Source organism: Dyella sp. PARNA 12/25 (assembly GCF_055702865.1).
Genome location: NZ_JBVQCI010000015.1, coordinates 1 through 56071, shown reverse-complemented (window position 1 = coordinate 56071; position 56071 = coordinate 1). Strand labels below are relative to the sequence as shown.

General features: G+C 63.2%; 52 protein-coding genes and 1 riboswitch (1 of these 53 cut by a window edge). Of the genes, 31 read left to right on the top strand and 21 right to left on the bottom strand.

The window, feature by feature from the left end; translation table 11 throughout:
* Both AC0GUR_RS20150 and AC0GUR_RS20145 read left to right on the top strand, forming a co-directional pair.
* Window positions 1–296 carry the 3' portion of a TlpA family protein disulfide reductase gene (locus AC0GUR_RS20150; RefSeq protein ID WP_472879300.1) on the top strand. Its footprint begins 715 nt before the window's first position, so 296 of the gene's 1011 nt are visible here — the last part of the coding sequence; its start codon lies off the left edge, out of view; the stop codon is at window positions 294–296.
* Between the two features lie 2 nt (window positions 297–298).
* On the top strand, window positions 299–688 hold the full coding sequence (locus AC0GUR_RS20145; protein ID WP_472879299.1) for a cupin domain-containing protein: 390 nt from the start codon (window positions 299–301) through the stop codon (window positions 686–688).
* Here the strand turns inward: AC0GUR_RS20145 and cutA are convergent.
* Entirely contained in the window at window positions 658–975 is a 318-nt protein-coding gene (gene cutA / locus AC0GUR_RS20140) for a divalent-cation tolerance protein CutA (RefSeq protein WP_472879298.1), read from the bottom strand. The two genes, AC0GUR_RS20145 and cutA, sit on opposite strands and share 31 nt — an antisense overlap.
* Window positions 975–1835 (bottom strand): class II aldolase/adducin family protein, encoded by an 861-nt coding sequence (locus AC0GUR_RS20135; protein ID WP_472879297.1) that lies wholly within the window; start codon window positions 1833–1835, stop codon window positions 975–977. Before AC0GUR_RS20135 ends, cutA begins: the two co-directional genes overlap by 1 nt.
* Before the next feature lie 142 nt (window positions 1836–1977).
* On the opposite strand from AC0GUR_RS20135, the gene groES reads away from it, so the two are divergent.
* The 7 genes from groES to AC0GUR_RS20100 all read left to right on the top strand — a co-directional run bounded on the left by groES (window position 1978) and on the right by AC0GUR_RS20100 (window position 10465).
* Window positions 1978–2271 carry a co-chaperone GroES gene (gene groES, locus AC0GUR_RS20130; RefSeq protein WP_019464457.1) on the top strand — a complete coding sequence of 98 codons (294 nt, stop codon included), beginning with the start codon at window positions 1978–1980 and terminating at the stop codon, window positions 2269–2271.
* 52 nt (window positions 2272–2323) lie between these two features.
* Complete coding sequence (gene groL, locus AC0GUR_RS20125) at window positions 2324–3967, top strand: chaperonin GroEL (RefSeq protein ID WP_472879296.1); 1644 nt, start codon at window positions 2324–2326, stop codon at window positions 3965–3967.
* A gap of 131 nt (window positions 3968–4098) precedes the next feature.
* The gene (locus tag AC0GUR_RS20120) at window positions 4099–5106 is read left to right on the top strand and encodes a diguanylate cyclase domain-containing protein (protein WP_472879295.1); all 1008 of its coding nucleotides are present in this window, start codon (window positions 4099–4101) and stop codon (window positions 5104–5106) included.
* A gap of 350 nt (window positions 5107–5456) precedes the next feature.
* Complete coding sequence (locus tag AC0GUR_RS20115) at window positions 5457–6416, top strand: VirK/YbjX family protein (RefSeq protein ID WP_472879294.1); 960 nt, start codon at window positions 5457–5459, stop codon at window positions 6414–6416.
* A 35-nt stretch (window positions 6417–6451) separates the two neighbouring features.
* Entirely contained in the window at window positions 6452–6970 is a 519-nt protein-coding gene (locus AC0GUR_RS20110) for an RNA polymerase sigma factor (protein ID WP_472879326.1), read from the top strand.
* Window positions 6967–7956 carry a FecR family protein gene (locus tag AC0GUR_RS20105; protein ID WP_472879293.1) on the top strand — a complete coding sequence of 330 codons (990 nt, stop codon included), beginning with the start codon at window positions 6967–6969 and terminating at the stop codon, window positions 7954–7956. Before AC0GUR_RS20110 ends, AC0GUR_RS20105 begins: the two co-directional genes overlap by 4 nt.
* A 115-nt stretch (window positions 7957–8071) precedes the next feature.
* The gene (locus AC0GUR_RS20100; protein ID WP_472879292.1) at window positions 8072–10465 is read left to right on the top strand and encodes a TonB-dependent siderophore receptor; all 2394 of its coding nucleotides are present in this window, start codon (window positions 8072–8074) and stop codon (window positions 10463–10465) included.
* A 64-nt stretch (window positions 10466–10529) separates the two neighbouring features.
* Here AC0GUR_RS20100 and AC0GUR_RS20095 read toward each other — a convergent pair whose 3' ends face one another.
* Both AC0GUR_RS20095 and AC0GUR_RS20090 read right to left on the bottom strand, forming a co-directional pair.
* Complete coding sequence (locus AC0GUR_RS20095; protein WP_472879291.1) at window positions 10530–10889, bottom strand: hypothetical protein; 360 nt, start codon at window positions 10887–10889, stop codon at window positions 10530–10532.
* A 231-nt stretch (window positions 10890–11120) separates the two neighbouring features.
* Complete coding sequence (locus tag AC0GUR_RS20090; RefSeq protein WP_472879290.1) at window positions 11121–13022, bottom strand: LTA synthase family protein; 1902 nt, start codon at window positions 13020–13022, stop codon at window positions 11121–11123.
* 144 nt (window positions 13023–13166) lie between these two features.
* On the opposite strand from AC0GUR_RS20090, the gene glnE reads away from it, so the two are divergent.
* Window positions 13167–16019: a bifunctional [glutamate--ammonia ligase]-adenylyl-L-tyrosine phosphorylase/[glutamate--ammonia-ligase] adenylyltransferase gene (gene glnE, locus AC0GUR_RS20085; protein ID WP_472879289.1), complete on the top strand. Its 2853-nt coding sequence runs from the start codon at window positions 13167–13169 to the stop codon at window positions 16017–16019.
* Between the two features lie 16 nt (window positions 16020–16035).
* Here glnE and AC0GUR_RS20080 read toward each other — a convergent pair whose 3' ends face one another.
* Window positions 16036–17016 (bottom strand): mitochondrial fission ELM1 family protein, encoded by a 981-nt coding sequence (locus AC0GUR_RS20080; protein ID WP_472879288.1) that lies wholly within the window; start codon window positions 17014–17016, stop codon window positions 16036–16038.
* 127 nt (window positions 17017–17143) lie between these two features.
* Here AC0GUR_RS20080 and AC0GUR_RS20075 point away from each other — a divergent pair, with 127 nt between their 5' ends.
* Window positions 17144–17737 carry a malonic semialdehyde reductase gene (locus AC0GUR_RS20075; RefSeq protein ID WP_472879287.1) on the top strand — a complete coding sequence of 198 codons (594 nt, stop codon included), beginning with the start codon at window positions 17144–17146 and terminating at the stop codon, window positions 17735–17737.
* A 53-nt stretch (window positions 17738–17790) separates the two neighbouring features.
* A complete protein-coding gene (locus tag AC0GUR_RS20070) occupies window positions 17791–18384 on the top strand; it encodes a YceI family protein (RefSeq protein WP_472879286.1) in 594 nt (197 codons plus the stop codon).
* A 60-nt stretch (window positions 18385–18444) separates the two neighbouring features.
* Here the strand turns inward: AC0GUR_RS20070 and AC0GUR_RS20065 are convergent, their stop codons facing one another.
* Window positions 18445–19608, bottom strand: coding sequence for a Yip1 family protein (locus AC0GUR_RS20065; RefSeq protein WP_472879285.1), 1164 nt, complete (start codon window positions 19606–19608; stop codon window positions 18445–18447).
* Window positions 19609–19772: 164 nt separating this feature from the next.
* On the opposite strand from AC0GUR_RS20065, the gene AC0GUR_RS20060 reads away from it, so the two are divergent.
* From AC0GUR_RS20060 to AC0GUR_RS20040, 5 genes are all read left to right on the top strand, one after another.
* Window positions 19773–19979, top strand: a complete 207-nt coding sequence (locus tag AC0GUR_RS20060; RefSeq protein WP_472879284.1) for a zinc-finger domain-containing protein — start codon at window positions 19773–19775, stop codon at window positions 19977–19979.
* Between the two features lie 97 nt (window positions 19980–20076).
* Window positions 20077–21204, top strand: coding sequence for a glycosyltransferase (locus tag AC0GUR_RS20055; RefSeq protein ID WP_472879283.1), 1128 nt, complete (start codon window positions 20077–20079; stop codon window positions 21202–21204).
* Window positions 21205–21275: 71 nt separating this feature from the next.
* Window positions 21276–22553: an O-antigen ligase family protein gene (locus AC0GUR_RS20050; protein ID WP_472879282.1), complete on the top strand. Its 1278-nt coding sequence runs from the start codon at window positions 21276–21278 to the stop codon at window positions 22551–22553.
* Window positions 22543–23319 (top strand): glycosyltransferase family 2 protein, encoded by a 777-nt coding sequence (locus AC0GUR_RS20045; protein WP_472879281.1) that lies wholly within the window; start codon window positions 22543–22545, stop codon window positions 23317–23319. The genes AC0GUR_RS20050 and AC0GUR_RS20045 overlap by 11 nt, the downstream gene beginning before the upstream one ends.
* Window positions 23320–23863: 544 nt before the next feature.
* Window positions 23864–26152, top strand: coding sequence for a S53 family peptidase (locus tag AC0GUR_RS20040; RefSeq protein ID WP_472879280.1), 2289 nt, complete (start codon window positions 23864–23866; stop codon window positions 26150–26152).
* Window positions 26153–26202: 50 nt separating this feature from the next.
* Here AC0GUR_RS20040 and AC0GUR_RS20035 read toward each other — a convergent pair whose 3' ends face one another.
* Both AC0GUR_RS20035 and lpxL read right to left on the bottom strand, forming a co-directional pair.
* Complete coding sequence (locus AC0GUR_RS20035; protein ID WP_472879279.1) at window positions 26203–27117, bottom strand: VirK/YbjX family protein; 915 nt, start codon at window positions 27115–27117, stop codon at window positions 26203–26205.
* Window positions 27118–27185: 68 nt separating this feature from the next.
* A complete protein-coding gene (gene lpxL, locus AC0GUR_RS20030) occupies window positions 27186–28103 on the bottom strand; it encodes an LpxL/LpxP family Kdo(2)-lipid IV(A) lauroyl/palmitoleoyl acyltransferase (RefSeq protein WP_472879278.1) in 918 nt (305 codons plus the stop codon).
* A gap of 118 nt (window positions 28104–28221) precedes the next feature.
* Between lpxL and waaA the strand changes: the two genes are divergently transcribed.
* Window positions 28222–29499, top strand: a complete 1278-nt coding sequence (gene waaA, locus AC0GUR_RS20025; protein WP_472879277.1) for a lipid IV(A) 3-deoxy-D-manno-octulosonic acid transferase — start codon at window positions 28222–28224, stop codon at window positions 29497–29499.
* A gap of 66 nt (window positions 29500–29565) precedes the next feature.
* Here the strand turns inward: waaA and AC0GUR_RS20020 are convergent, their stop codons facing one another.
* The 3 genes from AC0GUR_RS20020 to AC0GUR_RS20010 form a co-directional block, all read right to left on the bottom strand.
* Window positions 29566–30897, bottom strand: a complete 1332-nt coding sequence (locus AC0GUR_RS20020; protein ID WP_472879276.1) for a TolC family outer membrane protein — start codon at window positions 30895–30897, stop codon at window positions 29566–29568.
* Between the two features lie 28 nt (window positions 30898–30925).
* The gene (locus AC0GUR_RS20015; protein ID WP_472879275.1) at window positions 30926–31585 is read right to left on the bottom strand and encodes a protein-L-isoaspartate O-methyltransferase family protein; all 660 of its coding nucleotides are present in this window, start codon (window positions 31583–31585) and stop codon (window positions 30926–30928) included.
* Window positions 31586–31750: 165 nt separating this feature from the next.
* The gene (locus AC0GUR_RS20010) at window positions 31751–32086 is read right to left on the bottom strand and encodes a hypothetical protein (RefSeq protein WP_472879274.1); all 336 of its coding nucleotides are present in this window, start codon (window positions 32084–32086) and stop codon (window positions 31751–31753) included.
* A 99-nt stretch (window positions 32087–32185) separates the two neighbouring features.
* Here AC0GUR_RS20010 and AC0GUR_RS20005 point away from each other — a divergent pair, with 99 nt between their 5' ends.
* The 3 genes from AC0GUR_RS20005 (at window position 32186) to AC0GUR_RS19995 (ending at window position 35573) form a co-directional block, all read left to right on the top strand.
* On the top strand, window positions 32186–32836 hold the full coding sequence (locus AC0GUR_RS20005) for a TetR/AcrR family transcriptional regulator (RefSeq protein ID WP_472879273.1): 651 nt from the start codon (window positions 32186–32188) through the stop codon (window positions 32834–32836).
* Window positions 32837–32906: 70 nt separating this feature from the next.
* A riboswitch (TPP riboswitch) is annotated at window positions 32907–33001 on the top strand.
* A gap of 143 nt (window positions 33002–33144) precedes the next feature.
* Window positions 33145–35022 carry a phosphomethylpyrimidine synthase ThiC gene (gene thiC, locus AC0GUR_RS20000; RefSeq protein ID WP_472879272.1) on the top strand — a complete coding sequence of 626 codons (1878 nt, stop codon included), beginning with the start codon at window positions 33145–33147 and terminating at the stop codon, window positions 35020–35022.
* Between the two features lie 329 nt (window positions 35023–35351).
* A complete protein-coding gene (locus AC0GUR_RS19995) occupies window positions 35352–35573 on the top strand; it encodes a hypothetical protein (protein WP_472879271.1) in 222 nt (73 codons plus the stop codon).
* 55 nt (window positions 35574–35628) lie between these two features.
* On the opposite strand, the gene ppa is transcribed toward AC0GUR_RS19995, so the two are convergent.
* The 4 genes from ppa to AC0GUR_RS19975 form a co-directional block, all read right to left on the bottom strand.
* Complete coding sequence (gene ppa / locus AC0GUR_RS19990; RefSeq protein ID WP_472879270.1) at window positions 35629–36168, bottom strand: inorganic diphosphatase; 540 nt, start codon at window positions 36166–36168, stop codon at window positions 35629–35631.
* 125 nt (window positions 36169–36293) lie between these two features.
* Window positions 36294–37130, bottom strand: coding sequence for a 2OG-Fe(II) oxygenase (locus AC0GUR_RS19985; protein ID WP_472879269.1), 837 nt, complete (start codon window positions 37128–37130; stop codon window positions 36294–36296).
* A 664-nt stretch (window positions 37131–37794) separates the two neighbouring features.
* Window positions 37795–39843, bottom strand: a complete 2049-nt coding sequence (locus AC0GUR_RS19980; RefSeq protein ID WP_472879268.1) for a sodium-translocating pyrophosphatase — start codon at window positions 39841–39843, stop codon at window positions 37795–37797.
* A gap of 205 nt (window positions 39844–40048) precedes the next feature.
* Window positions 40049–40432 (bottom strand): RcnB family protein, encoded by a 384-nt coding sequence (locus AC0GUR_RS19975; RefSeq protein WP_472879267.1) that lies wholly within the window; start codon window positions 40430–40432, stop codon window positions 40049–40051.
* A gap of 170 nt (window positions 40433–40602) precedes the next feature.
* On the opposite strand from AC0GUR_RS19975, the gene AC0GUR_RS19970 reads away from it, so the two are divergent.
* Window positions 40603–41370, top strand: a complete 768-nt coding sequence (locus AC0GUR_RS19970; protein ID WP_472879266.1) for an alpha/beta hydrolase — start codon at window positions 40603–40605, stop codon at window positions 41368–41370.
* Between the two features lie 3 nt (window positions 41371–41373).
* On the opposite strand, the gene AC0GUR_RS19965 is transcribed toward AC0GUR_RS19970, so the two are convergent.
* Window positions 41374–42642 (bottom strand): 6-phosphofructokinase, encoded by a 1269-nt coding sequence (locus AC0GUR_RS19965; protein WP_472879265.1) that lies wholly within the window; start codon window positions 42640–42642, stop codon window positions 41374–41376.
* 6 nt (window positions 42643–42648) lie between these two features.
* Window positions 42649–43077 carry a VOC family protein gene (locus AC0GUR_RS19960; protein ID WP_472879264.1) on the bottom strand — a complete coding sequence of 143 codons (429 nt, stop codon included), beginning with the start codon at window positions 43075–43077 and terminating at the stop codon, window positions 42649–42651.
* A gap of 226 nt (window positions 43078–43303) precedes the next feature.
* On the opposite strand from AC0GUR_RS19960, the gene AC0GUR_RS19955 reads away from it, so the two are divergent.
* The 8 genes from AC0GUR_RS19955 (at window position 43304) to AC0GUR_RS19920 (ending at window position 51588) form a co-directional block, all read left to right on the top strand.
* On the top strand, window positions 43304–43888 hold the full coding sequence (locus AC0GUR_RS19955) for an adenylate kinase (RefSeq protein ID WP_472879263.1): 585 nt from the start codon (window positions 43304–43306) through the stop codon (window positions 43886–43888).
* Between the two features lie 86 nt (window positions 43889–43974).
* Window positions 43975–45330, top strand: coding sequence for a UDP-N-acetylmuramate:L-alanyl-gamma-D-glutamyl-meso-diaminopimelate ligase (gene mpl / locus AC0GUR_RS19950; protein WP_472879262.1), 1356 nt, complete (start codon window positions 43975–43977; stop codon window positions 45328–45330).
* A 130-nt stretch (window positions 45331–45460) separates the two neighbouring features.
* Window positions 45461–46063 carry an LON peptidase substrate-binding domain-containing protein gene (locus AC0GUR_RS19945; protein ID WP_472879261.1) on the top strand — a complete coding sequence of 201 codons (603 nt, stop codon included), beginning with the start codon at window positions 45461–45463 and terminating at the stop codon, window positions 46061–46063.
* A 90-nt stretch (window positions 46064–46153) separates the two neighbouring features.
* Entirely contained in the window at window positions 46154–46972 is an 819-nt protein-coding gene (locus AC0GUR_RS19940; protein WP_472879260.1) for an SDR family oxidoreductase, read from the top strand.
* Between the two features lie 5 nt (window positions 46973–46977).
* Complete coding sequence (locus AC0GUR_RS19935) at window positions 46978–47403, top strand: HIT family protein (RefSeq protein ID WP_472879259.1); 426 nt, start codon at window positions 46978–46980, stop codon at window positions 47401–47403.
* A 27-nt stretch (window positions 47404–47430) separates the two neighbouring features.
* A complete protein-coding gene (locus AC0GUR_RS19930) occupies window positions 47431–47850 on the top strand; it encodes a VOC family protein (protein WP_472879258.1) in 420 nt (139 codons plus the stop codon).
* Between the two features lie 317 nt (window positions 47851–48167).
* A complete protein-coding gene (locus tag AC0GUR_RS19925) occupies window positions 48168–49508 on the top strand; it encodes a sigma-54 dependent transcriptional regulator (protein ID WP_472879257.1) in 1341 nt (446 codons plus the stop codon).
* Between the two features lie 829 nt (window positions 49509–50337).
* Window positions 50338–51588, top strand: coding sequence for an acetylornithine transaminase (locus tag AC0GUR_RS19920; RefSeq protein WP_472879256.1), 1251 nt, complete (start codon window positions 50338–50340; stop codon window positions 51586–51588).
* 1 nt (window position 51589) lies between these two features.
* Here AC0GUR_RS19920 and AC0GUR_RS19915 read toward each other — a convergent pair whose 3' ends face one another.
* The 3 genes from AC0GUR_RS19915 to thiE all read right to left on the bottom strand — a co-directional run bounded on the left by AC0GUR_RS19915 (window position 51590) and on the right by thiE (window position 54488).
* Window positions 51590–52477: an ion transporter gene (locus AC0GUR_RS19915; protein WP_472879255.1), complete on the bottom strand. Its 888-nt coding sequence runs from the start codon at window positions 52475–52477 to the stop codon at window positions 51590–51592.
* A 90-nt stretch (window positions 52478–52567) separates the two neighbouring features.
* Window positions 52568–53854, bottom strand: coding sequence for a glutamate-1-semialdehyde 2,1-aminomutase (gene hemL, locus AC0GUR_RS19910; protein ID WP_472879254.1), 1287 nt, complete (start codon window positions 53852–53854; stop codon window positions 52568–52570).
* A gap of 10 nt (window positions 53855–53864) precedes the next feature.
* Complete coding sequence (gene thiE, locus AC0GUR_RS19905) at window positions 53865–54488, bottom strand: thiamine phosphate synthase (RefSeq protein ID WP_472879253.1); 624 nt, start codon at window positions 54486–54488, stop codon at window positions 53865–53867.
* A 93-nt stretch (window positions 54489–54581) separates the two neighbouring features.
* On the opposite strand from thiE, the gene AC0GUR_RS19900 reads away from it, so the two are divergent.
* Window positions 54582–54779, top strand: coding sequence for a rubredoxin (locus tag AC0GUR_RS19900; RefSeq protein ID WP_472879252.1), 198 nt, complete (start codon window positions 54582–54584; stop codon window positions 54777–54779).
* A 522-nt stretch (window positions 54780–55301) separates the two neighbouring features.
* On the opposite strand, the gene AC0GUR_RS19895 is transcribed toward AC0GUR_RS19900, so the two are convergent.
* Window positions 55302–55751 carry a DUF192 domain-containing protein gene (locus tag AC0GUR_RS19895; RefSeq protein ID WP_472879251.1) on the bottom strand — a complete coding sequence of 150 codons (450 nt, stop codon included), beginning with the start codon at window positions 55749–55751 and terminating at the stop codon, window positions 55302–55304.
* Window positions 55752–56071 lie beyond the last annotated feature (320 nt).

Sequence of the window (56071 nt, the reverse complement as noted above, 5' to 3'; positions counted from 1 at the left end):
AGAGTTGCCGGACGGCACGACAACAGGCGGATCTGCTGGCGCGTGACACCAACGTGCGTTGGCTGGGCATCGCATCCGGGTTGTGGGCAAGCCACACCGAGCTGGCTGACTATCAGCACGAGCACCACATTGCGATGCCGCTGGCGCTGGACGACTCCGGTGCCCTGTTTCGCCGCTTCCGCGTGATGCACGTGCCGACCTTTATCGTGCTGGATGCGCAGGGCCGAATGATCAGTCGCAGCGAAACGGCGGATGCGGGTTTCTCCGCGCAACTGAAAACATTGACGGAACGCTGACCATGCGTCGTGCACTCGCTTTGCTCCTATGTCTCGCGACCATGGCAGCTACGCCTGCAGGGGCCGTGGAAGAGCAATCGCTGATGTCGGCGGTATTGTCGAAGGCACCCGGCAACGTCTTGAAGTCGGAGCGCGTAACGTACGCGCCCGGCGAATCCTCGCCACCGCACCAGCATGACGACGATGCTTATGTGTACGTGCTGAGTGGCCATATTCGCAGTCAGGTCGAAGGGCGGCCGCTGCGCGTCTATGCGCCGGGCGAAGACTGGTTCGAGCCCGCCGGCGCACATCATCTGGTGAGTGGTAATGCCAGCGATCGCGAGCCCGCGACGATGCTGGTGATCTTTGTCGGCAAGCCCGCTCAGCCGGCGCCGCGCACCCAATCCAGATAAGCCTCGTGGCCTTGCACCACGGGGACGGCAATCAGCTCCGGTAGCTCATACGGGTGCAGCTCGAGCAACCGCCGTTTCAGTGCTTCGAAGCGTTGTGCGTTGGTCTTGATCAGCAGCAGTTCTTCGCAGTCGGTGACTACCTCGCCGTTCCAGCGATAGGTGGCATGCACGGCCGGAAGGCGATTGACGCAGGCCGCCAGGTCTTCGCGCACCAGCGCCTCGGCCAATGCCTGTGCGCTGGCGACATCGGGACAGGTGCAGTAGCAGAGCAGGACAGGATCGGACATCAGGGCTTCGCCGACATCAAGCCATAGTTGGCGAATTTTTCCAGAACCTGCGTGACCTCGCCGTCGGTGAGCAGCACCGGCTTGCCGATCTGCAGCGCCAGGGCGTACTGCTTGGCCAAGGTTTCCACCTCGACGGCACGCCACATCGCCTGGGCCAGGGTGTTGCCGGTGGCGATCATGCCGTGGTTGGCCATCAGGCAGGCGAGTCGGCCCTCCAGGGCTTCCACTACCGCGTCAGACAGTGCCTGGGTGCCGTAGGTGTGGTACGCCGCGCAGCGGATCGAATCCCCGCCGCCCACGGCAATCATGTAATGCGCGGCCGGAATGGCCATGCGGCACATCGCCAGCGCCGTGGCGTAGGGCGGGTGGACGTGGACGATGGCCTGCACGTCGGGCCGGGCCATATAGATATCGCGATGGAACCGCCACTCGCTGGACGGGCGTAGCTCCGGCGCCCACTGGCCCTCGCCGTCGACCAGCACGATGCCGTCCGGGGTGATGTCCTCGTAGGGGGTCCCGCTGGGCGTGATCAGAAAACTGTCGCCACATCGGGCACTTAGGTTGCCCGAGGTGCCTTGGCTGAGGCCGGAGGCGGCCAGTTTGACCCCCTGGGTTACGAGGTCTTTGCGCAGCGTCGTCTCGTCGCTCACGGGCGTGCATCGCCTTGGGTGATGGTGCAGGCCGGCATCGTCGTTGCTGCCGGCGCGCGTGTCGATAGGGGCCACGATTAGCTCGTCATCCCAGCTTTCGCTGGGATGACGGCCCAATGGGAAGCCGTCCTGAGCCAATAGCCCCTCGATTCTTTGCCCCGGCTGCTCTTGAAAGCCCCCCACCGCTCCCCCATTGCTGTACTCAGCCATCGGACGGGTGCCTCTTGCAGGGGGGCTTTGCGTCGTTAGAATTAGCACTCACCTCCGGGGAGTGCTAACAAAGCGCCAGTACAGGCGCCGCTCCGGGGTCCCCATTCCTGTTCAACCGTCCAACTCAAGCTGGAGCCCACCCATGAGCAAACTGCGTCCGCTGCACGATCGCGTCATCGTCAAGCGCCTCGAAGAAGAGCGCGTCTCCGCTGGCGGCATCGTCATCCCTGACAGCGCCACCGAAAAGCCGACCCGCGGCAAGGTCATCGCTGCCGGCACCGGCCGCATCCTGGAAGACGGCAAGGTCCGCCCGATGTCCGTGAAGGAAGGCGACACCGTGCTGTTCGGCAAGTACGCCGGCCAGGAAATCAAGATCGACGGCGAAGAGCTGGTCTTCCTGAAGGAAGACGACATCGTCGCGGTGATCGAAGGCTAAGCGCCTCTCCCGCACCTCTTCCCAACATTCAACGCATTCGAAGGAATAACCAATGGCTGCTAAAGAAGTACGCTTCGGCGAAGACGTCCGCGCTCGCATGCTCAAGGGTGTGAACACCCTGGCGAACGCCGTGAAGGTCACCCTGGGTCCGAAGGGCCGCAACGTCGTGATCGAGAAGAGCTTCGGCGCTCCGACCGTGACCAAGGACGGCGTCTCCGTCGCCAAGGAAATCGAACTGGCCGACAAGTACGAGAACATCGGCGCGCAGATCGTCAAGGAAGCCGCTTCCAAGACCTCCGACGTCGCTGGTGACGGCACCACCACCGCCACCGTGCTGGCCCAGGCGTTCATCCAGGAAGGCCTCAAGGCCGTCGCCGCCGGCATGAACCCGATGGACCTCAAGCGCGGTATCGACCAGGCCGTTTCGGCCGCCGTTGCCGAGCTCAAGAAGCTCTCCAACCCCACCGCTGACGACAAGGCCATCGCCCAGGTCGGCACCATCTCGGCCAACTCCGACGCCAACATCGGCGACATCATCGCCACCGCGATGAAGAAGGTCGGCAAGGAAGGCGTGATCACGGTTGAAGAAGGCTCGGGTCTCGAGAACGAACTCGATGTCGTCGAAGGCATGCAGTTCGACCGCGGCTACCTGTCGCCGTACTTCATCAACAACCAGCAGTCGCAGCAGGTTGAACTGGACGACCCGTTCATCCTCATCCACGACAAGAAGGTGTCGAACGTCCGCGAACTGCTGCCGGTGCTGGAAGCCGTCGCCAAGGCCGGCAAGCCGCTGCTGATCGTCGCCGAGGAAGTGGAAGGCGAAGCGCTGGCCACCCTCGTGGTCAACACCATCCGTGGCATCGTCAAGGTTGCCGCCGTGAAGGCCCCGGGCTTCGGCGACCGCCGCAAGGCCATCCTGGAAGACATCGCCATCCTCACCAATGGCCAGGTCATCTCCGAGGAAGTCGGCCTGCAGCTTGAGAAGGCCACGATCAACGATCTGGGCCGCGCCAAGCGCGTCGTGATCACTAAGGAAAACACCACCATCATCGACGGCGCCGGCGAAGCTGAGCGTATTCAGTCGCGCATCGGCCAGATCAAGGCGCAGATCGAAGAGACCTCTTCGGACTACGACCGCGAGAAGCTGCAGGAGCGCGTGGCCAAGCTGGCTGGCGGCGTGGCCGTCATCAAGGTTGGCGCTGCTACCGAAGTCGAGATGAAGGAAAAGAAGGCCCGCGTCGAAGACGCCCTGCACGCTACCCGTGCAGCCGTTGAAGAAGGCGTGGTCCCGGGCGGCGGCGTTGCGCTGATCCGCTCGCTGAAGGTGCTCGAAGGCCTGAAGGGTCAGAACACCGACCAGGACCTGGGCATCGCCATCACCCGTCGCGCCCTGGAAGCCCCGCTGCGCGCCATCGTTGCCAATGCTGGCGACGAGCCGTCCGTCATCCTCAACAAGGTGAAGGAAGGTAACGGTAACTTCGGTTACAACGCGGCCACCGGCGAGTTCGGCGACATGATCGCCTTCGGCATCCTGGACCCGACCAAGGTCACGCGTTCGGCCCTGCAGTTCGCTGCCTCGGTGGCCGGCTCGATCATCACGACCGAAGCGGCCGTGACCGAAGTGCCGAAGAAGGACGAAGGCCATTCGCACGGTGCGCCGGGCGGCATGGGCGGCATGGGTGGCATGGACTTCTAAGTCCACGCCTTTCCAGGCATCGCACTACGAGAAAACCCCGCCTTGTGCGGGGTTTTCTTTTTTGCGCGATGTTCGCACCCGGGCTACTGTGTCCGTGCTGGAATAGAAGCGGGTATCTCGGGGACCCAGTGATGAAAGAGCGTGAGCAGCCGTGGTCCGATGGCAGACTGTTGGATGTCATCAAGACTCAGACAGAGATCGCCAAGCTGGGGCTGGATCTCGGTGCGGTGATGGCGTTGGTGGCGGAGCGGGCGCAGCAGTTCACGTCGGCAACTGGCGCGGTGGTGGAGCTGGCGGAAGGCAACGAGCTGGTTTACCGCGCCGCATGTGGCGTGGCCGGTTCGCACCTGGGCATGCGGTTGCGGCGCAGCGAGAGTCTTTCCGGCCATTGCATAGCCGAGGCCCGTGCGCTGATCTGCGAGGACTCGGAAGTTGATGAACGGGTCAATCGCGAGGCTTGTCGACAGATTGGTTTGCGTTCGATGGTGGTGGTGCCGTTGCGCCATCACGACACCGTCGTTGGCGTGCTCAAGGTGTTGGCCCATGAACCCAGCTCGTTCGACGACGCGGATGTGAGAATCCTCGAGCTGATGTCCGAGGTGATTGCCGCTTCGATGTTCCATGCCGCCAAATACGAAGCGGACGAACTGTTTTTTCAGGCCACGCATGATGCGTTGACGGGCCTGCCCAACCGTTCCCTGTTTTTCGAGCGCTTGCGGTCCCGGTTGGCGGAAGCGCAGCGCGGGCTCCGGCCGTTCGGTTTGCTCAATCTGGATATGGACGGGCTCAAGCCCATCAACGACCAGCTGGGTCATCGCGCAGGCGATGCGGCGATCAAGGAGCTGGCGGCGCGCATCAAGGACAGCTGCCGGGCCAGTGATACGGTGGCGCGCGTGGGCGGCGATGAGTTTGGCGTGATTCTCTCGGGCATCGACAGTCGCGACGTTGCCAAGGCGCAGATCGAGCGGCTGTCCGAGTGCATCGCCCAGCCGTTCGAGTTCGAGTGGAAGCGCATCTCCTTGGGGGCCAGCATCGGGTTGGCGCTCTACCCGGACGACGGGCAGGAGCTCGATCACCTGTTGGAAAGGGCGGACCAGGCCATGTACGACGCCAAGCGCGCCCGGCCATCGCGGCGCTGACCGATCGGACTACGAAGGCCGCTCCGCGCCGAGCGGCTCGCTGTCGTTTGAAACGCCCGGCCCGGAGCCCTCAGGCCACGGGCTGAAAAAAATTTCTTCCAGCCATTTCCATTTTGCCGCGCTCAAACGTCTTGGCTTATGTCACAGCCAAAACGCGGGACGCGCGAGCCTTGAACGAACGGAATCTTCTGCCAGGGGAGGAACCTCTGGACGCCGACCTGGTGTTCGCTGCTAGCGGCTGCGCTTATGCGGCGCAACGTTCCCTGGAGCGCGAACTACGACTGGCGAGGCCCGAGCGTTCGCAAATGGCTGGACAACGGGAGAGAGCCGCCACGGATGGCAACCCTGTTATGAACCGGTGGTGGCGTTCACTGCGCGATCGCCATGACTGGGTGGGCCACCCGGGGCAGCGCGCCCTGATGGCGGCCAAGTACCTGGCGCGGGCGGCTTGCCTGCCGGTACAGCACCAGCGCTTTCTGTCGTTTCTGCAGACTCATCCCTTGATGCAGGCCTGTGTGCAGTGCGATCCGCGCCTGCAGGAGCGCCATCTGCATCGCTTCGTCAACCGACATTGGCATCGCGAGGCGCGTTTGCGCAGCGTGCATGCCCACTATCGACTGATGCTGGAACGGTGGCCGGCCGAGCTGTTCGAGTCCGTTTACGTGCGTGGACGCGCGACACTGGGCGAGTTGACGATGAGAGATGGCAGCACGTTGCATCTTCATCTGCGTCCACCCATTCACATGGGGTGCGAGGGCGAGTTGAGCATCGAGCTGAGCGATGCGGATCATCAGCCGCTGTATCGCCTGGTGATGACGGTGATCGATGATCACACCCTGGCGATCGGCTGCATCCAAGGGCCAGATGGCCTGGACGCACGCGAGCAGGTGCGCGCACTGACCCGCAACCTGCACGGCATGCGTCCCAAGCAGTTGCTGTTGGTGCTGGCCTATGCGCTTGCCGGGCAGTGCGGCATGGACCGCATTCTGGCCGTAGGCAAGGATGCCCATCCGCTGCGTGGGCGCGCCCGTTTTCACGCCGACTACGACGCGTACTGGCTGGAGCAGGGCGGTGTCGCCGTGGACGGTGGCTGGTATCAACTGCCTGCCACCTTGCACCATCGCACCGAGAGCGAAGTCGAGAGCAAACATCGCGCCGCGTTCCGTCGGCGTGCCGATCTGCGCTGGGCTGCCGTGCAGCTGCTGAGCGGTGCGCTGCGCCCCGTACCATGGTGGCGCGACATGGCCGAAGCGGATGCCGCGCTACAATCGTTCCCTTTGCCCCCGGAAGTCGTGACCAGGGAAGCCTAGTGGACGCGCCAGTCAACGCCCCCGGCAACCCGGGAATGAATCTCGATCCAGCCCACGCGCTGCGCATCGCGGACCTGTTCCGCGGGCATAACCGTGCGTTGGTCGCATTCCTGCAATGCCGGCTCAACTCCTTGTCCGACGCCCAGGAAGTGGCGCAGGAGGCTTACGTGAGGCTGGTGACCATGGAACGTCCCGAGCAGGTAGATTCGCTGCGCGCCTATCTGTACCGCGTGGCCACCAACCTGGCGGTGGATCGCTTGCGCATGCGGCAGGTTCGCGACGACCACCCGCTCGATCCTCCGGATGAGGATCTGCATCTGCCACCCATTCCCGAGCGACACGCCGCGGCGACGGGTCAGCTGCACGCGCTGCGTGAGGCATTGCGCGAGCTGCCTGCAAAAACTGGCCGCGCCTTCGTCATGCACGTCATCGACGGGCGTGACATCGGCGTTATCGCCAAAACCATGAAGATCAGCGAGCGCATGGTGCGCTATCACGTTGCCAACGCCCTGGCGCATTGCCGGGCGCGGGTGGACGAACCGGAGATGCCATGATGGCTAATACCCCGAACGAACAAACCATGCGCATCGCCGCCGACTGGTGGGTACGACTGCGTGAGCCCGCTGCTACCGAACGGACGACGGAGCAGTGGCTGGCCTGGGCTGACGAGGATGCGAGTCATCTGGTGGCCTTTGAGCAGATCTCCAAACTGGCCGCGCGTCTTGGTGGGTTGGGTGAGGTAACGCGCGCAAGCCTTCTGGCCGAGTTCGCGCCGACGCAGGTGACGTCGCGTCGTTGGATGCCGATGAGCGCTGCTGCGGCGGCTGTGCTGCTGGTGGCTGGCGGCTATCTGGGCTGGACCATGCTCGGACATCGCGTGGCGCCGCAGGTCTATACCAGTTCGGTGGCCGCTCAACGCGACATTACGCTGGACGATGGATCGCGCGTTGCCCTGGGCGGCGCGACCCGTCTCACCACACGCTTCAGTCGCGACCAACGTCAGGTGGAGCTGGCCGAAGGCGAGGCTTATTTCGAGGTGACCCATAACGCCGATCGTCCGTTCGTGGTGCATGTCGGCAAGCTGACCATCGAGGACATTGGAACGGCCTTCGACGTTCGCCGCACCGGCGATCGCGTCACCATCGCCGTGGCCGAAGGCCGCGTGCGCATTGCCGATGGTTCGGGTCGCAACGACAGTCTGGAAGCGGTTGCCGGTCAGGCGGTGAGCTACGACCCGACACACGCGGCCATGAATGTGTATGCCACCGATCCGGCCCGCACCGCTGCCTGGCGTGACGCGCGGCTGGAGTTCGACAACGAGCCGCTGTCCGTGGTGGTGGCCAACATCAACCGTTATCGCAGCCATCCGCTGCGCATAGCCGACGCTGATCTGCAGTCGTTGACCTTCACCGGTACGGTCAAGACCGATGCCATCGATGACTGGCTGCAGGCATTGCCGCAGGTGCTGCCGCTGAAGGTGAGCGAAGCAGGTGGACAGACCGTGCTGTCCAGCGCGAAGCGCAACCCGGTGAATCGCTGAGTTCGCAGCGGCGACAGCGTGCCGCAAGGTCGACGTCGAAAGACTTGTTGAGGTCGACACAACGTCCGCCACGCATGTCACACTCGCGGTTTTCGCTCGACGAGAAGCGAATGCCATGAGGGGGCGTGCGAAGCTGCTGCTGTTGAGCAGCCTGGTGATGACGGTGGGCCTGGCGCCATGCGCCGGCATCGCCGGCGCGCGCGCGACGCCGGAGGCAGCACGGATCGATTTCGCCATTCCCGCGCAGCCACTGGCGACGGCATTGATCGCGTTCGGCAAGCAGGCCAACGTGCAGGTACTCACGGCAGGCAGCACGATTGCGCGTTTCCGCACGCCCGGTGTCACGGGCAACCTGTCGCCCGCCGATGCGCTTAACGCTCTGCTGCAAGGCACGGGACTTGAATACGAGTTCTCCGGCCCTGGCACGGTGGCGGTGATGCCGCGCGCCACGTTGGCACCGGATGGGACGAAGGTCGCGGCCAGTCGCGCCGATGCCACGGTGTTGACCCCGGTGGTCGCCAACGCGATGGTTGAACGCAACCTCGGCTTCATGGCCACGCTGGCCAGTACCGCGTTGCGCAACGACGTGGACCTGATCGACGTGCCGCAATCGGTGAGCGTGGTCACGCGTGATCTGATGGATTCGCAGCAGATGCTCAGCGTGGCCGACGCGGTGCGCAACGTGGCGGGCGTGCAATACGTCGACGGCTCGGAAGGGCTGCCGGCGTTCCAGGTTCGTGGCTTCTACACCGGCAGCGGCCTCATCGACGGCATGCCGAGCGGCATTGCCGGTTCCGGGGATTTTCCGCCGCTGGTCGGCCTGCAGCAGGTCGAAGTCTTCAAGGGGCCCCAGTCGATTCTTGGCGACACCAACGGCAACAACTTCGGCGGCCTCGTGAATGTGAGCCTCAAGCGGCCGCAGAGCGAGCCGGTGCGCCAGTTGAGCTATACGTTCGGCGAACTTGGCGAGACCCAGCTCGGCGTGGATCTGGCCGGGTCACTGGGTAAAACGCCCGGCCTGACCTATCGATTGGTGGTGTCGGGTGAGTACGCCGATCGCTCGCCGCAGGGCTATCGCCACCGGCGCAGCGCGTACCTGGCGCCGTCGATTGGCTGGCGCGGAGTCAGCACGGATCTGGTCGTCGGCGTGCAGCGCATTCTCAATCGACTGCCGATTCCTGATCACCAGGTCTTGCTGGGGGACCGGCTCTCCACGGCGACACCCTCCGGGTTGTTGCCCGGTAACCCAAGCGATTACGCCAGCTATCAAACGGACCGGCTCTACTACCTGCTTGACCAACAATTGGGTCATGCCTGGACCTGGCGCAGTCGGGGGCAATACGTTCAGCAGCGGAACGATCAGCAAAGCTGGGGGCTCTACGACCCCGCCATCAACGGCGACATGTCCGCATGGGCCGAAGCCTATCGCTACAAGGACACCTACTACTCGCTACAAAACGATTTCATCCGCGTCTTTGGTACCGGCCCGGTAACGCATACGCTGACGCTGGGCCTGGACTACTCGCGCTCGCGCATCGGGCACACGGACGATCTGCTGCACACCTACGATCAAGGCACGTACAACATCTTCACCAGCCCTCCGTTGCCGCGTGTGTCAGCCGTCGTGCTGCCGGAGGACAACCAGCCGTTGTCAGGCATGCCCTGGTCCGTGGACAACGGCTTGTTTCTGCAAGACCAGCTCGCACTGGGTGAACGCTGGGACATGACGCTGGCCTTGCGTCGCACCGCGTACAGGGTGGTCACCAGCGACGCTGAAGACCATCCGTTGACGCTACGTCGCACGAAATGGGTGCCCAACGCGGGGCTGGTGTACAAGCTCACGCCCGACATCACGTTTTACGGCGGCACCGCCAGCGGCTTCCAGCCGGTGTCGTACCTCGGGGAAAACGGGCGGCCATTGGAACCCGCCCTGTCGCGGCAGCTGGAAGCGGGCGCCAAGTTCAACCTGTTCAACCAGCAGGCGCGTCTGACGGTGTCGTTCTACCGCATCATGCTCGACCACAGTTATGTGCTGCTGTCACCGCAGCCGCCCAACTTCGCCACACTCGGTCCCGGTCAGACCAATCGCGGCGTCGAGGTGGAGTTTGTTGGCCGCGTGGCCCCTGGCCTGGACATCAGCACCAGTTACACCCATGCGTTGATCAACAACCATGACGACACGGCGGCAAGCGGCGCGCCGCGTCAGCGTTTCAACTTGTGGGCCAGCTACTGGTTCCAGGGTGAAACCCTGCGGGGTTGGGGCGTGGCGGGCGGTGTGTTGGCCCGCAGCAAGTCACTGGGTCAGAGCCTGGACTACGCCACCTACTACCCCATACCCGGTCAGGCCGAAGTAGGCGCCAATGTGTCCTATCGCGCAGATCGCTGGCGCGTCACGCTTGGCGTGAGGAACCTGCTCGGCCGGCGCCTGTATCCCGCCGATTTCACCGAGTCCTTCGTACCGGTGCGTACGCGCAGCAGCGTACTGTTGTCGGGCACCTACGATTTCTGAAGCCATAAAAAAGCCCCGGGACCGAACTCCCGGGGCTTCTGGTACTGCGTGGGTTGCGTCGCGCTTACTGGCCAGCGGCCGGCTTGCTCGCTTCGGTCTTGGTCGCGTCGGTAGCGGCGGCCTTGGCCTTATGCGTGGTGTGCTTGGCCTTGTGGGTAGCGTGCTCAGCCGTACCGGTTGCCTTGTCAGCCGTCTTGTCGGCGGTCTTCTCGGCGCTGGCGGCGGTTTTGCTGGCAGCCTGGTCGACCGACGTGGCAGCGGTCTTGGCCGTTTCCTGCGCTGCCGCACCAGCGGTGGTGCTGGTTTCGGTCTTCATCGCGGCGGCCTGGGTCTTCGCGGCGGCAGCAGTGTTCTGAGCGAACGCCGGTGCCGTCAGCACGGAAGCGGCGGTGACGATGAGAGCGGCAAGCATGGTCTTACGCATATGAGGACAACCTCTCGATGTGTGGATGCCGACGAAGGCGTTGCTTCGCGGCTGGGACCAAAGCTAGACGCGGATCGCTCTACCGAACCTGAACGAAACTGGCTCCCTTAAGCAAGCAGACAGATCGCTAAATCGGCGCTGTCAGGCCATAAAAAAAGCGGGCGTAGCCCGCTTGTATTCCTTGAAAAACGGCCGCCAGCCTCAGTTTGTATGGACGTCCATATGCCGGCGCTACGGGTGGGCGCCGACGGTTTCCCTCTCGATGGCGCCGATGGCGCCATCGTTTTCGTCCACGTCCGCGGTCTGTATTTCCAGCTTGGGAAGCATGGCGTCGAGCTTGCCCTTCATGCGCAGCAGCGCGACGTTGGCCATGTCCTGGTCAGCTACGGCTTCGGCGCGGTCCTCGACTTGTGGCGGTGCGCCGGGTGCGCGGGTCAGCATCGCCAGTTGCGAGGCGATGACCTGGGTGAGTGCGAAGTAAGCATCGTCGCGCATGCCGGCTTGTTCCAGCAGTCGCCCCGGCAGCATCCACGAAGCCAGAGCTTCGTGACGCGCCGGCGAGGGATTACGCGGGTCGACCAGCAGCCAGATGCCCGCCTGGCTCAGCATGTCCTTGCCATCGACAAAGCCGGTGAGGTTGAAGGTATCGGTGAGCGCGGGCAGGTGGTCGCCGTAGAACAGCAGCAGCGTGGGGCGGTCGCGCTGCGCCAACAGCGCGGCCAATCGGCCCAGCTCCTGATCGGCATGCTGCATGTGATACAGGTAGTTCTGCAGCTCCAGCTTGTTTGCACCGGTCACGCCGTCGGGTACTGCAATGGCGTCGCGCGCAGCGGCATCGCCCGGCGGCACGTCGTAAGGGCCGTGTGCCTCAAGGCTTATGGCAAACAGGAATTGCGGTGGGCCGGCATCCTTCAGCTGCGCCATGATTTCGTCGGTCATGGCGCTGTCGGCCATGTACTGGCCGTCCATGCTCGCGTTCGCCGGGAAGGCGTCTTGCGACACAAAGCGGTCGAAGCCCATGGCGCGGAACGCGGTGGTGCGGTTCCAGAAGCCCGGGTCGTTGCCGTGCAGCGCGATGGTTTCGTAGCCATGGGCGCGCAGCGAGCGCACCATGCTGGGGACGATCTTGTGATTCATCTGCAGATAGGGGAACTGCAGGTCGTCGAAGTAGCGCAGCGAAAGTCCGGTCAGAACCTCGAACTCGGTGCGGATGGTGCCGCCACCGTAGGTGGGTATATGCAGCGGGCCGCTCTCACCCTGCGCCGCCAGTTGACGCAAGTGAGGGGTGAGGTCCATGTGTTCGTAACCCTTCATGATGGAAGGGTCGAAGAACGACTCGCTCTGCACTACCACGATGTCGGGCATGGCGCCCTGGCCGGTTAGTGGCAACTGCATGCGCTCGCGCAGCGCTAGATCTGTTCGTTCGATCAGCTGCTGCGCAGCGGCGGGGTCGGGCTTCCTGCGCGCCTGACCCTGATGGAGATGGAACATCACCAATGAGCTGACCAGGCCGGAGTGCTCCGCCGTGGCCGAGGCGGACCAGGGCTCCAGCCATAGATACCTGCCGCCATAGATCTTCATCCAGCCCGGCATACCGGCGAACAAGGTGCCCAGCAAACCAAACAGTGCCAGGCCAGACACCAGCCGTTTGCCGCGCGTATGCCGCGCGAACATCGGCGGCTCCATGCGCCACGCGATCACGATCACGGCCACTGCGACCATCAACGTCAGGTAGGGCCACGGGCTCGCCGGCAGATAACTGCCCAACAACCTGAGTCCACCGCGGCGCAACTGCCCCAGCATGTGGAAGTCCTCCGGCATCAGCGGCGTGTTGAGGTTGCGCACCTTCAGCGTATTGATCGCGTAGACCACGGTCTGCAGCAGGAAGGCCAGTCCAAATGACAACAGCAGTCGCCGGCTCAATACCAGAAGCAGCGTGGCCAGCAGCAAGCCGGGCAGGGCATTGGCGAGCAGATAGATCGGCTGGCTCAGCGCCTGTGATGGGCCGACGCCAGCCCCGCCGTCGACCCAACCGGTCGATAGCATGAAAACGATCGCCAGCAACGCGACCAGCGCCAGGCGAAAGGACAGGGGCCGCGCGCGCAGCACGGACGGCGTCGCTGAGGGGGTCATGGCACCTTACGGGTAGCTGACATGGCGTGGACACCGGACTGTAATAGTCCAGATCTGAACCAATCGTTGGCGGCGTGCCGGCCCGCCCGGGCTGCGTCAGCAGGGCGGTCGGCAGGACAGGGGCCGGTGCGGCACAATGCCCTGATGACTGTTCTTACCCGGCCTCAGGAATCCCAGGCGCTTCGTGCGCTGATCGACGACCGATACAGCGAATTGGCGGCACGTTGCCGGCAAATGGGCGTGCCTTTGCACGACGATGCCGGCGTGGCCGAGCGCATCCGGCGCACGTTGCTGGCCAGCGATTTCGCGTTCGACACCTGGTTTCGCCAGCCCCAACTGCTGGCGCCGCAGGGGCTGGAGCGCCTGCGCTCGGGTAGTGACGCCAGCGCGCGTATCGACGCCGTGCGGCTGTCCGACGACGAGCCGACCTGCCTGACCGAGCTGCGCCGTTTCCGCCATGCGGAAGCGCTGCGCCTGGTGTTCCGCGACGTCAACGGCCTGGATGAATTGCCGGAAACCTTGTCGGCAACCAGCGTGCTTTACGAAGTGTTGCTGAGCGCCGCACTGGGTTGGTCTGAGCGCATGCTGGCCGCGCGTTACGGTCACAGCCGCAGCCACGATGGCGAATGGCAGCGCATGGTGGTGATCGGCTTCGGCAAGCTGGGTGGCAGCGAGCTGAATTTCTCTTCCGATATCGATCTGGTGTTGGCCTACCCGCACAGCGGTCAGAGTGACGGCGCTCGCTCGCTCGACAATAGCGAGTACTTCGTGCGGCTGACGCGACAGCTGGTGCGCCTGCTTAATGAGCCCACCGTGGATGGCATCTGCGCCCGAGTGGATCTGCGTCTGCGCCCGTTCGGCAACGCCGGGCGACTCGCCCTGCCGTTCTCCGCGATGGAGCAGTACTACCAGAGCGAGGGCCGCGACTGGGAACGTTACGCGTGGATCAAGGCGCGCCCCGTCGCCGGCGATCGCAACGGCGGCAAGCAACTGCAGGAACTGCTGCGCCCGTTCGTGTATCGCAAGTACCTCGATTACACCGCATTCGCCGGCTTGCGCGAAATGAAGTCGCTGATCGATGCCGAAGTGGCGCGCAAGGATCTGGCCGACAACCTCAAGCTGGGGCCGGGAGGCATCCGCGAGATCGAATTCGTGGTGCAGCTGGTGCAATTGATTCGCGGTGGCCGCGAACCCAGTCTGCGCGTGCGCGGCTTGCTTCCGGCGCTGACGGCATGCGAAGCCCGGGGTCATATCAGTGCGGCACGTGCCCGTGCGCTGCGCGAGGCGTATGTGTTCCTGCGTCGCGTGGAAAATCGCGTGCAAATGCTGCGCGATGCACAGACCCACGATATTCCCGAGGATGCGCTCAGTCGCGAACGTATTGCTCTGGGATTAGGGCATGCGTCGTGGGAGGAACTCGAAACCGAACTGGCACGACATCGCGCCGACGTCAGCGAGGAATTCGCCGCCGTGCTGATGCCGCAGGGCGGGCGCTCGGTCAGTGCTCCGGTGGAAGACGTCGCGCTTTGGCAGCATGCGTGCCAGGAAACCCTCGACGCCTCTCTGATGGAAGCGTCGGGATTTACACCGGGTGCCGAGGCCGCCGAGGCCTTGCAGAAACTGACTCAGGCCGCCTCCGTGCGCGCCATGTCGCAGCGCTCGCGTGAGCAGCTCGATCGCCTGATGCCACAACTGCTCGCGGTGGCGCGCAACAGTGTGGCGCCAGGGGCCTGTCTGCTGCGTCTGTGCCGGTTGGTGCAGGCGGTAGCGCGGCGTTCTTCCTATCTCGCTTTGTTGGAAGAGCAGCCGGCGGCGCGCCTGCGTCTTGCGCGGCTGTTTGCCGAGAACGCCTTTCTGGCCGAGCGCGTGATTGCTCAACCGCTGCTGCTCGACGATGTGCTGGATCCGCGCATTGATCAGCTACCCCTCAAGCGTGCGGACATCAGCGCCGAAATCGCACGCGTACTGGCGACGCTGGACGAGCGCGAAGCCGAAGCGGAGCTTGAGCGACTCAACGAATTTAAGGCCAGCGTGGCCTTTCGTCTTGGCCTTGCCTTCAGTGATGGCCGCGCCGACGCCGTGGCCTCCGCGCGTCGATTGGCCGTGCTGGCCGAATCGATCGTGCTGGCGGTCACCGCACTGGCGGAGCGCGAATTGGCGGCTCAGCACGGTCGTCTGCCCGGCGAAGGCAATGGCTTCGCGGTGCTCGGCTACGGCAGCCTGGGCGGTGAGGAACTGGGCTTCGCGTCCGACCTCGACCTGGTGTTCGTCTACGACGGCAAGCGCGCCCACCTGATGAGTGACGGAGCGCGACCGCTGGAAGGTTCGCGCTGGTACCAGCGGCTCGCGCAGCGTGTGATGAACTGGTTGACCGTGCTCACCCGCGCTGGTCGTCTGTATGAAGTGGATACGCGACTGCGCCCCGATGGTTCCAAGGGTCTGCTGGTGAGCAGCCTCGATGCCTTCGAGGGTTACCAGAAGAGCCGCGCATGGACCTGGGAACATCAGGCCCTGCTACGTGCACGTCCCATCGCCGGTGATGCCGCACTACATGTCGAACTCGCCAAAGTGCGCCGCGATGTACTCGCGGTGCCGCGCGATCGTGATGCCGTGCTGCAGGAAGTCAGCAGCATGCGGCAGCGCTGGCGTGCGGAGCGTGATCGTTCGGACACCAGCCAGTTCGACTTGAAGCAGGGTGATGGCGGTTTGCTCGACATCGAATTCGCCCTGCAGGGACTGGTGCTCGCCCATGCCGCCGCACATCCGGCGTTGCTCAACATCACCGCCAATGCCGGGTTGATCGAAGCCTGTCGCAACGCCGGCTTGCTCACCGGCCATCAGGCGGGCCTGTTCGCAGAAGCCCATTCTGAACTGCTGCATCGCGCGCTCGCATGCACCCTCGACTTGCGCTCGCGCATTGCGCCGCGCGACGACGAAGTGGAGCGTTTGCGCAACAACGTCAGGGAAGTGACGGCGGAGCTAGGCTTCCAGTTCTGACCGATAACGCGATGCGTCAATGGCCCTGTGCCTGACGTATCGCGATACGACCACGCAGTGTCTCGGCAATGACCGCCGTTTCGCGCAGCGGCTGCGCAGGCGATGGAGCGATGGCGTCGAGGGTGTGCAGCCGACCGGCGTTGCGAAGTGCCTGGTGAAAACGCTCAAGCTTCTCAGGAAGTGGCGCAATCACGAGTGTGTGCACCGGGCAACCCACGGCGCAGGCTTCGGAAAGCATGTTGACCGAATCAGGCGTAACGACGAGTCGGTCCGCCCAGCCCAACACAGCGGGATAGGGATTGCTGCCGTCGTCTTGCCCTGACCACACCAAGCCGGGCACATTCGCGAGCCGTTGGCGCACGATGGCGATCAGTTCAACTGGCGTACGCCGTGAAGCGAGCACCAGCAAGCTGCCCCCTTCCATGCGCTGGCGCGTCAGTAACCCCGTGCATAGCTGCTCGATATAGGCGGCATCGAAAGGAATGCCTTTGCGCGGTCCGCCCAACAACACACCGACGCGCGGGCGCGGCAGCGCTTCGAAAGCGGGGTCGGCATCACGACCGTCTTGCAGCCAGGCATCGGCCACCGGGTTGAGCGAACCCAGCGGGGTGATGACATGGGGTCCGGTGAGTCCATCGTGTTGTGGGGCAATCACCGTGTCCCAATGGCTGGGGTCAATGCGCGGGTCGAGGATCTGCACGGTGTAGGTACGTCCGCCGCTCAGGGAACGAAGCGCCCGGGTATAGAGCGCGGAAGCCCGCCCGCAGCCGATGGCCACCGCGGGCCAGGGGGGTGCGAATTGATGTCGTTGGGTGGCAGACAAGGCGAGGCGGGCGCCCAGGGTGAGATGGGGCGACAGCCAGGACCATGGCAGGCTGGGTTCCAGCTGCAAGTGGCGCACCGGCAACTCCAGCAAATCCGCCAGCGCCAACGCCTGGCGCTGGTTGCCGGCCGCGCTGTCGGTGATCACCCAGCAGGCGCCGTGAAGCTTCAGCATACGGTGGATACCGGAGCCATTGTTTCCCTGAGCGGTACAGTTCGTTTCATTCGCCTGGGTCCTGTTTCCTTGCTCCCGCCCTTACACTGGGTAGCCATTGCAGGCTTACTTTGATCAAAGGATACCCATGAGCGAGATGCTTTCCGAGACCGCCCTCGACCAGTTGTTCCGTTCCGCCCGCACGTTCAACGCGTGGTTGCCGAAGGAAGTGAGCGATGCCCAGCTGCATCAGCTCTATGAACTGGCCAAGTTCGGTCCGACCAGCGCCAACTCCTCGCCGATGCGCGTGGTGTTCGTGAAGTCGAAGGAGGCGAAGGAGAAGCTTTCGCCGTTCATGTCCGAAGGCAATCGCGCCAAGACCCTGGTGGCGCCGGTCACCGCGATTGTGGCCACCGACCACGAGTTCTACGAAAAGCTGCCGCAGCTGTTTCCGCACGCTGACGCGCGCAGCTGGTTCGCCGGCAATCAGCCGCTGATCGACGTCACCGCCTTCCGCAACGGTTCGCTGCAGGGTGCCTATCTGATCATGGCGGCCCGTTCGCTGGGTCTGGACTGCGGCCCAATGTCCGGCTTCGACAATGCCGGTGTGGATGCGGCGTTCTTTGCCGGCACCACGTTCAAGTCCAACTTCCTGGTCAACATCGGTTACGGCGACGCCAGCCGTGACCTGTTCCCGCGTAGCCCACGCCTTTCGTTCGACGAAGCCTGCCGTATCGCCTGATCACCTGCTGCCTGCGTCCCACTCGCAGCCCTATCCCACTGGAGATTCAAGACATGCGCTCTTTCCGTTATCTGCTGCTCGCCGGTCTGATGACCGCCGCCATGGCCACCCAGGCCGCCCCGGTGACCTACAAGATGGATCCGGGTCACACCCAGGTGCTGTTCTCCTGGAATCACTTCGGCTTCTCCAACCCCACCGCCAACATCGGCCTGGGTGACGGCACCATCGTGTACGACGAGAAGGACCCGGCCAAGTCGTCCGTCAACGTGACGCTGCCGCTCGCCGACCTCGACACGCACGTGTCCAAGCTGGACGAGCACCTGAAGAAGGCGGACTTCTTCGACGCCGACAAGTACCCGAGCATCACCTTCAAGAGCACCCAGGTGCAGGCCGAGGGCGGCAACAAGTACAAGGTGACCGGCGACCTGACCGTGCATGGCGTGACCAAGCCGGTGACGCTGGACGCCACGCTCAACAAGGCCGGCGTGCACCCGATGATGAAGGTGCCGACCGTCGGCTTCGATGCCGTCACCACGATCAAGCGTTCCGACTTCGGCATCGGCGCCTACGTGCCGAACGTGAGCGACGAGATCAGCGTGCGCATCACCACCGAAGCCTCGGTGCCGAAGACCGAAGCGACCAAGTAAATCCCAACGCTGGGTGGGAAGGGGCCCGCGCCTTTGGCGCGGGCTTTTTCTTTGGGAGCGTCACTTATCGCTGACGCCTTCGTTCTTGAGCGATTCGAGCTTGGAGAGGTCGATAGCATTCACGACCTGTTTGAGCTGATCGACACTGTCCGCATGACCGCTGGCCTTGACGCTGAAACGCTGGGCCACGATGACGCCGTACTCGCCGCTCTTGGTTTGTGTATCCCACGACTCATTCACCAGGCGATCGTTGCTGGTGTAAGTCTTCTGATACCCGTGATCGGTCTGTTGCTCAGACGATGGTGCCATCGCACTGGCCAGGGCCATCATGCCGCGCATATTCCCTGTGTCGGCCATTTCCAGCCGTACGTCGCGACCCTGGCCGTCGCTGTATTGGGCACTTGCCGTGGTCACCTGCATACCGGCCACGCCCGAGCGCTGCGCATCGAATTTCGTGCGCTTCATGCCATCCAGAACATCGGGCAAAAACCCCCGCAGCGTTTCCGGCGACAACGACACCACGACCTTGCCCTTGTCGCCTAAGGCGGCGAGTTTGCCGACGGTGCTGTTGGTATCCACCGTCACGGTGCTGCCGTCGCTGCCTTTGACGTGAATCGCGTCCGTCGTGGCGGCGGTGAAAGCGGCGCCGCCAATCAGCCCTGCCACGATCAGCCCCACGATCCAGCTGAGTAGGATGGCGATGATCACGATGACAGCGGTATAGCCAGCCGCTTTGTGTTGCGGGCAGCGCATGGTGTGCTGCAGGCCGAGATAGAGCAGGTAGACGCCGTAGATGACGCCGGCAATGGCCACCAGCCAGCCCAGCCAAGGGATGATGACGGCCACACTTGCCACCCAGCTCGCCGTCCACGAATAAGCCACGGCTTTCAATGCCTGCACGGGATCCTTCTGTCCCTCGAAAGACTGCGCCAGTGCGTTGACGATTAGCGCCATCACATAAGTCATGGCCAGCATCAACACGTAATGCAGGATCGCGCGCAGCAGCCCCGTGCCCAAACCGGTGCGCACATGGATGCCGAAGCCGCCATAGCCGATCAGGCTGCCTCTGATGAAATAGGCAATGGCCGGCAGTGCCGCAACGATCAGGATGTAGTTGCGGTACAGCCCGCGGACAGTGTCTGGTTCGGCAGCAATGACTGGCCACTCGGTTTGTGGCGAGGTGAGGATGGCCTTGATGCGGCTGAAGATTCTTCCGAAGTCCATGGCGGTCCCCTTATCGGGTGGTGCAGCCGGTCGGATGCTTATTCCACCCTTGGTTGAGCGTAGTTGCACAACTGACTTCCCGAAGTGAACGCAGCGGGGTCACCTCGCGCTGCCGGGCTGGCCTGCTAACATTGTCAGTTCGGTGTCTTGATGGAGTTTTCCCCATGTCGCGTTCCCCTGCGGCTGCCCCGCTGATCCCGGCGAATGCCGAAAATCGTTACGAAGTGACGCGCGCGGACCTTCCGCTGTCCTGCCCGATGCCCGGCATGGCGCTGTGGAACTCCCATCCGAAGGTCTATCTGCCGATCGTTGAAGACGGCGGGGAGTCCACATGTCCTTATTGCGGCGCGCGTTACGTGCTGCGGGACTGATTTTCCGCAAACCGGTTACAGCTGAAACATACTCTTCCGCCGGTTTCGGCACGATTGCTGCTTGCCTCTAGGGATGAAGGCACCTTTTGAACAAATCATGTCAGCAGTCGCGACACCAGCGCGGTCCCTGACCGTGGTCCAGCTGATCCCCGCCCTCCATTCGGGTGGGGCGGAGCGGTCTGCGCTGGAAATCGCTCGCGCGCTGGTCCGGGCTGGGCACCAGTCCATCGTGATTTCGGCCGGTGGCCGCATGGTGTCGCAGCTGGAGGCCGAGGGTAGCCGGCATATCACCTTGGACGTTGGCCGCAAGTCGCTGAGTACGTTCATGAAAGTGGGCGCGCTGCGCCGGCTGCTGCGTGAGCTGAAGCCGGACATCGTGCATGCGCGCTCGCGGCTGCCGGCCTGGCTGGGCTGGTGGGCCATCAAGGGTCTCAAGCCTGCCCCGCATTTCGTGACCACCGTGCACGGGCTCAACTCGCCGGGGCGCTACAGCGCCATTCTGCTGCGCGGTGAGCGGGTGATTGCGGTGTCGCAGACGCTACGAGACTTTATGCTCAGCCACTATGCGTGGCTGGAGCCATCGCGGGTGCGGGTGATTCCCCGCGGCATCGATCCGGACGCCTTCCCGTATGGGCATCGGCCCGACGACAACTGGTGCAAGGCGTTCTTCGCCGAGTTTCCGGCGCTCTCCGGCGTTCCGCTGCTGACCCTGCCTGGCCGTGGCACCCGCCTGAAGGGTCACCACGATGCCGTCGAGCTGGTGGCAGAGCTGAAGCGTCGTGGCATCGACGTGCGCCTGCTGTTGCTGGGTGTGATCGAGCCGGGGCGCGAGGCTTACCTGGCCGAGCTGCAGGAGCTGGTTCGCGCCCGTGGCCTGGAAGGGCAGGTGGTGATGACACCGCCACGCAATGATGTGCGGGATATCTACGCCATTTCGTCCCTCATTTTGCAGCTGTCGAACAAGCCCGAGTCGTTCGGTCGCACGGTGATCGAAGCCTTGTCGCTGTGCCGCCCGGTGTTGGGTTATGCCCATGGCGGCGTCGGCGAGTTGCTGGCCGAGTTGTATCCAGCCGGCCGCGTGCCGCCGGCTGACCGCGAGCGACTGGTTGAACGTGCTGCCGAACTGCTGCGCGTGGCGCCGCCTATTCCGATGCTGCAGAGCTATCGCCTCAGCGATATGCAGCAAGCCACGCTGGCGCTCTACGACGAACTCACCGCCGCCTGAGGGGCGCCTGGGCGAGCCCGCGGCAAGTGGCTCCCCCTACAATGCGTGAGTCTTCCACCAGACCGTCACGCATGAATTCATTCGCTGCTTCCCTCAAGGCCGGCCTGCGCTCGCCCTTGCTGCCGTTCTGGCTGGTGATCGCCCTGTTGCCGGTCGGGCGCAGCTCGGAGCTGGGCACGTTTCTCTGCCTGATCGGCGTGGTGATGCTGTTCGTGCGTCATCCTTCGGCGCTTCGCGAACACGCTGGCGCACGGCTGCTGCTGTGGCTGCTTGGCGCTTACGTCGCCGCGGCGTTGTTGTCGGCGGTGGATTCCGTAGCGCCTGGCAAGAGCTGGTCCACGGTGGCCTCGCTGTTGCGCTACGTGCCGCTGGGCCTCTATGCCTGTTTCGCGATCCGGCGCGAAGACCGTCTGTATGCGTTGTATGCGGCGGTAGCTGTAGTCGTGGCCTTCTGGGCGATGGACGCCTGGGTGCAGGCATTCACGGGCTGGAGCCTTGGCGGGCACGCGGAAGTAGAGCGTATCTCGGGCATCTTCGGTGCCACCAATCTCAAGCTTGGCCCCACCCTGGCAGTACTCTCGCCCTTCGTTCTGTGGACCACGCAACGGCGCTGGGGCATCAAAGGTGTGCTGCTGGCTTTCGTGTTCCTGCTAGGACCGGTGTTGCTGTCGGGCTCGCGCGCTTCATGGCTCTGCTACGCCCTGGTCGCCCTGGGTTTTGCCTGGCGGATGGCTGGCTCGCCGAAGCGCTTTATCGCTGTTGCCGGCGTGCTTGGCATGGTTTTGCTGCTTGCCGGTGGCGCTGCATGGAAAACCTCCGAGCGGTTCCATCAGCGCATGGAGCGCACGCTGCAGGCGTTGCACGGTTCGGATCAGTCCATGGATGCCGCGCTCAGCGGCCGCCTGGATATTTGGCGCACCAGCGTGGCGATGTTCGCGGCGCACCCCATCAATGGTGTCGGCGTGCGGGCGTATCGCTATGCCTATCCGGCGTTCGCGCCGGCCAACGATCACTTCGTGGTGTCGGAGGAGGCCTGTGGCGAAGGCGAGGGTGCGTGCCATGCGCACCAGTGGGTGCTGGAGGTGCTCACGGAAACCGGCTCGCTCGGATTGCTTTGCTGGTTGGCCGCGATCGTCATGGCCGTGGTGGCGTGGCGTCGCGTGGGAGCCGCTGCTCGCTCGCGTGCGTTTCCAGTCACGCTGGCGCTGGCTGTGATGCTGTTTCCGCTCAACACCCATTTGGCCTTCTATTCGGCGTGGTGGGGCCTGCTGTTCGCCTGGCTGCTGGGCTTGTGGTGTGCCGCGCTGTATGTCTTCCCCGCGATGCAGGGAGATGCGCATGAAGCGTGAGCCGCTGTCGGTGGTGGTGATCACCTACAACAATGCCGACACGTTGGACGCCTGCCTCAGCCGAGTCGACTGGGCCGACGAAATCGTGGTGTTCGACTCGGGCTCCACCGACGATACGGTTGCCATTGCGCAAAAGCATGGTGCGCGCGTGGCGTCCCATCCTTTCGATGACTACGGCCCGCAGAAGCAGCGGGCTTACGATTTGGCCAGCCATAACTGGATCCTCAATCTGGACGCTGACGAGATGCTCTCGCCGGGCACTCGCGAGGTGATCGAACGTGCCTTGGTGGCGCCCCGTCATGCGGGCTTCCGCTTGCCTCGTCGCGAACGCATGTTCTGGACCGTGCAGCATCGCTGGAGCTGGCGCAATGGCCATCTGCGTCTGTTCGATCGCCGTCGCGGCGGCATGAATGATGTCGAAGTGCACTCGGCCGTCGAAGTGCGCGGGCCGGTGAAGACTCTGTGGCGTGCGGATTTCGTGAACGATGGTGATGGCGATATCGCCACCCGTGTTGAGAAGATCAATCGGTACACCACCGGTATGGTTGCGTACAAACTGCGTAAGCAGCAACGCTTCACCGGACTGCGCATGGTGTTCTATCCGCCGGTGTTCTTTCTGCGTCAGTACATTGGCAAACGCTACTTTCTCAATGGTTGGGCAGGCTTTATCGCCAGTGTCACCGGTGCGTTCTATGCCTTCCTCAAGTACGCCAAGTTGCATGAGGCACGCAAACAGGCTGCGCAGCAGAGCGAAACACATCACTGATGACTCTCTCTCGTGCTGTGCAATTCAGTGCGCGTTTAGCTATGTGAGCTTGCGCGCGGCGTTTTCTTGCGTGAGCGGAATTACTTTCTCGCGCCGCGCGCCGTTGCCACTTCGATGATGTCACGTGATGACGCGCGTTTTTGCGAAAAATGTTGCGTTGTACAGGTCATGCTTCAACAAAATGTGAAGTCACGTGGAAAGCCGCGTGCGCATTGGTTTTTTTCCAATTGGCATGGTGCGTGGCTCGTTCAGCGGTCGGACCCTCACGTTGCGATTGCGAGTCTGGCATCGCAGTTCATACACTCTCGACGCTTGGCAATAGCGTTCATGCGAATGGGCATGTGGGGCAGTCCATTCGCTTCCTGGGGTTGATTCGAGAGTGCGTTTGCGTGATCCGTGCGCGCTGTCCGAGGGCAGCGCGGCGGGCTCGTTTGCCTATTCATCACGGGACCGAACAGGAGGCCACAAGGAGCACAACCGCCGGACGTTGTTCGACACAGGGGGTTTCACTTGTTTTCGATGGAATTCTTCCTGGAGACATTGCATGAAACATGAGCATCTGTACCTGAGTGCCGCCATCGCGCTGGCCCTCGCCGCTACGCCCTTCGTGGCGACCGCCCAAACGGCTGCCTCGCAGAACGCAGCGCTTGCCGATATCCAGACGACGGAAGCGCCGCGCGTCACGCATACGGTCGACACGCGCGTTGTTTCGACACTCACCCAGTCACATCTGGCTGCCGTGGATCGCACGGCACCTAGCGGTGCGCTGGCTGATACCGCCCCGATGAATCACATGCATTTGGTACTCAAGCGCAGCGCGTTGCGCCAGTCTGCATTGGATGCGCTGATTGCCGCGCAGCACGATCCGCACTCGGCGAAGTTCCATCAATGGGTGACGCCCGAGCAGTTCGGCGAGAAGTTCGGCGTGCTTGACTCGGATATCGCCGCCGCCGAAACGTGGCTACGCTCGCAGGGCTTCACGGTGAATGGCGTCTATCCCAACAAGATGCAGATCGATTTCAGCGGCAACGCCGGCATGGTCAAGCGCGCCTTCCACACACAGATGAACCACTACGCGCTCGACAGTGGAACGCACGCGGCCAATGCCACCAACATCAGCATTCCCTCCGCATTGCAGGATGTCGTGGCGGGTGTGGCGGGTCTCAACGACGTGCATCCGCAGCCCCAGCATGTGGCGCCGAAAACGGCGCAGTACGACAGCTCCAAGCAGCGCTTTATGCTCAAGCAGCCGACGGTCTCCGCCTCGGGCGCAAACCCAGAAGCCGTCGGGTTCACCAATGGTGCGCGCGGCCTGGTGCCGTACGACATGGCCAAGATCTATGGCACGGACCAGCTCTACAGCAGCGGGCTGACCGGCAAGGGCATCACCATTGCACTGGTGGAGGACAACTCCATGGTGCCGGCGGACTGGACCAACTTCATCAATCAGTTCGGGTTGACCAGTTACGGCGGTACTTTCACGCAGTTCCAGCCGCAGGCAACGGGCTTCACCAACTGCATCGACCCCACCATTGCGAATCCCGGTGAGGACGACTACGAGGCCTTGCTCGACGCGGAGTGGTCCGCCGGCATGGCGCCGGGCGCCAACATCTGGCTGGCCAGCTGTTCCGATTCGAACTCGAACAACTTCTTCGGTGGCGTATTCACGGCGGCTACCAACCTGATCAACGGCGCCAGCCGCCCCAACATCATCAGCGCGAGCTATGGCTATGGCGAAGGTTTTACCGACGCCGCCAGCAAGACCGCCATCGATCTGATGTGGGCACAGGCGGACGCGGAAGGTATCTCGGTGTTCGTGTCCAGCGGTGATTCGGGCTCCAACCCGAGCTTCAATGGCTTCTTCATCTACGACGCCGGTATTGATGCCAATGCGTTCGGCACGTCGCCGAACGACACGGTGGTCGGCGGCACGGACACCGCCGATGTGCTCGATGGCACCACCAAGAAGTACTTCAGTCCAAGCTTCAACTCGGTGTACGGCTCGGCGCTGTCGTATGTGCCGGAAATTCCCTGGAACCAGTCCTGCGGCAACGAAGTGGCGGCCAAGTCATTGGGCTTCCCCAGCTCGCTGGCCTTCTGCAAGGAATATCTGAAGTTCGATCCCAACGGCTACTACATCACGTCCGAAGCGGGCAGTGGCGGGCCTTCTTCCGTGGACAGCAAGCCGGCATGGCAGCGGCAGGTGCATAACGCGGCCAAGGATCAGTCGCGCGATGTGCCGGATGTCTCGCTGTTTGCGGGCTCGTACGGCGGTTCCACATGGGTCATCGTGTGCTCGTCGGCGTATCCGTGCACACCGGGCTTCACCGGGCCGACCGCGCTGATTGGCGGCACCTCGTTGTCGTCGCCGATGTTCGCTGGCATCCAGGCGCTGATTGATCAGGGACTCGCGGAGAAGGGCTTGCCCGCCAACCAGGGCAATGCCGCGCCGACGCTGTATGCGCTTGCGGCCGAGGAATATGGCGGCGCCAAGGGGGCACCGCCGGCCAGTCTGGCGGCGTGCAGTGCCGACAATGGCGCCAAGGGAACGGGTAAGTGCGTGTTCCACAACATCACGCGCGGCAGCATCGCCACGCAGTGCGTGCAGCAGTTGCCGAACATCGTGACGCCCGACTGCTACTACTACGGCGCGCTGCCGAACTCGTTCCTGGGGCCGATCCAGGTGGGCCTGACCTCCACCAATATCAGCAAGTACAACCTGAAGACTGAGGCCTATGCGGCCCAGCCGGGCTGGAGCTTTGCTTCAGGCCTCGGCTCGGTCAATGCCAACAACCTGTTCAATGCCTGGAAGGCGTTCGTCAACGTGCAGTAAGTGCATTGCACGCAACACCCCCGGCTTCCGCCGGGGGTGTTCTTCGTTGCTCAGGCAGCTTCCGCCAAGACCACGGGCTGACCGCTCATGGCGTCCAGCAGGCGTGCGCATGCATCGCGACGCAGCTGCTCGCGACGACGGAAAGCGGAGCGGTGCTTGCTCTCGACCTGCGATTCGTCGCGCTCGGGTTCGGACGTGGGCAGCTCGAAGAACCCATCGGCCTGGAGTACGCCCTGGCAGTCTTCCCAGAAGCTGTCGTAATCCGCCTTGATCTTGTCTGCTTCGCCCGCGAACGGATGAGCGACGTTGCTCACGCCGCGAATCTGCTTTGCACCGGTGAAAGAGCCAAAGGCCAGCAGCAGCGAGAACAGCAGGTTCTTCGGACGCAGGCCATAGCATTGCTTGGTCAGTTCGCGCACAGCTTCGCGACCTAGCTCCGCCGCGGCACCCTGCATGCAGCCGATAAGCAGTGCGCGGCCATCGTCATCGATGCTGAAGATCGCGGACGACAGCAGTTGCCCCTGCGTGTTTGCCAGACATAAGGCCAGCTCGCCTTCGCGACTGCGACCGGTAGGGCGGCGCAACTCGAGCAGCAGTTCGCTGCCATCTTTCAGCGTCAGCGTGCCGAACGTGTGACGACCATGCAGGTAGACTGCATCGACTATGTCGTTGGGTAGCTGACTAAACACGAAGCGATAGTGCTGGCTGATGATCGCCATGCGCTGCGTGGGATTTATGTGGCGATTGATGTAGTGATGATGCCAACGCTCAAGTAGGCGCGGATCATGCGCGAGAATCGAGGTGAGGTGCGGCGAACCATACAACTCACGCAACCACGCAGATTGACGCGACGCCATGCTGGCGCTGCGGGCGACATACTTCAGGCCGGAGGCGAGACGCTTGGGAAGCGAGCCGCGCCAGTCACGGCGTTGGCGCAAGGAGCGCAGAAACAGCCGAAAGGTCATGAATAAGCGGGTATCGGGAGGAGCACTCTATAGTTTACCGAGGCTCACTGACGCCGACCTGTCACACATCAGTAAATGGATCGGCTGCCTTCAGGTCGCGTCTTGAATCGCTTGTGCACCCACAGATATTGCTCAGGTGCCGCGCGCACCATGTCCTCGATGCATGCATTCACGCGTGCAGTGTCTTGCAACGGATCGGTGCTTGGAAAATTCTCCAATGGTGCGCCGAGTCGCAGCGCATAACCCGCATTGCCTGGCAGGCGGCGATGGAAAAACGGAATCACCAGTGCGCCAGAAAGGCGAGCGAGGTGATGCGTGGCCGTGATGGTTGCCGCCGGCACGCCAAAGAACGGCACGAACACGCTGTCTTTGCTGCGCATGTCCTGGTCGGGGGCGTACCACAGTGTGCCGCCGTTGCGCAGGTGCTTCACCGTGCCGCGGATATCGTCCTTGTCGAACATCGCTTCGGCGTAGTCGAGGCGCGCTCGCAGCACGGCCCACTCGAACACCGCGGAATCCATCTTGCGATACATGCCCGAGATGCGAATGCGCTGAGATACCAGGCGCGCGCACAATTCCAGGTGCGAAAAGTGGCCGCCGACAAGCAGCACGCCCTTGCCCTGGGCTCGCGCGGTTTCGAGATGCTCCAGGCCTTCCATGGTCACTGGCACATGGGCGATGGCGCGCTCGCTACCCATCCAGCCAAGCGCAAACTCCATCATCATCAGGCCGATATCGCGCAGGTGCGCATTGACCAGCTCGGCTTGCTCGGCCTTGGAGAGTTCGGGGAAGCACAATTCGATGTTCGCCTCGGCAATATGCCGCCGTGGCGACGGCACGCGTTGCACCAGTTGCCCCAGGCCACGTCCGAGACCCATCAGCCAAGTGCGCGGCAGATGCGCGATCAGCCAGATCACGCCCGCACCGAGCCAGGCTGGCCAATGCTGAGGTGCGAGGAGGGCGCGGGTGAAAGGGGGGCGTGACATGCCGGGCATCGCCCGCATTGTAGGGAACAAGCCAAAACGAGGCGAGCCGTGCGCGCTCGGCCATGGCGCCGCAGGGGCGGGGGCAGGGCGTCGCCGATATACTGGCGCACCGGATTCGATGGGCCCGCCGTTGCGCTACCTCTACACCCTTGCCATGTACCTGGTGACGCCGCTTATCGTGCTGCGTCTGCTGGCCCGTGGCGTACGTTATGGCGACTATCACAAACGCTGGCGCGAGCGCTTCGGCTACTTCGAGGCCAAGGGCATCAGCGGCAGTCTGTGGGTGCATGCGGTGTCCGTCGGCGAGGTCAATGCCGCGGAGCCCTTGATCAAGGCCTTGCAGTGCGATTACCCCAATGCGCCGCTGGTCGTCACCACCGTGACACCCACTGGATCGGAGCGAGTGCGCCAGTTGTTTGGCGACACCGTGTTCCATGTTTATCTGCCGTATGACCTGCCGTTCTCGGTGTCGCGCTTTTTCAAGCGCGTGCGCCCGCGACTGGCGATCATCGTCGAAACCGAGATCTGGCCGAACCTGTACTTCGCCTGCCGCCGTCGAGGCGTTCCGCTGATGATCGTCAATGCGCGCCTGTCCGAGCGCTCGATGCGCGGCTATAAGCCGATGGGCGGTCTCGTGGCCCAGGCATTGGGGTGTGTGCGGCAGATCGCCGCGCAATCGCGCACCGATGCGGATCGTTATCGCGAGCTGGGTGCCGAGCCCGAGAAGATCGTGGTGGCGGGCAACCTCAAGTTCGACATGCCGGTGCCCTACGATGCCGAGTACAAGGGCGAGGAGTTGCGTCAGCAATGGGGCAGGCTGCGTCCAGTGTGGATCGCAGGCAGCACGCATGAAGGCGAAGAGCTGCCCGTGCTGGAAGCGCATCTGGAAGTGCTCACGCGCTGGCCGGATGCATTGTTACTGATTGCACCGCGCCACCCTGAGCGCTTCAAGCTGGTGGAGAACTCTGCGCGCAGCCTTGGATTTACCGTGGGTACGCGCAGTGCCGATCGCGTGCCGTCATCGGCGCACCAGGTCTTCGTGATCGACGCGATGGGTGAGCTGATGCCGTTCTATGCCGCGGCGGATCTCGCCTTTGTCGGCGGCAGCCTGGTGCCGATCGGTGGCCACAATGTGCTCGAGCCTGCAGCACTCTCGACACCCGTCCTGGTGGGGCCGCATACGTTCAATTTCGAAGAGATCACGCTCACCCTGATTCAGGAGGGTGGGGCGGCACGCGTTCATGGCGCAGAAGAGCTGGGCGCAGCCGTACAGCAGTTGCTGCGCGACCCCACGCGTCGGGAGAGCATGGGCCGCATTGCACGCGTCGTGTTCGACAGTGAGCGCGGCGCGGTCAAGCGGGTCATGGGCATGATCGACGATCTGCTGCAGGAATAGACGTCCAGACACGACAAGGCCGGGACATGCCCGGCCTTGTGGCTTGCAGCGGTGGTCGATGCGCCGTTACTGCAGCATCGCGTTGACCAGTTCCATGTCCTTCAGGTCGATCGAGCCGGCGGACTGCTTCAGCTGAAGCTCGTCGAGGACCAGCGCGTGACGTGACTGCGAGTAGCTGCTTTCGGCCTGGGTCAGGGTCTGAATGGCGTTGAGCACGTTCAGCATCGTCTGGGTGCCGACGTCGAAGCCGGCGCGCGTGGCTTCCAACGCCTTCTGGCCGGACTCCACCGAGGCCTTGTTCGCTTCCACCTGACTGATGCCCGAGAGCACCGAGCGGTAGAAGTTGAGCGTGTTACGCACTACTTGGCGGCGCGTCGACTCCAACGAATCCTGCGCTTCGTCGCGCTGGTAGATCGACTGGCGAACGCGCGACTGCGTAGCTCCACCGGAGAAAATCGGGATGTTCACCGACAGGCCTACCGTGGTGCCGTACTGGCCATTGCCGCGCAGACCGGCAGCGCTGGCCTGCTCGAACCACGTCGTTTCCTTGCCGCGCGATACCGTGGCATTGAGCGTGGGCAGGTGTCCGGCACGGGCGGCATCGACGCTGTGCTCAGCCGCTTCGACGTTGTACTGGAAGGCCTGGATGGTGGCATTGGACTTCAGCGATGCCTGTACCCATGCATCCGGATCAGCCGGATTGGGCGGCATAAGCGGCAAATCTTCGCGCAGCTTCTTGAGTTCGCCAACCGGCTTGCCGGTGATCTGCGTCAGCGCTTCCTTAGCGTCATTGAGCGTGTTTTGTGCCGCGACGGACTGCGCTTTGGCCAGTTCGTATTCCGACTTGGCCTGGTAAACGTCAGTGACCGCCGACAGACCCACTTTGAAGCGCTGGTCAGCCTGGTCATAGGCCTGCTTGAAGGAGTCTTCGCTGGCCTTGGCGAACACCAGTGCGTCCTGGCTGGTCAGCACACCGAAGTAAGCCGTGGTGACGCGCACATAGAGGGTCTGCAGAGCGGCATCGTACGTGGCGTCTTGCGAAGAAGCCTGCGAACGAGCGGCTGACAGATTGGCCCACTGGCTCAGGTCAACGATCGACTGGTTCAGCGTGGCTCCCACCTGGCGCGTGCGTGAATGGCCGTTGCCCTGAAGCGAGCCAGAAGCGAGGTTACTGCCGGTCTGCTGCTGCGTCAGGCCAAAGCTGCCATTGAGCTGCGGGAGCATGACCGCACGCGCCTGGGTAACGCCTTCACCGGTAGCAAGGCGGGTTGCTTCCGCCTGTGACAGCACCGGGTCGTTGGCGCGTGCTTCTCGGTATGCATCCAGCAAGTCCTCGCTGTGGCCGGCCAGCGGGAACGCCGACAGTGCCAGGGCGAGGGTCAGAAGCTTCAAGCGCATGGGTTGCCTCTTGTTTTGGGAAGGGGAATCAGAAAACGAAACGACGCGGCGGCTCGGCGTGCTTCAGGTATGGCAGGTCGGTCTCGAACAGAGACTCTTCGCGATAGCGGCCGCTGCCCTCATGGGTCAACAGCACCACCTGCTGCACCGGCGATTCGCCGCGCACCGCGAGAAGGCGACCGCCCGGCTTCAGCCAGGACAGGAACCGCTGCGGAATCTGGTACACCGCGCCGGAGACGACCAGCGCGTCGAACAGGCCGGCGGGCTGCCATGCAGCGACGGCTTCACCGACTTCCAGTTTGGTGTTGGTGATGCCGGCGTGCGCCAGTCGCTCGCTGGCCGTCGTAATGAAATCAGCGTGGATATCCAGGCTGGTGACGTGCGCCGAAAGTTTGGCCATGCAAGCGGTGAGGAAGCCCGAGCCAGTGCCGATTTCCAGCACCTGATCGGTCGGCAAGAGTTCCAGCGCCTGCAGCACGCGGCCCTCAATCACCGGCTTCATCATCACTTCGCCGTGGCCCAGCGGCAGGCACAGGTCGGCGAACGCCAGCTTGCGGTGTTCCGGAGCAACGAAGTCCTCGCGGCGCACGCTGCCCAGCACGTCGAGTACGCGGGCATCCAGCACCTCCCAGGGGCGCACCTGGTTTTCCACCATGTTGACTCGCGCCTGTTCGAAGTTCATCGCCATCTTGCTACGTCCCAGTTCAGATCGAAAAAAAGGCTAAAAAGGATAAGCGCTTAGCCACTTTCCGACAATGTGCAAAGCCTGCGGCCTCATGCCAACCTCTCGAAGTGCCGGAAGTCACCGCGCTTGGTTGACGGAAGTCATGCGTGGCGCCATGTCCGCGGACACTCAGGCGCTTCTGCGATGGTTCCTCGCGTACACGACAGGCGTATTGCCGGGCAGTCGGGTCAAAGCATCTTGCACCGCCTGATGCAATGAAGCGTCAAGACGCTGAATGCGCTCCATCGGCGAGGCATCGCCGCGACTCTGCGCGGCAACGTCCAGCCAGGCCAGCCAGCGCGCCAGACGGCCGCGTTCAACGCCATCCAGGCCTGGCAGGGCGGCGCGGGCGGCGAACGCCAGCTGGCGCGCCTCAGTCTGGCCTAGTTCCAGCCAGGCGGACACCGCGCGTTGGGCGCGACGATATGCCGGACTGAGCGAAAGTTCTGCGATAGTGGTGGACATAAGGCGAGCCGTTGTATCTTGGCCGTGGAAAATAACTAAACCGTCGCGTATACTAAACGCGAGTTACCCATTTGTGAAGCCATTTGTGAAGGTATAGCCATGAGCACGATCCCGCAGACCAAGCCTCAGGGACCCGGCCGTCCCAAGGACATGGAGAAGCGCGCGGCGATCCTAGAGGCCGCCAAGGCCCTGTTCATCCGCAATGCCTTCGCCGGCACCAGCATGGACGCCGTGGCGGCCGAGGCTGGCGTTTCCAAGCTCACGGTCTATAGCCATTTCGGCGACAAGGACAACCTGTTCCGCGAGGTGATCCGAGCGCGTATTCAGGACCTGATGCCGGAAGACACCTACCAGTACGTGGCCGAGGAAGAGATCCGCGTCACGCTCGAGCGCATCGCCCTCCACCACGTGAAGCTGGACTGCGACGTGCAGAACGTCGGCACCTTCCGTGCCATCCTCAGCGACTGCCGCCAGGGCAACCCCCGCTACGGCAAGCTGCTGTGGGAAGAAGGCCCGGACCGCACCAACGGTCTGATGAAACGCCTGCTGCAACACGCGGTTGACGACAGCAAGCTGGATATCCCCAACGTGACCCGTGCCGCGGGGCAGTTCTTTTCCCTGATCAAGGGCGAGATGCTCATGCGTCGCATGTTTGGCTGCGAAGACTGTGCCCAGTCCTACGCCGCCGAGCTGGAACAGACCGCCCGTGACGGCGTGGACATGTTCCTGCGGGCGTATCTGCCCCGCTGAGCGAGTCGGCTCCCCCGCCCCCGAAACAGCCTCGGACTCGCGGCCCCGCCCGCTTCGTGCTCAAATAGGAGCCTTGAAGCGGGGGTGCCGGCAACAGTCGGCTGAGAGAGTCCCTTCGAACCTGATGCGGCTAGTACCGCTGTAGGGAGCTTCGCCGCACCGCCATCCGTGCTGTGCGCAAGGCGCCGTCGCTTCTGTTGCTGGTACGCGAATCCATTCGCAACACCCCGCACACCCCTGTGCGGATTACTCAACAAAAGCACGTCCCCTAGGGGGACATCGCTTAGACCGCGGACGGACACAAGCCGATGAATGCCCTGCCCACCGACCTCGCGCGCGCCGCGCAGGAACTCTCCGAAGCCGTGACGCGCCCGATCCCGGGTTCGCACAAGATCTACGTGCAGGGCAGCCGCCCCGACCTGAAGGTGCCGTTGCGCGAAATCTGCCAGGCGCAGACGCCGACCCTGTTCGGTGGCGAGGAGAACCCGCCCATCACGGTGTATGACACCTCCGGCCCGTACACCGACCCGAACTACAAGGTGGATCTGATTACCGGCCTGCCGTCCTTGCGCGCCGCCTGGATCGCCGAGCGTGGCGATACCGAGCAGTTGGCGGACCTGAGCTCGTCGTTCGGCCGCCAGCGCGCCGCCGACCACAAGCTCGATGCCTTCCGCTTCACCGCCACGCGCGCACCGCGTCGCGCCAAGACGGGCGCCAACGTCACGCAGATGCACTATGCGCGCCAGGGCATCATCACGCCGGAGATGGAATACATCGCCATCCGCGAGAACCAGCGCATCGAAGCGCTGGGTAACAGCGCGCTGCTCAAGCAGCATCCGGGCGAGTCATTTGGCGCGGCCTTGCCCAAGTTGATCACGCCGGAATTCGTCCGCGATGAAGTGGCGCGCGGTCGCGCCATCATCCCGGCGAACATCAACCATCCGGAAGCGGAGCCGATGATCATCGGCCGCAACTTCCTCACCAAGATCAACGCCAACATCGGCAACTCGGCCGTCTCGTCGGGCATCGCCGAGGAAGTGGAAAAGCTCGTGTGGTCAATCCGCTGGGGCGGCGACACCGTGATGGATCTTTCCACCGGCAAGCACATCCACGAAACGCGTGAGTGGATCATCCGCAATTCGCCGGTGCCGATCGGTACGGTGCCGATCTACCAGGCGCTGGAAAAGGTGGGTGGCGTCGCCGAAGACCTGACCTGGGAGATCTTCCGCGACACGCTGATCGAACAGGCCGAGCAGGGCGTGGACTACTTCACCATCCACGCCGGCGTGCTGCTGCGCTTCGTGCCGCTCACGGCCAAGCGTGTCACCGGCATCGTATCGCGCGGTGGTTCGATCATGGCGAAGTGGTGCCTGGCGCATCACAAGGAAAACTTCCTCTACACGCACTTCGAAGACATCTGCGAGATCATGAAGGCGTACGACGTGTCCTTCAGTCTCGGTGATGGTCTGCGTCCGGGTTGCGTCGCCGATGCGAACGACGCCGCACAGTTCGGCGAGCTCGATACGCTGGGCGAACTCACCCAGATCGCGTGGAAGCACGACGTGCAGGTGATGATCGAAGGCCCCGGCCATGTGCCCATGCAGCTCATCAAGGAGAACATGGAGCGCCAGCTGGAGAAGTGCCACGAAGCACCGTTCTACACGCTGGGGCCACTGACCACCGACATCGCGCCGGGCTACGACCACATCACCAGCGCCATCGGCGCGGCGATGATCGGCTGGTTCGGCACCGCCATGCTCTGCTATGTGACGCCGAAGGAGCACCTTGGCCTGCCGAACAAGCAGGACGTGCGCGACGGCATCATTGCCTACAAGATCGCCGCGCATGCCGCTGACTTGGCAAAGGGTCATCCGGGCGCACAGGTGCGCGACAACGCGTTGTCGAAGGCGCGCTTCGAGTTCCGTTGGGAAGACCAGTTCAACCTCGGTCTCGATCCGGAGAAGGCGCGCGAGTTCCACGATGAAACCATGCCGAAGGATGCGCACAAGAGCGCACACTTCTGTTCGATGTGCGGTCCCAAGTTCTGCTCGATGAAGATCACGCAGGACGTGCGCGACTATGCCGCCGAGCACGGTACGGGTGAGGATCAGGCGCTGGAAGAGGGCATGGCGGAGAAGTCCGCCGAGTTCCGTCAGCAGGGTTCCGAGGTCTATCACAAGGCCTGATGGTTAACACGGATGCGGCGGCGACCGCCGCCGCATCCGTGCTGTGATTTCCCTTGTAGGAGCGCACTTGTGCGCGACCGCAGCGTCTAGGCGCATGGCTCCGTAGGTTTGTCGCGCACGAGTGCGCTCCTACAGATCGTTCTCGTTCTCCCGAGCCAGCCCACTTTTCACCCTTGTTTCTCGCCGGCACGATCTACCGTGCGCGGCGTGCACCTGCACCCATCATGGTCGGCTGGAAGATCTTGCGACGGACCATGGCGATGGCGCCAGTCAGCCAAGAGCCTCTTTCCGCGTTAGCAATGAGGACGGTTGCCACGAGGAGACGCGTCATGCCGATGTCGGACAACGCCAGCTCTGGACATGCCTTGCTGCGAATCGTGCTGATTACGCTGGCTATCGGCGTGCTGCTGGCCAGCGCGCTGATGTGGTGGTGGGTCCGTGAAGCGGACAGCTCAGGCGCCACGGCGCGCGCGGAGGTGGCGCGTGTGCATCATGCGCCGTTGCCCGCAAGCAAGCCTCGCAGCAACTGGGCTAGCATCGCGCACAATTGAAACGCCCATAAAAAACGCGCCGCCCAGGAAGGCGGCGCGTTCTGTCTCGAAGCGATCAGGCCTTCTTGTCTGCCTGGTAACGCACGATGCCATCTTCGATCTCGGCCTTCGCTTCGCTGGCGCCGACCCAGCCTTCGATCTTCACCCACTTGCCCTTCTCGAGATCCTTGTAGTGCTCGAAGAAGTGGCCGATGCGCTCAAGCCAGTGGCCGGACACCTGATTGATGTCCTTGATGTGCGCATAACCGGCGAAGATCTTGTCGACCGGCACCACCACCAGCTTCTCATCGCTGCCGGCCTCATCGGTCATCTTGAGCATGCCAACCGGATGGCAGCGGATCACCGAACCCGGCACCAGCGGCAGCGGCAGGATCACCAGCGCGTCCAGCGGATCGCCGTCGCCGCCCAGCGTGCCCGGCACGTAGCCGTAGTTGCAGGGGTAACGCATCGGCGTGGACAGGATGCGGTCGACGAAGATCGCGCCGCTTTCCTTCTCCACCTCGTACTTGACGGGCTCGGCGTCCTTCGGGATTTCGATGATGACGTTGATTTCGTCCGGAACCTTGCGGCCGGCGGGAACGAGGTGCAGACCCATGGGGGTGTCCTTAGGTGTAGTCAAAAGCAAAGACTTGAAAGCATACGGCAAAAGGTGGTGCATCGCAGCAGCCGTCAGGCTGCCGCGTGGAGGCAGTTCAGTGTTTGTAGTGGCCGGCTCGAGACTTAGGCTTGGTAGGGCCGCTCACGCAACCACTTGGTGGCAATCCATTTTTCGCCGCTGATGACAGGCAGGCCGGCATGCAGGGAGGATTGATCGCCGCCCTCGTAGGCGAAATAGACGGCCGAACCGCGTGCGGCGGTCACGGTGAGGCCAATGGCAGGAAAGGCAGTACCACCGCCTTCCTCCGGCGTATTGAGATACATGATCACGCTGGCAATGCGTTGACCGCCTCGTGACGTGACCAAGTTGAAGCCCGGTTGGGTCGGATCGAACCAGTCGAAATGCGGCTCGTATTCCTGCCCTGGGAGGTAGTGAAGAATCTGCAGGCCTTCGCCATGGCTGACCGGAATGTTCAACAAATCGGCGATGCGTTGCTCGATCGTGTCCACCAGCGGCGTCTCACCGATGGTGAAGAACATGCCCTGGCTGGTGCGCCGGTGGTCAGTCTGGTGACGACCATCAACATCGACCGTTAGTGAGCGCTGCAGGCGCGGCTGCGCCTGCGCAATCAGCTGATCGCATTCGTCACCGGTAAGTAAACCTTCGAGCAGACGCACGATGGGCTGCTCGGTGCTAACGGTCACACGCACTGTGTGTCCGTTGACCACCTGCTCAGGCGCTTTCGGGTGCTGTGCCCGGTGTGTCTGGGGAGCCTGCCTGGCAGCGGTCCTGACGCTGTTGATCGGCAGGTTGAGCACGCGCGCGACAATCTGTTGGCTTTGTTCGGCGCCATACCCGGTGTCCCGCATCAGTTTCAACAGATCATGCAGGCTGTGACCGGATCGGGCAGTGGAAAGAATCCACTCTCGCAGTTCGGGACGAATCGTGTGGTTGTTCATGCGACTCGATGGACAGGATGGTGGCGTGGGTGCTCCATCTTACGCATGGCTCGTGGCTGCTTCACGTGATGCCCGTGGCTGGCTTGGGTGTCGCTAATGCATCTGGAGGCCGTGCGGCAGGGCGTCTGCCATGCGCCGCACTGCTTCGTCGAGTTCCGCTTCGTCGTGATAGGAGAAGTAAGGACGCTGCTGCGCGCGTCCAGCGGGCGTCGTTGATGCTCTCGCCGGCTCGTGGCTACAAGCCCAGGCTACCCCCCCGGCACGTGGAACGTCTGCGCGCTGCCCGGGCGGCAGGCGAACGCTCACGCCAAGGTATCGCGCCGTCGTGCACACAACCGCTGCATACGACGCACGTGGGGCAGCCGAGCCGTTCGCACGCGCTTTTGCATGGGCGTGGGCCAGCAAAAGCCCCACGGGGATTAGCTTCGCGGCAAGAGTGATTCGAGCGTCCCAACGGGACTCGCTTTGCGTCGCAGGCGGCACGTTGGAGGCATCACCAGATCAAAGCGAAAGTCACTGGATGAACAGCTTCGCTGTTGCAAAGCGCTTCCTGCTCTTGCAGGGATGACGGTGAGAGGGAACACGCGTTTTCACGAGCACCCACCCCTCTCCCCACAGGGGAGAGGGGTGGGCAAAGATCGTGCCGAGGTAGGACGCTTGCGACTTACAGCAGAGGAATGAGCAACAAGGCCACGATATTGATGATTTTGATCAACGGATTCACCGCCGGCCCTGCCGTGTCCTTGTACGGGTCACCCACCGTGTCACCCGTGACAGCCGCCTTGTGCGCATCCGAACCCTTGCCACCGAAGTGGTTGTCCTCGATGTACTTCTTGGCGTTGTCCCACGCACCTCCGCCGGTCGTCATCGAGATCGCAACGAACAAGCCAGTCACGATGGTGCCGATCAACACACCACCCAGCGCCTGCGCGCCGGCTTCCGGGCCTCCCAGCCACTTGAAGCCGAACACCACGATGACCGGCACCAGCACCGGCAACAGCGACGGAATCAACATCTCCTTGATGGCCGACTTGGTCAGCAGGTCCACCGCGCGCGAGTAATCCGGCTTGGTGGTGCCTTCCATGATGCCCTTGATCTCGCGGAACTGGCGGCGCACTTCTTCCACCACCGCGCCTGCCGCGCGACCCACCGCTTCCATCGCCATCGCACCGAACAGATACGGAATCAGGCCGCCGATCAGCAGGCCGATGATCACGTAAGGGTTGGACAGATCAAAGCGGAAGTCATCGATGTTGAGGTGCTTGGTCAGGTTGTGCGTGTAGTCGGCAAACAGCACCAGCGCAGCCAGCCCCGCCGAACCGATCGCATAACCCTTGGTCACCGCCTTGGTGGTGTTGCCCACGGCGTCGAGCGGATCGGTCACGCCACGCACATCCGGCGGCAGCTCGGCCATTTCGGCAATGCCGCCGGCGTTGTCGGTGATCGGGCCATAAGCATCCAGTGCCACGATCATGCCAGTCATGCTCAGCATGGCGGTGGCGGCGATGGCGATGCCGTAGAGGCCGGCCAGCTGATATGCGCTCCAGATAGCCGCGCACACGGCGAGCACGGGCAAGGCGGTGGATTTCATCGACACGCCGATACCGGCGATGATGTTGGTGGCATGGCCAGTCGTGGATGCCTGCGCCACATGCTGCACCGGTTTGTACTCGGTGGCCGTGTAGTACTCGGTGATCACCACCATGGCGCCGGTCAGCACCAGGCCAATCAGGGCGCAGCCGTACAGGTGGCCAACGCCATACGCCGAATCGCTCATCAGCTGACTGGTGATGGGCCAGAACGCGATGGCGGCGAGCACGGCCGATACGGCAACACCGGCGTACAGCGCATTCATGATCTTCGGGCCGCGCGCCTTCACGAAGAAGGTGCCGATCACCGAAGCCACGATGGACGCGCCGCCGAGCACCAGCGGAAACAGCACGCCGTTGCTGCCGGTCTGCTCCGCCATCACGCCGCCCAACAGCATGGTGGCGATCAGCGTCACCGCGTACGTTTCAAACAAGTCTGCCGCCATGCCAGCGCAGTCACCCACGTTATCGCCCACGTTGTCGGCGATAACGGCGGGGTTGCGCGGGTCATCCTCGGGAATACCGGCCTCCACCTTGCCCACCAGATCGGCGCCCACGTCGGCGCCCTTGGTGAAGATGCCGCCACCGAGACGAGCGAAGATCGAAATCAGCGACGAACCGAAGGCCAGGCCCACCAGCGCATGCAACGCGCGCATGGTCTCGTAGCCCATGCGGCTGAGCACCACGTAATAGCCGGTGACACCGAGCAGGGCCAAGCCGACCACCAACATGCCGGTAATCGCACCGCCACGGAAAGCAACGTTGAGCGCGGCGGCCAGCCCGCCGCGGGCGGCTTCGGCCGTGCGCACATTGGCACGAACTGAAACATTCATGCCGATATAGCCGGTGGCGCCAGACAGGACGGCGCCAATCGCAAAGCCGATGGCCGTCGCCCAATCCAGCGCAAAACCAATGATGAGAAACAGCACCACGCCGACGCCGCCGATGGTGGTGTACTGACGATTGAGATACGCCTTCGCACCATCCTGGATCGCGGAAGCGATCTCTTGCATCCGTGCGTTGCCCGGCGATTTAGCCAAGATCCAGCGCACGGACAGTGCGCCGTAAAGAACCGCCAGGACCGCACAAGCCAGCACGATCCACAAGCCATACTGCTGCAGCATCGGAGCCTCCCCATGAGTGGTAACGATTTGCACCGGGACCACCCATCGGCACCCCCGATACGGCGGCCGCCCCTGAGGGGCGGTCAACGGCGAGTATAGACAGAGGCTGACGACAGTCGTGTTGTGCAACGCAACGCACTGCGGCATTGGGCCACAAAAAAGGCGGTGCCACCGGGGCGCCGCCTTCATATCAGCGACCTGAAGATCAACGTATGACCATGTCCAGAATCATGTTGTCGCCGATGGATACCAGTAGATAGTTGTTGGATTCGCGCACCCAGCGGTAACCATAAGGCGGAGGGGCCAGCCGGTAATAGCCATAGTCGTTCACGATCATCATCGGGCCGTCATAGCGATAGCCGCGCGCCCAGCGCGGCCCACCGCGGTAGTAGCGGTCGCTGTAGTAACGGCGTTCCCAGTGCTCGTGGCGGCCGCGATCGCGCCAGCCGTCGCGGTCATGCCCACGGCCGCGATCGTCGTGATCATCACGATCATGTCCCCGGCCATGGTCATGCCATGGGTCGGCCAGGGCAGCGCCGCTGCCTGCAAGCAGGGCGAAGGCCACGAGCACGCTGGATAGGGCTTTCATTGGATCCTCCTAAGTGGATCCCGCCGGCGCCACGCGCGTCGGTCAGGCAGGCACATCGTAGGAACATGCGTCTGAATGGAGGAGGTGATTTCCTACGTCCTGCGTGCGAGCTTTCAGTTATCGGTCAGGCAGGTGAATCGAAGGCCCGGCAGGAAAAGGGAGGAGCACAGATGTTTGGTCGCGTGGTGCTGGTGATGGCCTTGCTTGCAGGTGTGTTGTACATCGCATTTTGTGCGTCGTTGGCACTGGGGGAGAAGCGGTTGGTCTACCACCCCGAGACGACCTGGCGGGTACGCCAGCCGCCGGATTTCGAACTGGTCAGGGACGGGGTCAGGCTGCGGGGCTGGGTGATGAACCCCGGCCAGAGTAAGGCGCTGCTGTATTTCGGCGGCAACGGTGAGCGGATCGAAGACTCGCGAACCGAGCTGGCGCGGTGGCTGCCTGATCGCACCATCTATTTGGTGGCGTATCGCGGGTACGCGGCAAGTGAAGGCAAACCGTCCGAGGTGGCGCTGGTCGGCGATGCCATGGCGTTGTTCGACAAGGTCGCGCCGCAGCACAGCGCGGTGGCCGTGCTCGGGCGCAGCCTCGGTAGCGGCGTGGCGGTACAGCTGGCGGCGCGTCGGCCGGTGGAGCGACTGGTGTTGGTCACACCCTTCGATAGCCTGGTGCGCGTCGCGGAGAGCTATCTGCCGTGGGCGCAGGCTGACCTGTTGATGCGCGAGCGTTTCGAATCCTGGCGATATGTGAATGACATCCACAGTCCGGTGCTGGTGATTCGAGCGGAGCGCGACGAGGTCATTCCCGCCGCGCGCACCGCCGAGCTGATCCGGGCGTTTCCCACGCCTCCGACCGAACAGGTCGTCGCCGATGCTGGCCACAACACCATTCAGGACTACGCGGATTACCGCGTAAGCCTGAGTCGGTTCCTGCAGTGACAGTTAGCGTGCGAACGGTTCGAGCTTGCGTGTGACGGCGGTGTTCTTCAGCGCTACGTATTGGGGAAGTCCGTTCTTGCCGTATGGCAACGGTGCCTCGCCCTGGATCAGCGGCGCAAGGTAACGACGAGCTGCTGCGGTGATGCCGAAGCCATCTCGCGTAATGAAGCTTGCCGGCATCTTCTTTTCGCGATTGGCGATTTTTGCCAGCGGTGCAGCTTCGATTTTCCAGCGATACGGCGCGTCGCTGCTGCGCACGATCACCGGCATCACCGCGTTCATGCCAGCGAGTGCGTATTCCACCGCTGACTTGCCTACCGCATATGCCTGCTCTGCATCGGTCTTCGAAGCGAGATGGCGCGCGGAGCGCTGCAGGTAGTCGGGCAGCGCCCAGTGATACTTGTAGCCAAGTTTTTCCTTCACCAGCGAGGCCAGTACAGGCGCCACGCCGCCGAGCTGGGTATGGCCGAACGCATCACGCGTGCCGGCTTCCGCCAGGAACTGACCTTCCGCATTGCGGATACCTTCGGACGCCACCACGGTGCACCAGCCCACGCGCTCCACCGTCGCCTTCACCTTGGCCAGAAACGCGGCTTCATCGAACACACGTTCGGGGAACAGGATGATGTGTGGCGGCGCATCGGCGCCTTCGCCGGCCAGGCCCGAGGCGGCGGCAATCCAGCCCGCATGGCGACCCATCACTTCAAGGATGAAAACTTTGGTCGAGGTGTCCGCCATCGATGCCACGTCGAGGCTTGCTTCCAGGGTGGACACGGCGGTGTACTTCGCCACTGAGCCAAAGCCCGGGCAGCAATCGGTGACGGCGAGATCGTTGTCGACCGTCTTCGGCACGCCGATGCAACGAATGTCGTAGCCCATGGCTTTGCCCAGCTGCGAAATCTTCAGCGCGGTGTCGGCGGAATCGTTGCCACCGTTGTAGAGAAACCAGCGAATGTCGTGCGCGCGGAACACATCAATCAGTCGCTCGTACTCGGCGCGATTGGCATCCAGCGACTTCAGCTTGTAACGGCACGAGCCGAATGCGCCACCCGGTGTGTGGCGCAAGGCGGTGATGGCTGCCTTCGACTCCTTGCTGGTGTCGATCAGCTCTTCGCGCAGTGCACCGAGAATGCCATTGCGCGCTGCGTAGACAGTCACGCCTTTCGCACGTGCCGCTTCAATCACGCCAGCCGCCGTGGCATTGATCACGGCGGTGACGCCGCCTGACTGCGCGTAAAGCAAACGACCTGCAGGCTTGGACTTGGCTGTCATAGTTTCTCAATCCGGTAAGGCAAGGTTGCCGTGATCATCAAACATGAAATACGGATTGAATGCGAATTCCCAGAGGTGTCCATCCGGGTCCGCGAGGTAGCCGGAGTAGCCGCCCCAGAACGCTTCCTGCGGCGCCTTGAGTTCGCGCGCACCGGCGGCGATGGCGGTGGCGAACCACGCATCGACTTCTTGTCGCGAGTCGGCGTTGCGAGCCAGGGTGATGGCGGCGAATCCGGTGGGCAGGTCTTCGGCGAGCGCATCTTCGGCAAGCGCGTCGCGACTGTAGAGGGCCAACACGCCGCTGCCACCCTTGAGAAACACGATGTTCTCATTGCTGGCCGATGAGGCCTTCCAGCCCCAGGCTTCGTAGAACTGGCGGGAGCGCGTCAGGTCGCTGACGCCTAGCGTGACGATGTGGATACGGGGCGTGGTCACGGCGTTTTCCTTCCATTGGGCGAGTTTCGGAGCTTAATCCCGCCTGCGCTGCCCGTGCTCGTGACGTTTCTGTGTCACGGTTAACTCTTTTCGCAACAACCACTTGCCGTTTCCCGGCGGTGGCCGCGGTTTGACGACACCGGCCTCAGAAGCTAACTTGTTCACCCAATTTCTTGCATTCCGTGGGGCCGCAGCGTGCGGTAACCCGGGGATATCTTGGAGCACTATGCGACTCGTCCTACTCGGTCCGCCCGGTTCGGGCAAAGGCACCCAGGCTGCCCGTCTGAAGGTGGCGCTTGGCGTACCGCACATCTCGACCGGCGACATGCTGCGCGCCGCCGTGGCTGCCGGCACGCCGACGGGCCTGAAGGCGAAGGCGGTGATGGATGCGGGCAAGCTGGTGTCGGACGACATCCTGCTGGCCATGCTGGAAGAGCGCCTCTCGCAGGATGACGTGAAGAACGGTTTCATCCTCGACGGTTATCCGCGCAACCTGGCCCAGGCCGATGCGCTGGACCATCTGCTGGCCAAGATCGGCCAGCCGCTGGATGCCGTGGTCAAGCTCGACGTGGCCAACGAAGTGATCATTGGCCGTTGCGAGATCCGCTTTGCCGCGGAGCATCGCAAGGACGACGACCCGGTAGTCGTGCGCGACCGCCTGAAGGTCTACGCCGAGCAGACTGCGCCGGTGGCCGACTTCTTTGCCCGCCGCGGCAAGCTGCAGGTGGTCGACGGCGTGGGTGAGCTGGACGAGGTCACCGATCGCGTCAAGCGAGCGCTGACCGCCGAATCGGCCGCCGCCAACGGCTAAACGCTTTCCGGGCCGCCGCAAGGCGGCCCGATGTTTTTCAGGGGCAGTACGAACTGCTGCACCCAGCCTCAACCAACGGGTTACACATGCGTCTGCACATCCTCGGCATCTGCGGCACCTTCATGGGCGGCGTCGCCGCATTGGCACGCGAGCTTGGCCTCACCGTCGAAGGTTCCGACGCCAACGTCTATCCGCCCATGAGCACCCAGCTGGAGGCCTTGGGCATCGGCCTGATGAATGGCTATTCGGCCGATCACCTCAAGCCTGCGCCCGACCTGGTGGTTGTGGGCAATGCGATGACGCGCGGCAACCCGGCTGTGGAATACATGCTCAACGAGCAACTGCGTTACATCTCCGGCCCGCAATGGCTGGGCGAAACGCTGCTGCCGGGCCGCGAAGTGCTGGCCGTGGCCGGCACGCACGGCAAGACCACCACGACCAGCCTGCTGGCGCATTTGCTGGAAAGCGTCGGCATGGCGCCGGGCTTCCTGATCGGCGGCGTGCCGGGCAACTTCGATGTGTCGGCGCGCGTGGGTAGCGGCAAGCCGTTCGTGATCGAAGCAGACGAATACGACAGCGCGTTCTTCGATAAGCGTTCGAAGTTTGTGCACTACCGCCCGCGCATCGCGATTCTCAACAATCTTGAATACGATCATGCGGATATCTTTCCGGACGTCGCGGCGATCCAGCGCCAGTTCCATCACCTTGTGCGTACAGTGCCGGGCAATGGGCGCCTGATCGTCAATGCTCACGACCATCATCTGGCCGAAGTGCTCACCATGGGCTGCTGGACGCCGGTAGAAACCTTCGGCATCGGCAAGGGTGACTGGCAGGCCGAGCTGCTGGCAGCCGATGGTTCCGCGTTTGCGGTGCGCCGCCAGGGCGCGTTGATCGGCGAGATCCATTGGGCGCTGCTGGGTCAGCACAGCGTGATGAATGCGCTGGCGGCACTCGCGGCGGCCACGGCGGCGGGTGCAGATCCTTGTGCATTGTTGCCGGCTTTCGCGACGTTCCAGAGTGTGAAGCGCCGCATGGAAGTGGTGGGTGAGGTCGGTGGCGTACGCGTGTATGACGACTTCGCGCATCACCCCACGGCGATTGCGACCACGCTGGCCGGCTTGCGTGCCAAGGTGGGCAAGTCGCGCATCGTGGTGGCGCTGGAGCCGCGCTCCAATTCGATGCGCCTTGGGGCTCATGCTGAGGCGCTGGCACCTTCGCTCGCGGATGCAGACGCCGTGGTGTTCCTGCATCGCCCAGAGTTGTCGTGGGATGCCAGCCGCGTCACGGGTGCGTTGAACGGGCGCGGCAGCACCGTGCCGACGGTCGATGCCCTGATCGCCGCGCTGCGCAGCCAGGTACGTGCCGGTGATCACGTGGTCTTCATGTCCAATGGTGGGTTTGAAGGGGCGCCGCGGCGATTCGTCGAAGCCATCAAGCCCTGATCGCCGCTTTCCTGTAGGAGCGCACTTGTGCGCGACCGATGCGTCGAACGGAGGCGGTCCCACCTGAGGTGCCACGGTTGCGCACAAGTGCGCTCCTACAAGTAAGGCCATTGGCAGTTAGACTCTTTGCATGGCCGCCCAGCCTCCTTATCTCGACCTGCCGCTGTTTCCGCTAGGCACCGTGCTTTATCCCGGTGGCCAGCTTCCTTTGCGTATTTTCGAACCGCGTTACCTGGACATGGTGCGTGAATGCGCGCGGACCGGCAGCGCGTTTGGCGTGTGCCTGATTCTCGAGGGGCACGAAGCCGGTGCGCCGGCAACGCCAGCAGCGGTCGGTACGCTGGCCCGCATTGTTGATTTCCATAATCGGGAAGACGGCCTGCTCGGCATCGTCACGGAAGGCGCTGAACGTTTTCGCGTGTCGCGCACGCGCGTGCGTTCGAACGGTCTGGTGCGCGGCGACGTCGAACTGTGGCCGCAAGAGGCGGCACACGCGGTCCCGGTGGAGCTGGCATTGTTGCCGTCGATCCTCGAGCGTTTGATCGAAACCATGGCTCCGCATTGGCGTCATGTATCCCGAACGCTGTATGACGACGCCAGCTGGGTGGGTTTCCGGCTGGCCGAACTGCTGCCGCTGCAGCCGGACGAGCGGCAGCGCATGCTGGAAATCACGGACTCGTTGCGTCGGCTGGCGGAGTTGCGCGACATCCTGCCGCGTTTTCAGCGCGCCTGATCGCTGTCGACGCTGCGCAACGCCATATTTGCTTTGCGCACACAGGGTGGGCTTCTACACTGACCGCTTCCCGATCGAATCGAGGTTTCCATGGGCAGTCTGGCTGGCAAGACCCTTTTCATTACCGGCGCTTCGCGCGGCATCGGTCTGGCTATTGCGCTGCGTGCTGCCCGTGATGGCGCCAACATCGCGATTGCCGCCAAGAGCAGCGTGCCTAATCCCAAGCTGCCGGGGACCATTCACAGCGCGGCGGCCGAGATCGCGGCGGCGGGTGGCAAGGCCCTGCCGATCAAGTGCGACATCCGCGAAGAAGGTGAGGTCGCGGCAGCGGTCGCGGCCACGGTGGAAGCCTTCGGCGGCATCGACATTCTGGTCAACAACGCCAGTGCGATTTACCTCGCCGGCACGCTCGATACGCCCATGAAGCGCTTCGACCTGATGCAACAGGTGAATGCGCGTGGCAGTTTCCTGTGCGCCCAGGCTTGTTTGCCACACCTGCTCAAGTCGGAGAATCCGCACATCCTCACCCTGGCGCCGCCGCCGTCGCTCAATCCGAGATGGTGGGCACCGCATACCGGTTACACACTGGCGAAGATGGGCATGAGCTTCGTCACGCTGGGGTTGGCAGGCGAGTTTGGTCCCAAGGGCGTCGCGGTCAATGCGTTGTGGCCCCGCACCATCATTGCGACGGATGCCTTGAACATGATTCCTGGCGTGCCGCTTGAGCGTTGTCGCAAGCCAACCATCGTGGCCGATGCGGCGCATGCGGTGCTGACGCGACCGGCCAAGGGTTTTGCGGGTCAGTTCCTGATCGACGAAGACGTATTGCGCGAAGCCGGTGTCACCGATTTCTCGCCTTACGCCACCGACCCGACGCAGCCGCTGTTGCCTGATCTGTTTCTGGACTGATCGACATGACGTGCCCGTTCTGCGCGATCGTGGGCGGCCAGTTGAAGGCCAACATCGTCGCGCAGACGGAGCACTCGTTGGCCTTTCTCGATATGCGTCAGGCGGTGCCCGGACATGTGCTGGTGGTGCCGCGCCAACACCTGGAAAACATCTACGCCATGGATCCCGTGGTGGCCGGCGACGTGATGCAACTGGGTGTGCGTGTGGCGCAGGCCTTGCGCACCGTGCTCAACCCGGCGGGACTCAACCTGTGGCAATCCAATGGCGCGGCTGCAGGCCAGGAAGTGCCGCACTTCCATTTGCATGTGCATCCCCGCCGTGTCGCCGATGGTCTGTTGCGCATCTATCCGCATGGCGCGCCGTCACCGGCGCCGCATGCCGAGCTCGATCATCTTGCCGAGCGCATCCGTTCTTCTCTTTCCCCCTCATAGCGCCCCCCCAGCGCCACGGAGCACATCATGAAATACCTCCACACCATGATTCGCGTACGCGATGTCGACGCGAGTTTGCGTTTCTTCTGCGAAGGCCTCGGCCTCAAGGAGAAGAGCCGCATGGAGAATGAAGCAGGAAAGTTCACCTTGATCTTCCTTGCTGCGCCCGAATCGCCGGATGCCGAAGTTGAGCTGACCTACAACTGGGGCTCCACCGAGGATTACGGCAGCGCCCGCAACTTTGGCCATCTGGCGTTTCGTGTCGACGACATCTACGCCACCTGCGCTCGTTTGCAGTCGATGGGCTACACCATCAACCGTCCGCCCCGTGATGGGCACATGGCGTTTGTGCGTTCCCCGGATCTGATCTCGGTCGAGCTGTTGCAAGACGGCCATTTGCCGCCGCAGGAACCGTGGGCATCGATGCCGAACACCGGTGTTTGGTGAATCACTTGTCGGCGCCCTTCGACAGCTCTGGAACTTGCGGCACAAGGGCGCCGAAAACCGCACGTTTCCACGAAAGAAAGCGCACTGGCCATTGGTGCTAGGCGATAAATAGGCCTCGGGCTTGTGTCCGACGCGGATGTCTCCCATTTGTTGGGTGACGGATATCCGTGGAGTTGTATATTGTGTGACTCATATCACATATCTGTAGCAGTCGCGGATTAGCTTGGCGCGACGGGCGTGGTAACCGGGGGGTAGCCAGTGGCCTGGGCTGCACCGGCCGAAACCTGTGACCCTTAATCAGGGGAGGGGGAGGGACCATGGCTGTACTAAGGGAGGAAGCCAGGCGATGCGTCGTCTGGTTCGGACAGCCTGACAGCGCCGAGCGAACTGGCCTGACAGAGGCTGGATGGATCGTTCGCGTAGCTGATGCCGGCTCCCAGGGTGGAGTAGGCATGCGCAACAACGACACCGTGGTGGCGCTCGCTGACCTGCGCTGCGGTGACCCTGTGTCCATCCAGGCCATGGCTCAACTGATGGCCGATCACCCATGGTTACCGTGGGTGGCGCTGGTGTCGCCAGACATGCCGACGCATGAGCCGCTGATCGATCGTGTGCTCGAAGCAAGCATCGAATACTTCGCCACACCGGTCGATGTCGACCGCCTCATTGAGACGCTGGGGCGCATCGGTGGTGACGAGCCGCGTGCCATCGAGCCCAGTAATATCGGCGTGACCGGTCGCAGCGCCGCCATCGGTGCGGTGGTGGCCAGCATTCGAAAATACGCCCCGGTGGAACTGCCGGTGCTGATCACGGGCGAAACAGGTACCGGCAAGGAAGTGGCCGCGCGTGCCTTGCATGGTTTGTCGGTGCGCGCGGATCGCCCGTTTGCGGCGATCAACTGCGGCGCACTGCCACCCAACCTGGTGCAGTCGGAACTGTTTGGTCACGAGCGTGGCGCATTCACTGGCGCCAACGCGCGCCGTATTGGTCATTTCGAAGCTGCCGCTGGCGGCACCGTGTTTCTGGATGAAGTGGGCGATTTGCCGCCGGACGCGCAGACCAGCCTGTTGCGCTTTCTGCAGGAAGGCACGCTCGAACGCGTCGGCAGCAGCCAGCTGATCAAGCTGGATGTGCGTGTGCTGGCCGCCACGCATGTGGATCTGGAAAAGGCGGTAGAGCTCGGGCGGTTCCGTGAGGACCTGTACTACCGCCTCAACGTATTGCGCTTGCGCATGCCAGCTTTGCGCGAGCGCGAGGACGATGTGGTGTTACTGGCCCAGCGCTTCCTCGATGCCTTCCGTGAGCAACACCCCAGTCGCGGGCGCGCGTTCAGTGCCAGCGCGCGCCGCGCCATGTTGGATTTCGCCTGGCCCGGCAATGTGCGCGAGCTACTCAATCGCGTGCAGCGCGCCGCCGTCGTGGCTGAAGACGCGCTCATCAGCGTGAGTGATCTGGATCTGGCTGATGTGCTTACCAAGCAGGCCGCGCGCTCCAGCCTCGGCAGTACGCGCGTGGCGGCAGAACGCGATGCCGTGATCGCATGCCTGCGCGAAAGCCGGTTCAACGTGAGTGAATGCGCGCGCCGCCTCAAGGTGTCGCGCGTGACCATCTACCGGCTATGCAAGAAACACCAGCTCGCACTCGACGAGCTGCGTTAAGGCGACACTGATCAAGTCTCGCCATAAATGGACGTCCATCCTCACGGATGACGTCACCTGACAGATGATGGGGAGTGGGTTGTGCGGGGTGAGCGGCGGATGCTCGCTCCTGCATGGCTGGTTGCGCGCCGACCCAGCCACTGGCTACAAGCACCCGCCGATCACCCCGGCGCATTCGATGCTGAAAGGAAGGCCCCCGGCCCGCAGGGGTCGGGCCGGGGGCTTCCATTGGTGCCCCGGCCACAGGGGTTGCCGGGTTACCGCCCTCGCTACCGCCTTTCGGCGGAATTCGTCATCGACTACTTGCCCGTTTGGGGCTGAACCTGAGGGGAGATAAGGAGAATTCCAGTTGCCAGCTGCGATGTTCGTATCGACCTTGCCCCCGGGCCACCCAGAGGCGTCGCCATTCCGCCGCCGCGGAAATCCCTGTCGCGGTGTTCGATGCGTTGTCGCAGCTGGCCCTTCCCCCTTCCCGCCTGTACGTGAGTAGTGGAGCAAGCGGCGTGCCAATCAGGCAAAAGGCCCAAAAATGGGCCTTGTAGAGCGGTTTCCCGAGTGTTGGCGGCATCGCAGCGTCTTGAAGACGTTACAGGTGAGCGGCTCCAGCGACCTCGCAAAGGGGCGCCAGGCCGCGCCGTTATGCCGTTTTCGGGCTGTTGTAACGCCGTGGACACAGCGCACAGGGCAGAAGTGACACTTCTGCTGCTGTGCAAAGCGTTGGCGCAGGGCTTACGATGCAGAACGCGCCTCACCACGCTGTGGCGTATCCCCATGCCCATCTTTCCATTCCCATGACGGCGCGTCCCCTGGACGACGCCCGGAGTACGACATGCACGCGCACGACCCGTCTGCCTCGCCCTCGGCCGATTCGGCCCTGATCGATCTCGGCAAGCGTTATTGGCTGCCGGTGTATCGACCGCGCGATGTGGTGCTGGATCACGGCAAGGGCTCGCGCGTGTGGGACACGCAGGGGCGTGAATACGTCGATTTTGGCGCGGGTATCGCGGTCAATGCCCTGGGCCATCAGGACCCCGATCTGCTCGAGGCGCTGACCACGCAGGCGCACAAGCTGTGGCACACCAGCAATGTGTTCTACAGCGAGCCGCCGCTGCATCTGGCGGAAGAGCTGGTGTCTGCCGCGGATTTCGCCGAGCGTGTGTTCTTCTGCAATTCCGGGACCGAGGCCAATGAGGCCGCGATCAAGCTCGTGCGCAAATGGGCGTCGTCGCAGGGGCGCGAGGCTGCCAAGCGCGTCATCGTGACCTTCCGTGGTTCTTTCCATGGCCGCACGCTGGCCGCCGTCACGGCGACGGCGCAGCCGAAGTACCAGGAAGGCTACGAGCCGCTGCCGGGTGGTTTCCGTTATCTCGATTTCAATGACGTGGCCGCGCTGGAAGCCGCCTTTGCGCACGGTGATGTTGCTGCCGTGATGCTCGAGCCCGTGCAGGGCGAGGGTGGCGTCTTGCCTGCTGCGCCGGGCTTCATCAAGCGCGTGCGGGAGTTGTGCGACCAGTACGGCGCGTTGCTAGTGCTGGACGAAATTCAGTGTGGCATGGGCCGCACGGGCACCTTGTTCGCCCACGTGCAGGACGAGGTGACGCCGGACATCGTCACCCTTGCCAAAGCACTGGGCTGCGGGTTCCCCATCGGCGCCATGCTGGTCGGCCCGAAGGTTGCCGACACCATGCAGTTCGGCGCGCACGGCACCACCTTCGGCGGTAATCCGATGGCTACGGCAGTGGCGCGCGTGGCGCTGCGCAAGCTGTCCTCGCCGGAACTGCTGGCCAACGTGAATCGTCAGTCGCAGGCGCTGCGTGATGGCCTGATGGGCATGAACGCGTCGCTTGACCTCTTCGATGAAGTGCGGGGCCGCGGCCTGATGCTTGGTGCCGTGCTAAAGGAAGCCCACAAGGGCAAGGCCAGCACCATGCTCGATTTCGCCGCGGCTCACGGCCTGCTGCTGTTGCAGGCGGGCCCGGATGTGCTGCGATTCGTGCCGGCGCTCAACCTCACCGACGCCGACTTGGCGGAGGGTCTGGTGCGCCTGGAAGCGGCTCTGCGCGCCTACCTGGCCAGCTGAGTCAGGGGCTTGCCGCATCAGGCGCGCTGCTGTTCGACAGCAGCTCGCCGCAGCGGCGGCAGTAATGCGCATCGGACTGATGCCCCTGCTGGTAACAGCGGGGGCAGGGCAACTTCTGCTGGGCACCACGAATGCCGGCCGCCAGTTCTGCCGCAAAGATGCCCGTCGGCACCGCAATGATGCTGTAGCCGACCAGCATGATCAGCGACGTCAGCATCTGCCCCAGTGTGGTGTGTGGCGTGATATCGCCAAAGCCCACCGTAGTCAGCGTCACCACCGCCCAGTACATGCCGCGCGGGATGCTGGTGAAGCCATTCTCCGGGCCTTCGATCAGATACATCATCGCGCCGAAGATCAGCACCAGAGTGAGAATGGTGCTGATGAAGATGAAGATCTTCCGTCGCGCGCGTATCAGCGTCGACCACAGCATGTCGGCCTCACCGACATAGCGCGTCATTTTCAGCACGCGGAAGATGCGCAGAATGCGCACTGCGCGAATCACCAGCAGATACTGGCTGCCGGCTAGGAACAAGCTGAGATACGTCGGCAACACGGCCAGCAGGTCGATCACGCCGAAGAAGCTCAGCGCATAACGTCGGGGCCGCGCGATCACCCACAGGCGCATCACGTACTCGAACGTGAAGGCCAGCGTGAAAACCCATTCCAGCACATAGAACACACCGGCGAACCGCAGGTGCAGGTCTTCGACGGTGTCGAGTATCGCCACGACGATGCTCGAGAGAATCGCTACGATCAGGACCAGGTCAAACAACCGACCGGGCGCATCGTCATGGCCAAAGATGATGTGGAACCACCGCGCCCGCCATCCACTATTGGCCGCAGGCACCACTGTGGTGGTATCGAAGGGAAAGGGCGAGGGCTTGCTCATGCGGAGATTCCATTCACGCGATGCTTTCAGCATAGCGCCATCGCTCAGGCTGAGACCGGGCGCGACCGTGCGCCCGGTCCTGAGGCAAAGTCAGCCCGCGCGTGCTGCTCGCATAGCGCCGCGCGCGGCTTCCAACGTATCGGCGAAATCTTGCTCGGTGTGCGCACTGGAAACGAAGCCGGCTTCGAACGCGGACGGAGCCAGATAGACTCCCCGCTCAAGCATGCCGTGGAAGAAGCGGTTGAACATGGCCGTATCTGCGGTCGTGGCCTGCGAGTAGCTCTCCACCTTCTCGCTGGTGAAGAACAGGCCAAACATGCCGCCCACGCGATTCACGCTGAACGGCAGGCCTTCGCCATCGGCAACCGCCTGCAGGCCATCGGTAAGCAGGCGCGTGCGTGCCGCGAGCAGATCGTAGAAGCCCGGCGCCTGTATCAATTCCAACATGGCTAGGCCAGCAGCCATCGCCACCGGATTACCCGACAGTGTGCCCGCCTGATAGATCGGGCCGGCCGGCGCGATCTGCTGCATCAGGTCACGGCGTCCGCCATAGGCGCCCACCGGCATGCCGCCGCCGATGATCTTGCCGAAAGTAGTCAGATCGGGCGTCACGCCGTAATAAGCCTGCGCGCCACCCAGCGCCACGCGGAAGCCGGTCATCACCTCGTCGAAGATCAGCAGTGCGCCGTGCTTGGTGCACAGCTCGCGCAGCCCCTGCAGGTAGCCATCCTTCGGCGGAATGCAGTTCATGTTGCCCGCCACCGGCTCGATGATCAGGCCTGCGATATCGCTGCCGTGCTCGTCGAACAGCTGCACCGCGGCATCCATATCGTTATAAGTGAGCGTAAGCGTCAGGTCCGCATTGGCCTTCGGCACGCCCGGTGAGGTCGGCACGCCAAAGGTGAGTGCGCCCGAGCCCGCCTTCACCAGAAAGCTGTCGCCGTGGCCGTGGTAGCAGCCCTCGAACTTCACGATCAGGTTGCGACCCGTCGCACCGCGCGCCAGACGAATCGCGGACATCGTCGCTTCGGTGCCGGAATTGACCATGCGAACCATGTCGATCGACGGAATCAGCCGCGTGATCGTTTCGGCCATGGTGACTTCAGCCGGGCAGGGCGTGCCGTACGAAAGACCATTCTTCACCGCGCGCTCTACGGCCTCGCGCACGTGCGGGTGGTTGTGGCCCACGATCATCGGCCCCCACGAGCCCACGTAGTCGATGTAGCGCTTGCCTTCCACGTCCCACAGATAGGCGCCATCCGCCCGCGCCGTGAAGAACGGTTCGCCGCCCACCGACTTGAAAGCGCGCACCGGCGAATTCACGCCACCGGGCATCAGCTGCTGCGCGCGAAGGAAAAGTTCGTGGTTGGTGGTCATCGTGTTGTTCTCAATGCGGGGTGAAGAGTTGGGCAAAGCGCGCCGCGGCACCTTGCACGTCCGGATCGCCAAAAACCGCGGAAATCACCGCCAGGTAGTCGGCGCCGGCATCGATCAGGGGTTGGCCATTGTCCGGCGTGATGCCGCCGATAGCCACTCGCGGCAAGCCCAGCGCGGCAGCCTGCCGCAGCAGCTCGAACGAAGCGCGCCGGGCATGGGGCTTGGTGGGCGAGGGGAAAAAGGCGCCAAACGCGAGGTAGTCCGCACCGGCGGCGGCCAGCTCACGCGCCCGTTCCAGCGAGTCGTAGCAGGAAACGCCGATGATCGCGTCCGGCCCCAACACTGCGCGCGCGGCGGCCAGATCGCCATCGTCCTCGCCCAGATGGACGCCCGATGCGCCAGCCGCCAGGGCCAGCGCCACGTCGTCGTTGATGATCATCGGCACGCCGTGGGCGTTACACAGGACCTGGATGGCGCTGGCTTCAGAAAGGCGCCGGGTGTCATCAGCGCTCTTGTCCCGGTACTGCACCAGCCGGGCACCACCGGCCAGAGCCTTCGCGACCACCTCAAGTAGGTCGGGACGTGGGCCATCGGTGATCACATAGAGGCCGCGCCCGTGGAGTCTTGCTTGCATGGGTTCTTCCTGAAATACGGGGCCATACGCTTTCGCATCGGCGGGGGAGTTGCGAGAATGCGCCTCTTATTCTCCATGACAAGCAGTCCAGCGATGAATCAGAGCACCAACGAAACCGGCACCCTGCGCAAATGGATGTGTGTCGTTTGCGGCTTCATCTATGACGAGGCGCTGGGTCTGCCAGACGAAGGCATCGAGCCCGGTACGCGTTGGGCCGATATCCCGGATACCTGGACCTGCCCGGACTGCGGCGCGACCAAGGACGATTTCGAGATGATAGAAATCGACTGATCTCGCTGTTAAGGGATGCTCTGAGCTATTCCACGCACCCGGCATGACGTCAAGAAGGCCCGCTGACAGGGCCGTGTGGAGCAGGGCAGACTGGCCGTCTGTTCAAGCTGCGCGGCCCTGTCAGCGGGCCTTCTTGACGTCAGCCCGTCCTTCTATTCAATACGTTGGGGCCGCACGGTATGCGCGCAACGCTTCGCCCCGCCGTCTCGATAGACGGCCAGTCTGCCTTCGCCGCCGGGACCGCGCGTTGCGCGCATACCGTGCGGTGACGGGTGCGTGGCATAGCTCAGAGCATCCCTAGCTTGCCCTTAAACGGCCCGATTCCGTCATCTTACGGACCGGGCCGTTTGCTTAAATGCTCCTGCACGCCGGAAAACCGAGGCGCGCAACCAGCAGGAGCAGCACCATGCAACAGTTCATACCGTTCGAAGACGACTGGGACGCCCTGGAAGACCTGCGCCCCGACATGCTCGTCCCTTATCACGTCGGCGTGCCCTGCCGGCATGACCTGGCGGCACCGGCCTACTGCACCGGGCCGACCGTTCCCTCGATCGTCAATTCGTCGCCCACCGTCACCCCCATGCGCGCGGCAGTGCCTGCCGGCAGCTCCAATACATAGCGTGCGGGCAGATCGCTCGGATAACTGGGGCAGGGGTCGGCCTGGCACGGCGGCACGTTTGTCTGCAGCGAAACCAGGCGCCGGTTGCTGTCGAAATAAAGGATATCCAGCGGAATAAGCGTGTTCTTCATCCAGAACCAGCGCTTGTCCTCCTCAGGGAACACAAACAGCATGCTGTGATCCGCCGCCAGTTCGGTGCGCATCATCAGGCCATGCGCCCGCGTCGCATCATTAGTGGCGAACTCTGTCATAAAGCGCCTGCCGTGCAGCTGCACGGCAGGCGCATCGTGTTGCGCACTGGCCGTGGCCGCAGCGGAAAGGGCGAACAAACAGGGCGCGAGCAGGCGTTTCATTGTTATGTAGGCTCGGTTGAAACAGGAGCGCGCGAGTGTACCGGTGACAGTCTTTGTCATCTTTGTGAAAAAAATTCGTTCTGACCCCTTCCCAGAATCGAAAGGCCGGGCTATTATTTCGCTCCTGCCCCGACGAGAAGCTCTTCCTCGAAAGGGTCCAGCGAAAACCCGGTTCGAAAATAAATTTTCGAAAGGTGTTGACGGACTGGAAAGATGATGTAAGATGAGCGGCTCACTCGGAATGAAATGTTCCAACGCTGAAACGGAAACGGTCAGCAAGTGATTAAGATCTTTGACAGTGTGCGCAGGTGACTTGTGTG

Bases quoted from the DNA above. Each gene is read 5' to 3' on its own strand.
- AC0GUR_RS20145 (WP_472879299.1), top strand. From the start codon at position 299: ATGCGTCGTGCACTCGCTTTGCTCCTATGTCTCGCGACCATGGCAGCT.
- cutA (WP_472879298.1), bottom strand. From the start codon at position 975: ATGTCCGATCCTGTCCTGCTCTGCTACTGCACCTGTCCCGATGTCGCC.
- AC0GUR_RS20135 (WP_472879297.1), bottom strand. From the start codon at position 1,835: ATGGCTGAGTACAGCAATGGGGGAGCGGTGGGGGGCTTTCAAGAGCAG.
- groES (WP_019464457.1), top strand. From the start codon at position 1,978: ATGAGCAAACTGCGTCCGCTGCACGATCGCGTCATCGTCAAGCGCCTC.
- groL (WP_472879296.1), top strand. From the start codon at position 2,324: ATGGCTGCTAAAGAAGTACGCTTCGGCGAAGACGTCCGCGCTCGCATG.
- AC0GUR_RS20120 (WP_472879295.1), top strand. From the start codon at position 4,099: ATGAAAGAGCGTGAGCAGCCGTGGTCCGATGGCAGACTGTTGGATGTC.
- AC0GUR_RS20115 (WP_472879294.1), top strand. From the start codon at position 5,457: ATGAACCGGTGGTGGCGTTCACTGCGCGATCGCCATGACTGGGTGGGC.
- AC0GUR_RS20110 (WP_472879326.1), top strand. From the start codon at position 6,452: ATGAATCTCGATCCAGCCCACGCGCTGCGCATCGCGGACCTGTTCCGC.
- AC0GUR_RS20105 (WP_472879293.1), top strand. From the start codon at position 6,967: ATGATGGCTAATACCCCGAACGAACAAACCATGCGCATCGCCGCCGAC.
- AC0GUR_RS20100 (WP_472879292.1), top strand. From the start codon at position 8,072: ATGAGGGGGCGTGCGAAGCTGCTGCTGTTGAGCAGCCTGGTGATGACG.
- AC0GUR_RS20095 (WP_472879291.1), bottom strand. From the start codon at position 10,889: ATGCGTAAGACCATGCTTGCCGCTCTCATCGTCACCGCCGCTTCCGTG.
- AC0GUR_RS20090 (WP_472879290.1), bottom strand. From the start codon at position 13,022: ATGACCCCCTCAGCGACGCCGTCCGTGCTGCGCGCGCGGCCCCTGTCC.
- glnE (WP_472879289.1), top strand. From the start codon at position 13,167: ATGACTGTTCTTACCCGGCCTCAGGAATCCCAGGCGCTTCGTGCGCTG.
- AC0GUR_RS20080 (WP_472879288.1), bottom strand. From the start codon at position 17,016: ATGCTGAAGCTTCACGGCGCCTGCTGGGTGATCACCGACAGCGCGGCC.
- AC0GUR_RS20075 (WP_472879287.1), top strand. From the start codon at position 17,144: ATGAGCGAGATGCTTTCCGAGACCGCCCTCGACCAGTTGTTCCGTTCC.
- AC0GUR_RS20070 (WP_472879286.1), top strand. From the start codon at position 17,791: ATGCGCTCTTTCCGTTATCTGCTGCTCGCCGGTCTGATGACCGCCGCC.
- AC0GUR_RS20065 (WP_472879285.1), bottom strand. From the start codon at position 19,608: ATGGACTTCGGAAGAATCTTCAGCCGCATCAAGGCCATCCTCACCTCG.
- AC0GUR_RS20060 (WP_472879284.1), top strand. From the start codon at position 19,773: ATGTCGCGTTCCCCTGCGGCTGCCCCGCTGATCCCGGCGAATGCCGAA.
- AC0GUR_RS20055 (WP_472879283.1), top strand. From the start codon at position 20,077: ATGTCAGCAGTCGCGACACCAGCGCGGTCCCTGACCGTGGTCCAGCTG.
- AC0GUR_RS20050 (WP_472879282.1), top strand. From the start codon at position 21,276: ATGAATTCATTCGCTGCTTCCCTCAAGGCCGGCCTGCGCTCGCCCTTG.
- AC0GUR_RS20045 (WP_472879281.1), top strand. From the start codon at position 22,543: ATGAAGCGTGAGCCGCTGTCGGTGGTGGTGATCACCTACAACAATGCC.
- AC0GUR_RS20040 (WP_472879280.1), top strand. From the start codon at position 23,864: ATGAAACATGAGCATCTGTACCTGAGTGCCGCCATCGCGCTGGCCCTC.
- AC0GUR_RS20035 (WP_472879279.1), bottom strand. From the start codon at position 27,117: ATGACCTTTCGGCTGTTTCTGCGCTCCTTGCGCCAACGCCGTGACTGG.
- lpxL (WP_472879278.1), bottom strand. From the start codon at position 28,103: ATGTCACGCCCCCCTTTCACCCGCGCCCTCCTCGCACCTCAGCATTGG.
- waaA (WP_472879277.1), top strand. From the start codon at position 28,222: ATGGGCCCGCCGTTGCGCTACCTCTACACCCTTGCCATGTACCTGGTG.
- AC0GUR_RS20020 (WP_472879276.1), bottom strand. From the start codon at position 30,897: ATGCGCTTGAAGCTTCTGACCCTCGCCCTGGCACTGTCGGCGTTCCCG.
- AC0GUR_RS20015 (WP_472879275.1), bottom strand. From the start codon at position 31,585: ATGGCGATGAACTTCGAACAGGCGCGAGTCAACATGGTGGAAAACCAG.
- AC0GUR_RS20010 (WP_472879274.1), bottom strand. From the start codon at position 32,086: ATGTCCACCACTATCGCAGAACTTTCGCTCAGTCCGGCATATCGTCGC.
- AC0GUR_RS20005 (WP_472879273.1), top strand. From the start codon at position 32,186: ATGAGCACGATCCCGCAGACCAAGCCTCAGGGACCCGGCCGTCCCAAG.
- thiC (WP_472879272.1), top strand. From the start codon at position 33,145: ATGAATGCCCTGCCCACCGACCTCGCGCGCGCCGCGCAGGAACTCTCC.
- AC0GUR_RS19995 (WP_472879271.1), top strand. From the start codon at position 35,352: ATGCCGATGTCGGACAACGCCAGCTCTGGACATGCCTTGCTGCGAATC.
- ppa (WP_472879270.1), bottom strand. From the start codon at position 36,168: ATGGGTCTGCACCTCGTTCCCGCCGGCCGCAAGGTTCCGGACGAAATC.
- AC0GUR_RS19985 (WP_472879269.1), bottom strand. From the start codon at position 37,130: ATGAACAACCACACGATTCGTCCCGAACTGCGAGAGTGGATTCTTTCC.
- AC0GUR_RS19980 (WP_472879268.1), bottom strand. From the start codon at position 39,843: ATGCTGCAGCAGTATGGCTTGTGGATCGTGCTGGCTTGTGCGGTCCTG.
- AC0GUR_RS19975 (WP_472879267.1), bottom strand. From the start codon at position 40,432: ATGAAAGCCCTATCCAGCGTGCTCGTGGCCTTCGCCCTGCTTGCAGGC.
- AC0GUR_RS19970 (WP_472879266.1), top strand. From the start codon at position 40,603: ATGTTTGGTCGCGTGGTGCTGGTGATGGCCTTGCTTGCAGGTGTGTTG.
- AC0GUR_RS19965 (WP_472879265.1), bottom strand. From the start codon at position 42,642: ATGACAGCCAAGTCCAAGCCTGCAGGTCGTTTGCTTTACGCGCAGTCA.
- AC0GUR_RS19955 (WP_472879263.1), top strand. From the start codon at position 43,304: ATGCGACTCGTCCTACTCGGTCCGCCCGGTTCGGGCAAAGGCACCCAG.
- mpl (WP_472879262.1), top strand. From the start codon at position 43,975: ATGCGTCTGCACATCCTCGGCATCTGCGGCACCTTCATGGGCGGCGTC.
- AC0GUR_RS19945 (WP_472879261.1), top strand. From the start codon at position 45,461: ATGGCCGCCCAGCCTCCTTATCTCGACCTGCCGCTGTTTCCGCTAGGC.
- AC0GUR_RS19940 (WP_472879260.1), top strand. From the start codon at position 46,154: ATGGGCAGTCTGGCTGGCAAGACCCTTTTCATTACCGGCGCTTCGCGC.
- AC0GUR_RS19935 (WP_472879259.1), top strand. From the start codon at position 46,978: ATGACGTGCCCGTTCTGCGCGATCGTGGGCGGCCAGTTGAAGGCCAAC.
- AC0GUR_RS19930 (WP_472879258.1), top strand. From the start codon at position 47,431: ATGAAATACCTCCACACCATGATTCGCGTACGCGATGTCGACGCGAGT.
- AC0GUR_RS19925 (WP_472879257.1), top strand. From the start codon at position 48,168: ATGGCTGTACTAAGGGAGGAAGCCAGGCGATGCGTCGTCTGGTTCGGA.
- AC0GUR_RS19920 (WP_472879256.1), top strand. From the start codon at position 50,338: ATGCACGCGCACGACCCGTCTGCCTCGCCCTCGGCCGATTCGGCCCTG.
- AC0GUR_RS19915 (WP_472879255.1), bottom strand. From the start codon at position 52,477: ATGAGCAAGCCCTCGCCCTTTCCCTTCGATACCACCACAGTGGTGCCT.
- hemL (WP_472879254.1), bottom strand. From the start codon at position 53,854: ATGACCACCAACCACGAACTTTTCCTTCGCGCGCAGCAGCTGATGCCC.
- thiE (WP_472879253.1), bottom strand. From the start codon at position 54,488: ATGCAAGCAAGACTCCACGGGCGCGGCCTCTATGTGATCACCGATGGC.
- AC0GUR_RS19900 (WP_472879252.1), top strand. From the start codon at position 54,582: ATGAATCAGAGCACCAACGAAACCGGCACCCTGCGCAAATGGATGTGT.
- AC0GUR_RS19895 (WP_472879251.1), bottom strand. From the start codon at position 55,751: ATGAAACGCCTGCTCGCGCCCTGTTTGTTCGCCCTTTCCGCTGCGGCC.